Source organism: Streptomyces sp. NPDC020898, assembly GCF_044333925.1.
Classification (GTDB): Bacteria; Actinomycetota; Actinomycetes; order Streptomycetales; family Streptomycetaceae; genus Streptomyces.
Genome location: NZ_JBIRRV010000006.1, coordinates 184,321 through 241,056, shown reverse-complemented (window position 1 = coordinate 241,056; position 56,736 = coordinate 184,321). Strand labels below are relative to the sequence as shown.

Sequence of the window (56,736 nt, the reverse complement as noted above, 5' to 3'; positions counted from 1 at the left end):
GTGCGCCCGCCAGGGACGCTCTCCCCGGCCGACAAGGTGTTCGTGCTCCGCTGGTATCCGCCGACGGGCACATCCAGTCCGGCCGAACTCGTGCCGTTCCGGTCCGCTCCTCTGTGCCTCGGCGCGGGCGAGCAGGCCGACTTCGGCATCGCACCGCCGGAGACCCGCGACTACACCGTGGGCACCTTCGGGGAGAGCGACACGGTCGTCGCGGTCTTCGAGGAGATCGACGGCGAGCCCCGTTACCTCTCAGCCGAGGACGACGGCGGCACTCCGCACAACGCCCACGTCAGGGTCCGGCTCGTCAAGGGCCGCCACTACTTCGTCCGCGTCAGGCTCTACTCCACGTGGGGTTCGGGGGAAACAGCCGTCATGTGCTGGTGATGCTGGGGGCAGAGGCCAGCGCATGACGGCGGACGCGGACGAATCAGACCACCATCGGGCACCCGGGGGAGCGGTCGAGGACGTCACCTTCATGGGGGAGGGTGACGTCCTCGACCACGCCATGTACGGCGGACTCAGGACGCCGCCCGCTCCCCCGCCGTCTCGGCGTCGGGGTGGGCGAGGCCCAGATGGTCGCGGAGGGTGGTGCCCTCGTACTCCGTGCGGAAGACGCCGCGTTCCTGGAGGAGCGGGACCACCGTGTCGGCGAAGCCGTCGAGGCCGCCCGGGGTGATGTGCGGGACCAGGATGAAGCCGTCGCTCGCGTCGGCCTGGACGTACTCGTCGATCGTGGCGGCGACCGTGGCCGGAGCGCCGACGAAGTTCTGGCGGTTGCCGGTCTCGATGACCAGGTCGCGGATGGACCAGTTGTTGGCCTCCGCGCGCTCCCGCCACTCGCGGGCCGTGGCCAGCGGATCGCGGTACATCCGCACCTGGGCCCGGCCCCGGGAGACGGTGTGTTCGCCGAGGTCGGGGTCGATGTCGGGGAGCGGGCCGTCCGGGTCGTACGCGGACAGGTCACGGTTCCAGACGAACTCCAGGTGCTTGATGGCCGTGGCCCCGCTGACCTGCTGGCGGCGCACCTCGTGGGCCAGTTCCTCCGCCTCGGCGTCCGTGTCGCCGAGGACGAAACTCGCGGCAGGCAGGATCAGCAACTGGTCCGCGCGGCGGCCGTACTTGGCGAGGCGGTTCTTGACGTCGGTGTAGAAGTCCTGGCCCTCCTTGAGGGTGGCGTGCCGGCTGAAGATCGCGTCCGCGGTCGACGCGGCGAACTCGCGGCCCTCGTCGGAGTCGCCGGCCTGGAAGATCACCGGGCGGCCCTGCGGGGAGCGGGGCACGTTGAACTGCCCCTCGATGTCGAAGTGCTGGCCGGTGTGGACGAAGGCGCCGGCCTTCGCGTCCCGCAGGAAGGTGCCGGTCTCCTGGTCGGCGAGGATCTCGTCGCCGTGCCAGGAGTCGAAGAGTTCGCCCGCCGTCCGGAGGAACTCCTTGGCCCGTGAGTAGCGTTCGTCCTGCGGGAGGAAGCCACCGCGCCGGAAGTTCTCGCCGGTGAAGGCGTCCCAGGAGGTGACGACGTTCCAGGCGGCGCGTCCGTCGGAGAGGTGGTCGAGGCTGGCGAACTGGCGGGCCACCTCGTAGGGCTCGTTGAACGTGGAGTTGATGGTGCCGGTGAGTCCGAGGTGCTCGGTGACGGCGGCGAGCGCGGTGAGGACGGTGAAGGTGTCGGGCCGTCCGACGACGTCCAAGTCGTATATTTTTCCGCCCTGTTCACGCAGTCGCAGCCCCTCGGCGAGAAACAGGAAGTCGAACTTGGCGCGTTCGGCGGTGCGCGCGAAGTGGGCGAAGGAGCTGAACTCGATATGGCTGCCGGCCTGGGGGTCGCTCCATACGGTGGTGTTGTTGACGCCGGGGAAGTGCGCGGCCAGGTGGATCTGCTTCAGCGGCTTGCTCATGGTCGTACGGTCCCTCCGGCTCAGGCGGTGACGGTGGCGGTGGCCGCGTTGGGGGCGGCGTAGCGGTTGGCGGGGCGGGTCAGGCCCAGCAGTCCGCGCAGGGTGTCGGCCTCGTACGCCTGCCGGAAGACACCCCGGCGCTGGAGTTCGGGGACTAGGTTCCGGGTGATCGCCGGGAGGTCGTGGCCGGCGACGGCGGGCCGCAGCCGGAAGCCGGTCAGTCCGGCCGACGCCAACTCCTGGAGCAGGTCGGCGAGTTGGGCAGCCGTACCGGCGAAGATCCGGGCATCACTGGTGTATTCGTATCCGGCGAGGGCGTCGAGGCGTTCCCGGCGGGCCACGGCCTCGGCGGGATCCTCGTCGAGGAAGACCACCAAGTCGCCGAAGACATGCAGGGGTTCACCCGCACGGCCGGCCGCCGACTGCTCGGTGCGGATCTCCTCGACGATGGCGCGGGCCTGGCCGGTGTCGAACGGCGTGACGTATCCGACGTCGGCCGAGCGGGCCACCAGCCGGTACGGGACGGTCTCGTGGGCGAGGGCTGTGACCACGGGCTGGCCCTGCGGCGGGCGAGGGGTGATCGACGGGCCCTTGACGCTGAAGTGCGGTCCCTCGAAGTCGATGTAGTGCAGTTTCTCGCGGTCGACGAAGCGGCCGGTGGCGGCGTCGCGGATCTCCGCGTCGTCCTCCCAGCTGTCCCAGAGCCGGCGGACGACCTCGACGTAGTCGGCGGCCTCGTCGAAGAGGCCGGCCACCGGTTCCCAACCGCGCGGCCCGTTCAGCGGGTCGATGTGCGGGATCGGGCGGCGGCCGAAGTGGGCGGCCTCGTTCTGGCGGGCGGTGATCTGGACGCGCAGGCCCGCGCGGCCGGTGCTCACGTAGTCGAGGGTGGCGATCGCCTTCGAGAGGTGGAACGGCTCGGTGTGGGTGGTGACGACGGTCGGGACGATACCGATGTGCCGGGTGAGCGGGGCGACGCGGGCCGCGATGAGCACGGCGTCGAGGCGGCCCCGGACCTGGTCGGTGCGGCCGTCCGGTTCGATGGGGTGCGAGGACTGGAGACCGAGCCCGTCCTCGATGGTCACGAAGTCGAGCAGCCCGCGCTCGGCCTCGGCGACCAGGTCGGCCCAGTAGCGGGCGGTGAACAACTCCCGGGGCCTGGCGACCGGTTCGCGCCAGGCGGCCGGGTGCCAGCCGGCGCCGTCGAGGGCGACGGCGAGGTGCAGAGAAGAGAGTGACGAGGACACGAAAGTAGCGCCTTCCTGATCGACCGTACGAAAGGACGAGACAGCGGTCAGGAGCAACAGAGCGCGCCGGCCACACGCAGGAGATCGATGTGCCGCCGCGAGTACAGCTTCGGGCGGCAGGGAATGGGCTTCGGCACGATGGGATCAACAACGCGATGGGTTCGCGTGTTCCGGTCATTTGTGTCGGCCGGATGAACACCGGCCACGTTCGGGGGGCTAGGTTCGGGCGGGCCGAGCGGATTCGACGCCGGTCCGGCAGCGCGCCCCAAAGGGGCGCGGGGAACTGCGCAACAAGCCCCCACCGGCCCGCAGCCAACGAACCGCCTATCCAGCGGAGCTATCGGCGGAGCGCGAAGCGTATGCCGCCCAGTCAAGGATCTGCACAGCCGCCCCCGCCGCCTCCAGCCCCCGGCAATCGGCGTGGTGCCGACGGGCGATCGCGTCGAGGTCGAGGTGCGCCCCGAAGGCCGGGTGCGCGGCGAGGCGGCGGGCGTAGGCCCACAGCGCCGGATGATCGGCGACGCGGTGCACGGCGGCGGCGTCCAGGTGCCACCGGTGCACCGTGTCGAGGCGGACCAGGCTGACCCACAACTCCACGTCTGCGGCGGTGAGTTGGTCGCCGAGGAGATACGGGTCCGCGGCGAGCCGGGCGTCCAGCGAGCCCAGGGTGCGCAGCAGGGAGGCGAGCGCGTCGGCGCGGTCGGAGTCGTCGACGCCGGCCTCTCCGGCGCGCTGCGCCGCCGCGTCGATGTTCTGCGCGCACAACCGCTCGACGGCCTCGATCTCCGCCTCGAGACCGCACGGGTACAGCGCGGAGCGCCCCGCGCCGAAGTGCCGGGCCAGGTCGCGCAGGATGTCCGGGGTGTGCGTGCTGACGATCCGCCCCGACCAGTCGTCGCTGAGCACCGGGGCCGTGGCCGCGCCGGAGTAGCGGTGCGCGCTCGCCTCGTACAGCGGGCGCAGCGCGGAGTGTTCGCCGCCGGGAGCGTCGGGCACGACGGGCAGGTCGGTCACCGGACAGGCCGCGTCGAGGCCGAGCAGACTGTGGGTGACGGCGATCCGGAGACAATCGGGGTCGGCCGGGGACAGGTGGAGGCGGTAGCGGCGCGGCACGGCGTAGTGGCCGCTGCGCGCGTCCCGGCCGAGCCGGCCGCGGAAGGCCGGAGCGGGGCGGGCGGCGGTGGCGGCCAGTGGTGTGACGGTCATGAGTCTCCCCAAGGTGTGGTGCGCAGACGTACGCGCGGCGGAAGGCGTCGTCGGGGCCCGTCGGTCCGGCGCGTGGGCGGGCCGGACTCAGCGCAGGGGGCTGATGGCGCTGCAGACGCGCTGGAGGTCGATGTGACGGCGGGAGGTCAGCAGCGGGGTCGGCCGGGGTGCGGAAACCACCCGACTGGCATTCGACTCCACGCGCATCACCTTTCCCTACCTTTTCACTAGGATTCCCATGGGGAGTGTCGATCGGCTCGCGGCCCACGTCAAGGGCGTCTCGTACGGCGGACGGTGCCGGCCCCGGTCTCCCGGGCGAGGGGTCCTCGCGGCTGGCTCGTAAAGCTCGTGAAGAGCGAAACGACGCCGCCGACGGCATCCGAGGACCAAGGAAAAGCAGGGGACGACATGAGATTCCTGGAGCGTGAACGCGCGGCCCTCACCACGTTGCTGCCCGGCCTCGACGACGGGCTGCGGGCCGTGCCGCTGATGACGTTGGAAGGGCCGAAGAGTCCGGGCATCGGGCTGTTCCGGGAGTGCAGAGGTCCCGGGCTGCTGGCGCCGACGGCCCTTCAGGGGCGGGGCGCCACCGCGCTCGAAGCGGTGCGGGTGCAGCGGGCGCTGGGCAGCCGTTCGCCCTCGCTGGCCGTGGCGACGACCATGCACCACTTCTCGATGGCCACCCTGGTAGGGCTGAGCGAGTCGGGCGGGGGCGAGGGGCTGGAGTGGATGCTCGTCCAGGGTGTCGCCGCCGACAACCGGCTCATGGCGTCCGGCTTCGCGGAGGGCCGCAGCGGCACCGGCATCCTCTCCCCCGCCATGTCCGCCAGGGTGACACCCGAGGGCGTACGCATCACCGGCGTGAAACGGCCGTGCAGCCTGGCCCGTTCCATGGACCTGCTCACCGCCAGTGTGATGGTGCCGTGCGAGGACGGCGAGGGTGAGGAGCTGGCCGTGGCGCTCGTGCCGGCCGAGACGGAGGGCCTGAGCGTCAGCGGCTTCTGGGCCAGCAGCTTCCTCGCGGGCGCCGAGAGCGACCAGGTCACGCTGGACAACGTCCTCGTGCCGCCGGAGCTGCTGGTGCGCACCGCGTCCCCGGCCGGGGCCCGGCTCGACGAGGTGCAGACCGCCGGTCTCGTCTGGTTCGAGCTGCTGATGACCGGCAGCTATCTGGGCGCCGCGAGCGCCCTGGTCGAGCGGGTGCTGCGGCGCGACCGGGTGCCGGAGGCCGAGCGGGTGGGGCTGCTGGTGGCGGCGGAGGGCGCGATGGCCGCTGTGGAGAGCCTGGCCCGGCGGGTGGACGACGGCACGCCCGACGAGTCCGCGCTCGCCGACTCCCTGTACGTCCGCTACACCGTGCAGGACACGCTCGCCCGCGTTGTCCCGCGCGCGGTGGAACTGCTGGGCGGCATCGGCTTCATGACCTCGGACGAGGTCGGCTACCTCGCCGCCTGCACCAACGGCCTCGCCCTGCATCCGCCGTCGAGGTCACGGATGACGGGCCCGCTGGCCGCGTATCTGGACGAGGCACCGCTGACGGTCGCCTGAACCCCGGGGCCTTCCTGCCCTGTTCCCTTGTGGATCCGTCCACTCCCTTGTAGATCCATCCGCCGCTCACCCGACCGAGGGGAATTTCGTCATGCCCGAATCCCGGCCCACCGTGCTGCTCACCGGTGGCACCGGAGTGCTCGGCAGAGCTCTGATCGACGAGCTCCTGCCCGACTTCCGCATCGTCTGTCTGCGGCATCGCACCCCGGTGAACGACCCCCGGGTGCGAGAGCTGCGCGCCGACCTCATGGAGCCCCGACTCGGCCTGTCCGGGGCCGAGTTCACGCGTCTCGCCGCCGAGACGGACCTGGTACTGCACTCCGCCGCCGCGACCAACTGGCAGTGGGAACCGGACCTGATCCGGCGCGCCAATCTCGACGGCACCCGCACGATGCTCGACCTCGCGGCCCTCGCCGGCTCGCCCTTCTTCCATATGAGCACCGCCTTCGTGGCCAATCCGCTGGCCCCGGAGGAGCAGGAGCGCTTTCCCGGGGCCGCCGCCTATCTCGCCTCGAAGACGGAGGCCGAGCAGGCGGTGCGGGAGGCTCCGGCGCCCGGGGTGATCATGCGGCCGTCGGTGGTGATGGGCGACTCGGTGACCGGCCTGATCGCCGGGATGCAGGGGCTGACGCGGGCGCTGGGTGCCATCGTCAAGGGCCAGGTGCCCGTCATGCCGGGCGGGCCGGAGTCGCGGATCGACATGGTGCCGCAGGATGTCGTCGCCCGTGCGGTGGGCGACCTCATGCGCGGCGGGGTCACCGGGGGCGAGTACTGGCTGACGGCCGGCTCGGAGGTGCTGCTCCAGACCGAAGTCATCGACGCCTGCCTGGAGTTCGCCGACCGGTACGGGCCCCGGCCGCATCCGCCCCGGCTGATTCCCCTGGAGTCGGTGCACCGGCTGCTGCTCCCGCTGATCGAGGGACCCACGTTCCCGGAGTCGCTGCGCCGCCGCTTCCACACATACGCGGAGCTGCTGCTCGTCTTCCAGCGGGCGCTGCCCTTCGAATCGTCCCTCGGTACGCCGCACTGCGGCCGACCGGTCTCGAAGGAGGAGCTGCGCCAGGCCCTGGTAAGCAACCTGGTCGCCTGGGCCGCCCGCCCCGGCGGCATGCGCGGCCGACAGCGCACCCAACCGGCGACCGTTCCCGCCGCACCCCAGGAAGTGGCTCAGGAAGCAGTCCAGGCAAGGGAGTTGGCGTCATGACCACCGTCCCGATCGACTCCCCGCTCCGACCGGACACCGGCACCGGCACCCCGGTCGACAGCGACAACCGCGCGCACATAGCCCGGCTCTACCGCGAGCATCTCTCCTCCGGGCGGGCCGTCATGGGCACCGTGCTCGGCGGGATGCTGGAGACGGCGTCCGACGGGGCGTGGATCTTCACCGAGGACGGCCGCCGCTACCTCGACTTCGGCGGGTACGGCGTCTTCATCCTGGGCCACCGGCACCCCGCCGTGACGGCGGCCGTGCACTGCCAGGTGGACGCCCATCCGCTGGCCTCCCGGGTCTTCCTGGAGCCGGTCGCGGCCCGCGCCGCGGAGGCCCTCACCGCGCACACCCCGGCCGGCCTCGACCGGGTGCACTTCGTCAACTCCGGTGCGGAGGCGACCGAGGCGAGCCTGAAGCTGGCTCGCGCCCACGGGCACACCGCGCTGGTGAGCACGGCCGGCGGCTATCACGGCAAGACCCTGGGCGCGCTCTCCGCCACCGCCAACGCCAAGTACCAGGAGCCGTTCCGCCCGCTGCTGCCGGACCGCAACGTCGTCCCGTACGGCGACGCGGACGCGCTGGACGCCGTGCTCGGTCTGCTCGGCGAACGGGCCTGTGTGATCGTCGAGCCGGTGCAGGGCGAGGGCGGGGTACGGATTCCGCCGCCGGGCTACCTGGCGGAGGTGAGCCGGCTGTGCCGGGCGTACGGCGCCTTCCTGATCGTCGACGAGATCCAGACGGGGCTGGGGCGGCTGGGCTCGTGGTGGGGCCTGGACGGGGAGGGGCAGGACGGTGTCGAGGGCGCCGGGGAGGTCGCGCCGGACGTGCTGCTCGTCGGCAAAGGGCTCAGTGGCGGGGTGGTGCCCGTCGCGGCGATGGTCGCGACCGAGTCGGCGTACCGCCCGTTCTCCCGCGACCCGTATCTGCACACGTCGACGTTCGCGGCCTCGCCGATCGCCTGTGCCGCCGCGCGGGCCGCGGTCGAGGCGCTGGCCCGGGAGGACGTCGTCGCCCGTGCCCGCGCGCTCGGCGAACGGCTGCTCGCCGGTGTCCGGGCGGCCTGCGCACCGTACTTGGGCGGGCTCGTCCGGGAAGTGCGCGGGCGGGGGCTGCTGATCGGCCTGGAGTTCACCGAGGAGCGGGCTGTCGGCGAGCTGATCCTCGAACTGATCGGCCGGGGCGTCCTCGTGAACCACTCCCTCAACGCCTCCCGGGTCCTGCGCCTCACGCCGCCCGCGATCGTCGGCGACGACGAGACAGAGCTCTTCCTCGCGACGCTGGCGGACTCGCTCCGGGACGTGGCGCAGCGGCTCGGCTGAGGCCCGCGAAGGAGAAGAGGTCAGTGGGACGGGCGGCGGCGGTCCAAGAGGAGGGCGGCGGCTCCGAGAGCCATCAGGCCCCGGGAGGGGGTCCAGGGCCGCTGCCCGCCCATGCCCGCCGGGGTGTGCGGTTCGTGGAGCTGGAGGGCGAACTGCCGGTTGGCGGCGTCGGAGAGGAGGCCGCGCAGCTGCTCGGGGGCGGACACCGCGAAGGACAGGAGGTCCATCGTGTTGCGGGCCGCCTGGTCGAGGGAGAAGTACTCGCGCAGCAGGGCCATGACGATGCCCCGCGCCTCCGACTTGAAGACGTCCGCGAGGGCGATGTCCGGTGCCAGGCAGCGCACCGAACCCTCCAGGTTGGCGAAGGACTTGCCCAGCAGGGAGATGGCGGGCGCCGAGCCGATGCCCCGCTTCGTCGCCTTCTCCAGCACGGTCGTCAGGGACACTCCGAAGTTGATGTCCTCCAGGGAGGCCGTGGCGACCTTGGGCACCAGCGCCGCCATGTCGGCGGCGAACGCGGGCAGGTTGGACCACGGGGTGACCCGCCCCATGTCCGCCCAGGCCCAGGCGAGTCCGTGGCCGTCGTTCTGCGCGAGGGCCATGAGCAGGGGCAGCAGTTGCAGGCTCGTACGCCGGTCGAGCCGGCCGATCATGCCCCAGTCGATGAGCGTGGCCGGGCCGCCGGGCAGCGCGAAGACGTTGCCGGCGTGCGGATCGGCGTGGAACATGCGGTCGACGAAGTAGCCGCGGTACATGAAGCGCAGCAGGTCCTTGCCGATGTCCGTGCGCTCCCGGTCGCTGAACGTGGCGCGGTCCAGGTGCCGTACGGAGGCGCCGGGGGCGAGGGACTGCACCAGCACCTTGGGGGTGGCGTGGAGGACGTGGGGCACCGCGAGGGTCGGATAGCGCCGGATGTGTTCGCGGGCCTCGTCCATGTTGCGGGCCTCGCCGGTGAAGTCGAGTTCGGGTTCCATGGCGTCGAAGATCGAGCCGAGCATCGCCTCCATGTCGATGACCTCGTTGAAGCGGGGCGCGGTGCGGGCGACGATCCTGGACGCCTTGCGCATCAGGGCCATGTCCGCGCGGACCGCGTCCCGGATACCGGGCCGCTGCACCTTCACCACCGCCGGGCGCCCGCCGGGCAGGGTGACCCGGTACACCTGGGCGAGGGAGGCCGCGCCGAGCGGTCGTACGGTGTCGATGTCGTCGAAACGGCGCTTCCAGTCCGGGCCGAGCTGCTCCCGGAGCACGGGTTCGAAGACGGAGAAGGGCTGGACGTCGACCTGGTCGTGCAGGTTCTGCAGCTCGGCGATCATCGAGGCGGGCACCATGTCGGGCCGGGTGGAGAGGATCTGCCCGAGCTTCACGTAGAAAGGGCCGAGGCTTTCGAGCGCGTGGCGTACGGCCCGGGCGCGCCGGGAGCCGTCGTCTCCGTTCTCGGCGCCGTCGCCGTAGGCTCCGTCGGCTCCGCGCCGGGTGCGGCGCCGGTCCCGGGCCAGTCGGCCGGCCTCTTCGGCCGCGAGACCTCCCAGCACCTTCACCACCAGCCGAAGCCGGCTGCCGAGCAGGGCACCGCCCATGTGTCACGACCTTCTGTGTGTGATGCGTTTCCGGAACAGGGGGTGGTGGCTGACCGGCGGGGCGGGGCGTCGGGCCCCGCCCCGCCGTCAGTCAGCTGCCCTTCCTCGCCACCGGTGCCCGGCCACCACCGCCCGTCACCGCACCGGCGACCCCCTGAACGCCCTCCAGCACGCCGACCAGGGACGCGACGAGTTCGGAGAGCTGGGCGATCTGACGTGGCAGTGCCGCCAGCCCCTCCGCCATGTCCGCCGCTCCCGACACGGCCGACGCGGCCCCGCCCGTCACCTGTCCGAGCGCGGCCAGCGGATTCGCACCTCCGCCGCCGAGCGCGGCGAGGGGGTGCGGAGCCGCGCCGACCAGGGCGGCCAGGGGATTGGGGGCGGCGCCCGTCAGAGCGGCGAGCGGGTTGGCGCCGCCGCCTTGGGCGGCGTTGGCGGCGTTCGCCAGCGCCGCCACGGGATTGGCCACTCCCCCGAGCGCCGAGAGCGCGCTCACGGTACGCAGCACATCCACGGGCAATCCGTTCAGCGTCTGGTACGGATTCGCCGCGGTGAGCCAGTCCGCGGTACGGGAGTCGTCGCCCTTTCGGTCGAGAATCTCGTCGAAGGCCTTCTTCGTACTGTCGGCGATATCGCCGATGAAGTCCTTGATCGTGTCCTGCGCATTATTCCTGCCCACTGTAACTGCCTTCCCTGTCGACTGAACTCCCGTAATTCGGAAGTCGTTCACAAGAGGCCGGACACCCGTCGAAGTTGAATTCGGGCGTCCGTTACCTGTGGTGTGCCGCGACACCGTCCAGCGTCTGGGCGCACACGAGCCGCAGCCGCGCCCGCCCCCGGGTGAACGCGCCCTCGGCGGCCTTCAGCGAGATCTGGTGCATGCGCGCGAACTCCATCGTGGAGATTCCGTCGGCGCGGGCCAGCATGACCTGGCGTTCACGGCCGCGCAGCTGCTGGACCTGGCGCAGCAGCCAGCGCCCGAAGTCCTCGTCGCACACGTCCTCGTCCGGCAGCTCGGGCCTGCTGACGTGCGCGGTACGGCCCACCAGCCGCCGTCTGCGCTCCAGTTCGCGGTAGTGGTCGACACACAGCCGCAGGGCGACCGAGGTCAGAAAGGGCCCGATCCGCCCCTGGTCCAGGTTGGCGTGGGCCGCCGCCCGCAACATCGCCTCCTGGACGCAGTCCTCCGCGTCCTGGGCGGTCGGCAGCCGCCGGCGGACCAGCCGCATCAGCCGTTCCCGGTGGCTGGCGATCTCGTCCCAGGACAACTCCCCACGGATTTCCCCCTGGGTTTCCCCCAGAACTTCTCCCTGGGCTTCATGAATGACTCGATCGACGATGGCGAACTCACCTGAGCGGTCTTCCGAATTCATGCAGTACACGGCCCCGAAATGATCCCATGGGTGCGAACCAGAATATTCGCACGTCCTATCCACAACCCGACGGGAAAGGACTGTCCGGGTCAACTCACGGACAAACCGAGCCGATTGCCTACCACTCGTCCGAATGGAAAACGAACGAACCATCTCCGGCACGCGACAGACCGTGCTATAAAAATTCTTACGCCAGCGAGGACAGCGTGTTCCTGCTGAAACGTCACATCACGACAGGACCACGAATTAATTCCTGGGCAACATACCCATATCGGCCATACAGGAACCGAATTCGCCAATACCGGCCGACCTGCTTCTGGCCGCTCGTCAGCCCTCGGCGGCGGCCTGCTTGATGGCTTCGCGGATCCGGGAGTACGTACCGCAGCGGCAGACGTTCTCGATCCCATCGATGTCCGCGTCCGTCGGCGTGGAGGTCCGGCGGAGCAGCGCCACCGCGGCCATGATCTGCCCCGGCTGGCAGAAACCGCACTGCGCGACATCCCGGTCCAGCCACGCCTGTTGGACGGGGTGCAGGGTGTTCCCGTCGGCCAGCCCCTCGATGGTGGTGACCTTCCGGTCCGCACAGTCGGCGACGGGCACGACGCAGGGCTGGATCTCGGCGCCGTCGAGATGGCTGGTGCACGCACGGCAGACCCCCACCCCGCAGCCGTACTTGGGGCCGGTCACCTGCAGCAGGTCACGCAGCACCCACAGCAGCGGCATGTCGGCCGGGGCCTCGACGGTGACCGGCTTGCCGTTGAGGACGAAGGTGTAGTGGGGCATCAGTACCCTCTCGGAGGTCTCGGAGGCGCAGCAGGAGCCGGGTTCGGCGGCCGGTCAGAAGGTGAGCGGGAAGCGGCGCGGCTCGGTGCCGGTCGCCCGGGCGTACGCGTTGGCGACCGCGCCCGCCGCCGCGGGCACCCCGAGTTCCCCGGCTCCGCCGGGCTCGCCCCTGGACGGCATGAGGTGTGCCTCGAAGTGCAGCGGGGCGTGCCGCTGGCGGGCGTAGTGGAAGTCGGCGAAGCTGCCCTCGCGGACGGCGCCCCGGTCGATGTGCAGGCCGGCCCGCAGCACGGTGGAGATGCCGTCCACGGCGGTGCCCATCAGCTGGGCCTCAAGTCCGCGTGGATTCACGGCCGTTCCGACGTCGGCCGCCATCACCACCTTGGTCACCCGCGGGTTCTCCGGGTCGGCGGCGTCGATCTCAACCAGGCAGGCCACACAGGAGCCGTACTCCTCGTGGACCGCCATGCCCTGTCCGTGTCCGGCCGGCATGGTCCGTCCCCACCTCCCGGCGGAGGCCGCCTTGTCGAGTACGGCGCGCACGGGCTTGCTGCGGAGCGTGGTGCGCCGGAAGGCGACCGGGTCCTTGCCCAGGCTGCGGGCGATCTCGTCGACCATGATCTCCTCGACGGTCCGGGTCGTCCCGGAGTCCACCGACCGCCAGGCACCGAGCGGTATCGCCGCCAGTTCCACGCTGCCCGAATCCCCGGACAGCCGACCGAAGTTGTACAGCCCGCTGTCGCTGGGCAGTGGGCCCGCAGCGCGGACGCCCCCCGCCCGCGCGGCCAGGGGCCTCGCGCCGCCCTGGGCGGCGAGTCCCTCCCCCTCCCACGACTCGCTCACCGAAGCCGTCGAGTGGACGAAGGCCACCACCCGGCCGCCCGCGTGACTGGCTCTGATCCGGTGGTGGGTGGCGGGGCGCATCCGGCCGTGTCGAAGGTCGTCGGCGCGGCTCCACATCAGCTTGACCGGCCGGCGGGCCGCTTTGGAGACGAGGGCGGCCTCGATCGCGAAGTCGTGGTTGAGCCGCCGTCCGAACGAGCCGCCGCCGCGCAGGACATGGACCTTGACCTTCGATGCCGGGAGCCCGACCGCGGCGGCGATGCTGTCCCGGGCGTCCATCGGGGTCTGGGTGGAGAACCACAGTTCGGCGCGGTCCGCGCGGACATCCGCCACCGTGGTCAGCACCTCCATCGGGGCATGGCTGACGAACGCGAACTCGAACTCCCCCGTCACCTGCGTCGATCCGCTCGGCGCCGGGTCCAGCGGGGGGACGGCGGCGCGCAGCCGGGATCTGATGGCCGCGTCGGACAGCGCGGCCAGCGGGCCCGGGGCCCAGGTGATCCGCAGGGCGTCGCGGGCCTCGAAGGCGTGGTGGAAGGTGTCCGCGACCACGGCGACCCCGTCCGCCACCCGCACGACCGCACGGACTCCCGGCATGGCGCGGGCCGCCCGGTCGTCGACCGCGCGGACCTTCCCGCCGAGCGTCGGCGGCCGGGCGACGACGGTCGGCTTCGCACCGGGCACCCGCAGGTCACCGGCGTACTGCGCCTTGCCGGTGACGATGTCCCGCGCGTCGATACGGGTCGTGGGCTTCCCGATCACCTTGTGGCGGGAGGACGGTTTGGGCCTGCTGGAGACCCTCGGCCGGGTGACCTTCGCGGCCGTCGCGGTCAGCGATCCGAAGGTGGCCGTACGCCCGTCCGGTGCGACGACCATGGTGTTCCGGGTCCGCAGCGTGCGAGCGGGCAGGCGCCAGCGCTGCGCGGCGGCGGTCACCAGCCGGGCGCGCGCGGTGGCGGCCAGCGCCCGGGCGGGTCCGTACAGCGAGCTGACCGAGTTCGAACCGCCGGTGAACTGGCTGCCCTTGGTACGGGCGTCGGCGAGCGGGATGTCGACGTCGGCGAGGCGGGCGTCCAGTTCCTCGGCGATCATCATGGCGACCGCGGTGGTGACCCCCTGGCCGACCTCGACGCGCGGCAGCCGTACGACCACCCGGTTCGCCGCGGTGACCTCCAGGACCAGCATCTCGTCGTCGGTGCCGGTCACCACGACGCCGGAGCGCGCGCTGCCGCCCGCCGTCCGGGGCTCGGCGCCCTCCGCCGGGGACGTGTCGCAGCCGATCGGGGCGGCCACGGTCAGGGTGGTCGCGGCCAGCGAGTACACCATGAACCTTCGACGGGACCACTGCCGCTCCATCGCCACCCCTGTCGGTTCCTGCCCGGTGCGTCTCCTGTGTAGGAGGGGTCCAGGGCCTTTGTGGTTGCGTACCGGGACGGCCGGTCCGCCCGCCCGCTCCCCCCGAACGGCTGGAAGCCTCCCCCCAGGTGGCTGGAGTGGCTCCCGGGCGCGTTCCAGCGGGGCTTTCGCCGCTCTAAGGTCGGGGGACGACATCGATGTGCGGCCGAAAACCGTCGCACTGGTGACGACGACGGCGAGGCGGAACGTACGTGATCCGGGTAGTGGTGGTGGACGACGAGGCACTGGTGCGGTCCGGCTTCCGGCTCATCCTCAGCGCGGCCGACGACATCGAGGTCGTCGCGACCACCGCGGGCGCGGAGGCGGTCGAGACCGTACGGCGGGAGAGTCCCGATGTCGTCCTGCTGGACATCCGGATGCCGGACGTCGACGGTCTGACCGTGCTGCGCCGGGTGCGGGCCCTGCCGAAGGCCCCGGTGGTGGCGATGCTGACGACGTTCGACGCCGACGAGTACATCCTGACCGCCCTGCGCTCCGGCGCGGCCGGTTTCCTCCTCAAGGACACCGAGCCCGACCAACTCGCCCAGCTGGTACGGACGTTGGCGGCGGGCGGGGTCGTGATGTCGCCGAAGGCCTCCCGGGCCGTCTGGCAGAGCCACCCGGGTGCCACGGCCCGCGCCGAGGACCCCGGGGCGGCCCGCGTGGGGCGGCTCAGCGAACGCGAGCGCGAGGTCCTCGTACTGATCGCGGAGGGGCTGTCCAACGCCGACATCGGCACCCGTATCCATCTCAGCGCGGGCACGGTCAAGGACCACGTCAGCGCGATCCTCACCAAGCTGAAGGTGAGCAGCCGGGTCCGGGCGGCGCTGCTCGCCCAGCGGGCCGGGTTGCTGGACGCCGTCGAGGACGCGGACGGGAACCGGCCCGGTCAGCGGGAGCCAGGGCGATGACCGCGTCCGAGGAAGCCGGTGTCCGGGCGGCCGACGCGCGCCGGGCGTGGTGGGTGCGGGTTCCGGACCGGGTCGTCGACGCCCTCGTCATCGTCGTGGCGGCCATGGACGCGTCGCTCAACCTGTTCGGTGAGCCGTCCGCCGCGATCGTGACCGCCCTGCTCGCCTGCGGTGTGCTGGCGTTCCGGCGGCGTTTCCCGCTCGTGGTCTTCCTGCTCACCCTGCCGGCCAGCCTCATGGTGGGCATCGTGTTCGCCCCGTTCGCCGCGCTGTTCACGCTGGCCGAACGCTCCCGCGACCGCCGCCATCTCGCCGTCTGTGCCCTGCTGTTCGCCCTGGCCTCCGCCGCGCCCTGGCCCTTGGACGACTTCTCCTCGCACGACCGCACCTGGACGGTCGTCTACTTCTTCTACACCCTCGCCACCGCCGCCGCGCCGGTTCTCCTGGGCCAACTCCTCCAGGCACGGCGGGACCTGTCCCGGCAGCTCGTCGAGATCGAGGAAGCCCGGGAACACGAACGGCTGCTGCACTCCCAGGCCGTCCTGGCCCGCGAACGCGCCCAGCTCGCCCGCGAGATGCACGATGTCGTCTCCCACCAGGTCAGCCTGATCGCCGTGCAGGCCGGAGCGCTCCAAGTCGCTGCCACGGACCCGGAGTTCAAGGAGGGGGCCCGCACCATCCGCGCCCTCAGCGTCGACACCCTGGACGAACTCCGCCACATGGTCACCCTGTTGCGGGCGTCCGGCGGCAAGGCCACCGAGCTGACCCCGCAGCCCACCCTCGCGGACCTGCACAAGCTCGTCGCGACCAGCGGCATCGACGCCGAGCTGACCGGTGAGCTCCCCCCGGACATCGGCACGCCGGCCCAGCGGACCGTCTACCGCACCGTGCAGGAAGCCCTCACCAACGTCCGTAAACACGCCCCCGGCGCCCGCGCGACCGTACAGTTGTGGCGCGGCGAGGACGGCACCGACTTCGGTGTGACCGTGACGAACACTCCGTCCACCCGGCCGTCCTTGCCCCTGCCCGGCTCCCGCCAGGGCCTCGTCGGCCTCGGCGAGCGCGCCGAACTCCTCGACGGGACCCTGGAGTCCGGCTCCACCCCTGAGGGTGGCTACCGGGTCAGGCTTCGGATCCCGGCCCACTCCGCGCAGTGAAGTGGGCCTGCCACGTCGGCTCGGGAGGTGCGACTCAGGAGGTGTAGAGGGCCTCGATCTCGTCGGCGAAGTCCCGCTGCACGATGTTCCGCTTCAGCTTCAGCGACGGGGTCAGATGGCCGGACGCCTCGGTGAACTGGACATCGAGGATACGGAACTTCCGTACCGCCTCCGCCCGGGAGACCGCCGCGTTGCCGTCGTCGATGGCGCCCTGGATCTCGGCGAGCAGCCCGGGATCGTCGAGGAGTTGCGCCGCCGGTGTGTCCTCCGGCTTGCCGTGCTGCTTGGCCCAGCGGGGCAGGAATTCGGGGTCCAGCGTCACCAGCGCTCCGACGAACGGCTTGGCCTCGCCGACCACCATGCACTCGGCGACCAGCGCGTGGGCCCGGATGCGGTCCTCGATCACGGCCGGGGCGACGTTCTTGCCGCCCGCCGTGACGATGATCTCCTTCTTCCGGCCGGTGATGCTGAGGTAGCCCTCGTCGTCCAGGGACCCCAGGTCGCCGGTGTGGAACCAGCCGTCGACCAGCACGTCCGCGGTCGCCGTCTCGTTGTTCCAGTAGCCGCTGAACAGGTTCTCGCCCCGCAGCACGATCTCCCCGTCGTCCGCGATGCGCACCGAGCTGCCCGCCACCGGCAGGCCCACCGTGCCGATCTTCTGGCGGTCGTAGGGGTTGAGGGTGGTCGCGGCGCAGGACTCGGCGAGGCCGTAGCCCTCCAGGACGGTGAGACCGAGGCCCCGGTAGAAGTGGCCCAGGCGTTCGCCCAGCGCGGCGCCGCCGGAGAGGGCGTGCGTGGTCCGGCCGCCGAGTGCCGCGCGCAGCTTGCTGAGGACCAGCCGGTCGACGACCTTGTGCTTCAGCCGCAGCCCGAATCCGGGGCCCGACGGTGTCTCCATCGCCCGGCTGTAGGCGATGGCCGTGTCCGCGGCCAGCTCGAAGATCTTCTCCTTGCCGCCCGCCCGGGCCTGGGCGCGCGCCGAGTTGTAGACCTTCTCGAACACCCGGGGTACGCCGAGCAGGAAGGTGGGCCGGAACTTCCCCAGTTCCGCGGTCACGTCCTTGACGTCGCTGACGTGGCCCAGCTTGATCGGGCCCATCATGGCCCCGACCTCGACCACCCTGGCGAGGACGTGCGCGAGCGGCAGGAAGAGGAGGAGCGAGGCGTCCTCGCGGAACAGGGGGGTGTTGCGGGCGATGATGTTGCCGCACTCCGCGAGGAAGTTGCGGTGGGTGAGCGTGCAGCCCTTGGGCCGGCCAGTGGTGCCGGAGGTGTAGTTGATCGTGGCCACCGAGTCGGGGGTGGCCGACGAGGCGTGCTCGTCGAGCTGAGCGTCCGTCACATCGCGGCCCACTGCGCCGAGTTCCTCGATGGCGCCGGCGTCGATCTGCCAGAGGTGCTTGAGCAGGGGCAGACGTGGCCGCACCTCCTCCACCACGGCCTGGTGCGCCCCGGTCTCCACGAGGCAGGCCACCGCGCCCGAGTCGCTGATGATCCACTCGACCTGCTCGGCCGAGGAGGTCTCGTAGATCGGCACGGAGACCGCGCCCGCGCACCACATCGCGAAGTCCAGCAGCGTCCACTCGTAGCGGGTGCGTGACATCAGGGCGATCCGGTCGCCCGGCTGCACCCCGGAGGCGATCAGGCCCTTGGCCACACTGCGGACCTCGGTGAGGAACGCCGCGGCGGTGACGTCCTGCCACTGCCCGGAGACCTTGCGGGCGAGTACGGCCCGGTCGGGATACTCGGCGGCGTTGCGGAGGACGATGTCCACCAGATTGCCGTCCGACGGTACGTCGTACAGGGCCGGAACGCTGAACTCGCGCAAGACTGATGCTCCTTGTCGGCGTGGCCGCGGAAGTGCGCGCCGCAGCAGGGGCCGGGTGCTGACGGCCCGGAGGCTACCAGTAAGTAGGGACCAGGTACAGGCCACCGTTCGGTTGACACCTGGCGCCCCAATCACGCACCCAGGCCGCCGAGTTGTCGTCTTCGGGGCCGATTTCGGGGCCGATCGGAAGGGCCCGTGCGACGGACCGGCGTCGTCCGCATGGAGACAGAGGACAACTCAGCCAAAATCTCTATTTTCGGTTCAGCACCTCGACGCGGACACTCTGATTACGTTCTGATATCTGTGCGATTACAGCCCGCTCACATCACATGACGCTCTGCCGCCCCACGCGCCCCATTCGTCATCGCACTGAGCACGACGCACGGTGCGCGACTCGGACACCGACCCTTTGACGGTCTGACCAGTTCGGGCTCAGCCCGGGCCTGGCAGATTCCCCTCACCGCCTCACGAAACGTGTCATCGAGGAGCACAACATTCTCATGCACAGAGAAGAACGAAGTACGGCCACGTCCACCCGCCACCGCCACCCTCTTGCCGCCCTGCGCACCAAGGCCGGCTACACCCACAGCGAGTACGCCCGCCTGATCGCCACGACCCATGCCGAACTCGGTTTCGGCCACATGGCGGCACGCCGGGAGAAGGTCTCCCGCTGGGAGGCCGGCCGGGCGGTGCCCGAGCGGACCGCCCAGCTCGCGATCGCGCACATCCACGCCGTCCCCGAGGAAGAGGTGTCCAGACTGGTCTGGCCGGACTGGCTGTATCTGGCCCACGGTGACGCGCGGCAGCTGGAATTACCGTGGAAGGCCTCGGTCGTGCCCGAGGCCATCCTCGACGCCGTCGCGACGCGACAACAGACGCAGCAGGGGTACCTGCTGGCGACCGGTTGGGCGGCCAAGTCGCTGGCGGACAACTGGCTGGACGCGATGACGGAGGCCCTGGCGAAGTCCCCGGAGAGGCCTTCGCACAGAGCCTGGCTGCAGCGCTGGGAGAGCGGCCCGGGGGCCGAGCCCGGATCCGTCCTCCAGGCCTGCACCCGGCTCCGTACGCTGCACGTGTTCGCGCACAGGTTCACCGCGGGATGGCTGGTGACCGCCAGTGAAGAGGAACTGCGGCATCTGGCCGACCACTTCGTCACCGCTCCGGACATGCTCAGCAGCGGCCCCGGACTGCTGGTCCTGGCGGCGGAGGGGCTGACGCTGTGCGGCTTCATCGCCCGGCTCCAGGGCGAACACGTCAGCGCCCAGCGGTACTACGTCGCCGCTCTGCGATGCGCCACCGCCGCCGGTGACGCGGAGACGGCGGCGGCGGTCATCACGCTGCACGCCGCGCAGTACCTGGACCTGCATCTGCACACGGAGGCCACCGAACTGCTCACCGCGGCAAGGACGTTGCTGAGCCGGCGCCGGGTCGCTGTGCGGGACCCGGCACTGGCGGCGCTGCTCCACGCGCAGACCGCCCGAGTCCACGCCCAGCGCGGGGACGACCTGAGCCGTAAGAGGGCACTGCTCGAAGGGCGCCTGGCGCTGAGTGCCGACCCCCACGCGGACAGCATGCCGATCCTGCCGATCCGCAGCGACAACTGGCTCCAGCTGATGGACGGGGTGTCGCTGCTGGAGATGGGCCAGCCGGATCGCGCGATCAAGTGCTTCGAGCCGGTGCTGTCCGAGCACATACCGGAGTTGAAGCTGCCTCCCTCTGTGCGTTCCCTGTACCTGCTGCGCGCCGCCGAGACACAGGTCGCGCTCGGGGACGCGACGGGCGGTGCGGAGTCCGCGGCCCAGGCGGCGACTCTGCTCGGCGGTGTGCGGGCCGCCGCGTCCGATCGAGTGAGGCTCGCCCTGCGCGCGTACTCCCACCTGCCCGAAGTGAGGATGCTCCTGTCGACCGAATGACGGCAGCGCGACGGCGGTGAACTCGGCCGCCCGGCACCGGAATCACGGTGCCGGGCGGCCGACTGCCGTTTTGGCACCCCTGGGTCCGCCGTGGAACATCCCGGCGCTGCCGCATGAAAACAACTCCACGGCGTCAGGTCAACGTGCCTCGGGTGTGCCCCGTGGAATCGGCTCCTGCCGAGGCACGCCCGAGGCACACCGTGATCCGTGGAAATTCCCGGCGGCCTGCGATGAGATTTCGGTGCCCGCCCGGTGAGGAACCACGGAGGTGCTCGGCACCCGGTTTTTCTCCGCCGCACAGTGCGCATCGGGCGGCGCTCTCGACGCTTTTCACGACCCTCAGGCTGGAGATTTTGCTCATGAGCCGATCTGTCCTGGTAACCGGCGGGAACCGCGGAATAGGCCTGGCCGTGGCACGCCGACTCAGCGCCGACGGTGACCGTGTCGCGGTGACCTGCCGGTCGGGTGAACCGCCGAGCGGCCTGCTCGCGGTGAACTGCGACGTCCTGGACGCCACCGCGGTGGACGAGGCGTTCGACAAGGTCGAGGCGGAACAGGGCCCGGTCGAGGTCCTGGTGGCGAACGCCGGCATCACCAGGGACACCTTGCTGATCCGGATGTCGGAGCAGGACTTCACCTCGGTGATCGACACCAACCTGACCGGGACGTACCGGGTGGTGAAACGCGCGGCCAGGCACCTGATGCGTGCTCAGGCGGGGCGGGTCGTGATCATCTCGTCGACCGCCGCGCTGAGCGGTGTCGCCGGACAGGTCAACTACGGGGCCTCGAAAGCGGGGCTGATCGGCCTGGCCCGGTCGCTCGCCCGGGAGTTCGCCCCGCGCGGTGTCACGGTCAACGTGGTGGCGCCGGGGCTCACCGACACCGCGATGAGCACGGCACTCGCCGACGGACAGCGCGAGCGGATCGTCGGTCAGATCCCCCTCGGCCGGATGGCGGACCCCGAGGAGGTGGCCGCGGCGGTCCGGTTCCTGGCGTCCACCGAGGCCTCGTACATCACCGGCGCGGTCGTCCCGGTGGACGGCGGCATGGGAATGGGGCACTGAGATGGTCCCGGCAGCGCAATCACCCGTTTTTCACTACGTGGAAAGCGTGCCACGGTATTCCGCCGACCGGTTTCCCTCTCCCTCTGCGGTGAATCCCGCCAGGGTTCCCGGCCGAATCCGGCCGCGGATATCCATTCGACCGACTCGGCCGGCCCCGACGGAAATACTGGGAGGCTCCAGGTGAACAGGGAATCAGGCGCGGGCCGGACCGGCAGGGCGGTCGCCGTCACCGGGGTGGCGGTGACCACCGGATACGGGCAAGGCATCGACGCGCTGCGCGACGGGATCTACTCCGGTGTCCCCGCCTTCGTTCCGGTGACCAGGTTCGACACCAGCAGGTACCGGGTCGGTGTCGCCGCCCAGGCGGACCCCGGACTCGATCTCGACACGGAACTGGTGGCACTGACCGAGGAGGCCTGCAAGCAGGCCGGCCTCTCGCAGAGCGAACGGGCTGACGCACCGCTCGTCGTGGCACGGCACGCGGATCCCGCCGTGTCCCGGCTGCCGAGGGAGGACCAGGAGTCCCGGCCCATCAGTGACACCGCCCAGCGGCTGTCGCGCGAGCTGGGCCTCGGCGGGGCCGGGCGCACCTACATCAACGCCTGTGTCGCCGCCAGCAGCGCCCTCGCGGACGCGGCGGCCCTGATCTCCTCCGGCCGCAACGACCGGGTGGTGGTCGCCGCGGGGCATCTCGTCGACGCGGAGTCCTTCACGACCTTCGACGCGGGCAAGGCCATGGCGGCCGACGGACGGCTCAGGCCGTTCAGCTCCGGACGCAAGGGGCTGCTGCTGGGCGACGGCGCCGGCGCGGTGGTGCTGGAGGCGGTGGACAGCCGTACGGGGATGCGGCCCCTGGCCCGTCTCACCGGCTGGGGCATGGCGGGCGACGCCCACCACGTCTGCCGGCCGCACCCCCGGGGACTGGGCATGGCCCGCGCGATCGGCCACGCACTCGACCGGGCGGGGCTGGGCCCGGAGGACCTCGACTACGTCAACGCGCACGGCACCGGTACGCCGTCCAACGACGCCGCCGAGACCGCGGCCATGCACCGTGCGTTCGGGGAGCACGCGGAGCGGATCCCCGTCAGCTCCACCAAGTCGATGCACGGGCACGCGCTGCAGGCCGCGGGCCTGGTGGAGTTCGCCATCTGCCTGCTCGCCCTGGAGACGGGGAGCCTGCCGGTCAACTCCGGTTATCTCGGCCCCGATCCGGACTGCCGACTCGATCTCGTCCTCGACTCGCCCAGGAAGCGTGAGGCACGGCATGTGCTCAGCCTCAACGCCGCCTTCGGGGGAGCCAACACAGCGCTGGTGGTGAGTGCCGCATGACGACAACGACGACGAAAACGACGACAACAACAACGCCGACCGCTCCCCTGACCGTACTGGCGCGTGCGAGCTGGTCCGCCGACGAGGACGAACAGCCCCCCAACCTGCCCGGGTTCACCGCCTCGCCGTTCGCCCCGATCATCGCCCATGTCGCCGACCGCTGTCTGTCCGGCCACCACGGTGAGCCGCCCGCGCCGCCGGAGCAGGCTGAGCGGACCGCGATCGTCCTGGTGACGCAGCTCGGCGACATGGCCACCGAGGCCGCGGTCGTGGGCTCGGTCGACACCGGGAGCAAGGCCTCGCCGCTGCTCTTCTACCAGTCCGTGCCCAGTGCCGTCCTCGGCTTCGTCTCGGCACGCTGGGACCTCGGCGGTGCGGTCATCTGTATCAGCCCGGCCGGTGACCCATTGGCCGAAGGCACCGACCTGGCCGAGCTGTTGATCGAGGACGGCGGCACCGGCGACGTACTCCTGGTGCTCGTCGAACTCGCCGCGCGGGAGGGCCGGCCGGACCGGGCCGAGGCGCTCCTCGTCCGTGCCGGTGCCGTGCCCGCAGGGGAGGCGGCATGACGGACACCGCCCGGGACTTCCCGTTGTCCAAGGAGATCGCCCTGCTGCGGCAGGCCTGGTGGCTGCACGACGCCCGCTGGTACCAGGCGGTGAAGACCCGGTTCGGCCAGGAGGCCGCCAACGAACTCAACGCCGAGGTGATGCAGTTCGTGGCCCGGCGCGTCGCCACCGTCTACGCCCGGCAGCACCCCACGGGCCCGGAGGCCACCCCGAAGGACGTGGCCACCACTCTGGAGGCGCTCGCCCGGCTGATGTTCACCCGGTCGATGGTGCACCTGGAGTCCACCGAGTTCGACCCCAACGGCACCTGGGAGACCGTCGTCAGCGAGCACTTCGCGCTGCGGATGCTCAAGGCCAGCCGCTCCCTCGACGACTACCAGTGCCCGTGTCTGGAACTGCGCGCGGGCTGGTTCCAGGGCATCGGGGTGCAGGCCACGGACGAGGTCATCGAGTGCATGCGTGAGGGCGCGTCGGTCTGCCGGTTCCGCGCCTGCCTGAAGTGACCCGGTCCGGAGGAACACACGATGAAGGAGGCGTCGATGCGACTGGTCGTGGCCATCACCGGTGCCACCGGCGCGGTGCTGGGGGTGCGGTTGCTCCAGGAACTGCGGCTCCACGAAGAGGTGGAGACCCATCTCGTGATGAGCAGGTGGGCGCGCTCGACGCTGAAGGTCGAGACCGAGCTCACCGGGCGCGCGGTGAGTGACCTCGCGGACGTCACCTACTCCCCCGACGACCAGGGGGCGGCGATCGCGTCCGGCTCCTTCCCGGTGGACGGCATGATCGTCATGCCGTGCAGCATGAAGACCCTGGCCGCGATCAGGACCGGGTACGCCGACGGCCTTGTCGCCCGGGTCGCGGACGTGACGCTCAAGGAGCGGCGCAGGCTCGTGCTCGTACCCCGGGAGACCCCGCTCAGCGACATCCACCTCGACAATCTGCTGGCCCTGTCCCGGATGGGCGTGGTGGTGCTGCCACCGATGCTGACCTTCTACAACCGGCCGTCCACCGTCGACGACATGGTCGACCACATCGTCGCCCGGGTCCTCGACCAGTTCGGCATCGCGTCGGGCCGCGCACGCCGGTGGCACGGGCTGCCGGACACGAACCCGGCTCCGGCGGCCGTCGGCCTCGACCACAGCTCCGTCTCCGTGAACGCCCGGGAGGGCCGTCCTCATGAGCCACTTCACCGACCTGCGTGAGTACACCGAGGCGCTCGACGCGCTCGGTGACCTGAAGACGATCGGCCGGCCCGTCAGCGCGGACCTGGAGGCGGCGGCGATCACCCGGCGCTCCTACGAGATCCGCTCCCCCGCACCGCTGTTCACCCACGTCACGGAGGACCGCATCGGGATGCGGATCCTCGGGGCGCCGGCGGGCGTGAGCTCCCGGTCCGACATGCGGCTGGCCCGGCTCGCGCTCTCGGTGGGGCTGCCACCCACGACGGGCGCCGCGGCGCTCGTCGATCACCTGGTGCGCACCCGCGACGCCGCACCCGTACCGCCGCGGACGGTCCCGCGCGAGAGCGCGCCGTGCAAGGAGAACGTCCTGCTCGGGGACGAGGCGACGCTGGACCGCTTCGCCGTCCCGCGCATCCACGAGAAGGACGGCGGCAGGTACCTCAACACCTGGGGTGTCATCGTCACGAGGATGCCCGACGGCTCGTGGACCAACTGGTCCATCTCGCGCATCATGATGCTCGACGGCAAGCGGATGACGGGCCTCGTGGTGCCTCCGCAGCACCTCGGCCTGGTCTGGCAGGCCTGGGCCGAGCGGGGCGAGCCGATGCCGTACGCACTGGTGCAGGGCGGCGCTCCCGCCATCCCCTTCGTGGGCGGCATCCCGCTGCCGAGGGGTGTGGACGAGGTCGGCTACATCGGCGCCCTGCACGGGGAGCCGGTCGACGTGGTCCGGTGCGAGACGGTCGACCTGGAGGTGCCCGCCCACGCGGAGGTGGTCATCGAGGGCCATATGTCGGTGGACCGCGACAGCCTCGAAGGCCCGTTCGGCGAGTACGCCGGGTACGCCTCCACCCAGTCCTCGATGCAGCCGGTGTACACCGTGGAGGCGATCACCCACCGGAACGACCCGATCTGGCCCATCGTCCCGGAGGGCAGGCCGGCGGACGAATACCACACCGTGACCGGCACCGGGCGCGCCGCGAACGTCCTGCACGCCCTGCGGGCCGCGGGTCTGCCGGTGACCACCGCGTGGATGCCGTTCCTCGCAGCCATGCACTGGACGGTGGTGACCGTGCCGGACAACTGGCGGTCGGTCCTGCCCGGCGTGGACTCCGGGGAGTTCGTACGGCGGATCGGCGAGGTCATCCACAACAGCGGCGGGCCCAGCGCGATGATGCCCGTCACCTTCGTGCTCGACGACGACATCGATCCGTCCGACGAGGCCGACCTGCTGTGGGCGCTCGCGACCCGGCTGCACCCGAAGGACCGGCGGATGGCCTGGGACGGTGTGGTGCTGCCGTTCATGGCCTGTTTCTCGGAGGACGAGCGCAAGGCGATGCGTGGTCCGAGCGTCGTCCACGACGGGCTGCTGCCCGCCTGGGGCGAGGGCCGGCTGCACCACAGCTCCTTCGCCCAGGCCTATCCGGCCGACATCCGCCGCAAGGTCCTGGACCACTGGGACGACTAGGGGGCTTCTGATGGATCTCCGTGGAGGAAGGAGCGGCGTCTGGTGCGTGCGATCGCAAGGCGCCGGAGCGCCCTCGATGGGGGTCCCCCCGCTCGAGCGAAGCCGAGAGTGGGGGAGGAGCCACGTGGGCGTTTCGGCAACGCGGCATGGGGGTCCCCCCGCTCGAGCGGAGCCGAGAGTGGGGGAGTGCGTGCCGGGCGCCGCGACGCCGCGGAGATCCATCAGAAGCCCCCTAGGCCCGGCCGACGTCCAACGGCACCCTTCCCGACTGCCCCTTGATGGAGCGACATGGCCCTGAACCCGAGCTGCGTCGGAAAGACGTACCCGCCCTCGCAGCCCTATCCCGTCGAGCCGGAGACGATCCGCCGCTTCGCCGAGGCGGTGGGCGATCCCGCCGCCGTGTTCACGGACCCGGAGGCGGCGCGGTCCCTGGGCCATCCCGCCGCCCTCGCGCCGCCGACCTTCCCGTTCGTCGTGGTCGCCCGCGCGATGCACGAGGTGTTCGACTACGAGGACATCGGCTTCGACCCGACCTATCTCATCCACGGCGACCAGCGGTTCGAGTACACCCGGCCGGTCCGGGTGGGCAACCGGCTGGTGACCACCCTGGAGATCACCGGGGCGAAGACGCTGCGCGGCAAGGACGTGCTCACCCTGCGCGCCGATCTCACGGACACCGGCGGCGAACACGTCGTCACCACGCACATGACCTTCGTCTCGCTGAGCGCGGTGGAGGGCGGTGGGCGTGATGACGTTCAGGGCCGGTGACGTGAGCGTCGGGACCGAGCTGCCCGTCAGGACGGTGACGGTCACCCGGGGCGACCTGGTGCGGTACGCGGGCGCCTCCGAGGACTTCAACCCGGTCCACTGGAACCCGCGGGTGGCGCGCGAGGCCGGGCTGCCCGATGTGATCGCCCACGGGATGCTCACGATGGCGGTGGCCGCCCGCACGGTGACCGACTGGGTGCGCGACCCGGGCGCGATCGTCGAGTACCGCACCCGCTTCAGCCGGCCGGTCGTGGTGCCGGACGACGGACAGGGCACCTCGATCGAGGTCCGCGGCCGGGTCGCCGAGCGGCTCGACGACACCCGTGTCCGTGTCGATCTCGTGGTGACCAGCGGCGGAACCAAGGTGCTCAGCGAGGCCCGCGCGGTCGTACGACTCGCTCTCGATCCGAACGGACAACAGGACGGATGAACCCTTCCCCGGTCTTCCTCAGCTCGCCCCGGTACGTCCTGGGCGAGATCGAGGAACCGTACACCGCCATCGAGGACCTTCCAGCACGTGCGGCGCGGTACGCCATGCCCGTGGCGCCCCGGACGTGGGGCTGGGGCAGCTTCTTCCGCACCGCCCGCACACCGGTCGAGCTGGCCGTCGCCAGTGGGAACGCCACCCTCGACGCGTCCGGCGCGGCCCGGGAGTCGGTCGACGGGCTGATCGTGTGTACCACGTCGTTCCCGCGTTCGGTCGACGACCACGCCGGGTTCCTCGGGACCGTGCTGGACGGACTGGGGCTGGCCTCGGTGGCGTTCGCCTGCGGGATGACGCTGAACCGGTGCAACAACCTGCTCGCGGCCCTGCATCTGGCCCATTCCCTGGTGCGGTCCGGCAGTCACCGGCTGGTCCTCGTGGTCACGGCGGACCGGATCGTGGACGAGGCCGTCCGGCTGGAGAAGTTCGCGTTGTTCAGCGACGGCGCGGCGAGCTGTCTGGTGGGCGCCGCCGAACCGGGGCCGGACGCCTTCGCGTTGGTCGCCTCGGCCTCGGCGCAGGACAACGCCGTACTCGGGGTGCGCGACCAGATCGACTCCCGGCTCGCCGTCGCGGTCAACGAGGAGCTGGAACGGGTCACGGGGATCCCCCGGGAGAAGATCGCGGCGGTCCTCCCGGCCAACCTGGTGCGGCCGCTGGTGACCATGAAGGAACGTCAGGCGGGCTTCACCGCCGCGCAGTTGCGCACCGGCAACATCGAGCGGTTCGGCCACTGCTTCGCCGCGGACCCCCTGATCAACCTCGTCGACCTCGTCGCGTCGGGAGAGGGGGAGATCGATGAGCTCTGTCTGCTGGCCTCCAGTGTGCCCGGCGCCCGGCACGGCGTCCTGCTCCGGAAGATCTCGTGACATCAAGGAAGAGCGAACGGATGAACATATGCGCCGGAGCCACGGCGAGGAAACGATGACCGCCGGCGCGCCGGTTCCCTCCCTCCAACTGACCGGTGATCCCTATGAGTTGGGGCGTCAGCACGGCGCCGCCCGCGCCGTGGCGCTGCGCGCCTTCCTCGACGACGGCCTGGCCCGCCTGAACCACCTCCTGGACACCCCGGTGTCGCTGGCCTCGCTGGAACCGACGATCGCGGCGTACCGCTCGGAGATCGAGGCCGGTACGCCCGCACTTGCCGAGGAGATCCGCGGTCTCGCCGCCGGGGCGGGCATCAGCCACGCGGAGGCCCTGCTGCTCCAGTTGCGGCGGGAGATCCTCGGATACCGCAGCACCCGCCGTCCGGAGGGCGACTGCACGACGTACGCGAGGGTGGGCAGCGGTCCGCACACCACGCTCGCGCAGACGGTGGACCTCAGCGGCAACCTCGACGACCAGAGCTGCTTCCTCTCGATCCGCCGGGCCGGCTCCCGGCGCGAGGTGCTGATGCTGAGCTTCGGGGGCCTGCTCGGCTACCTGGGGATGAACAGCGACGGCCTCGCCGTCGGCATCAACCTCGTGCTGGGCGGCAGATGGGGGCCGGGGGTGCCGCCGTATCTCGCGGTCCGTCACGTCCTGGACAGCGCCGGGTCGGTGGACGAGGCGCTGGGTGTCCTGGAGGGGCTGCGGCTGGCGAGTTCCCGGTCGCTGATGCTGTGCGACCGCCGGGGATGCGCCTACGTCGAGTTCATGGACGGGCGGATGCATGTGGTCCAGGACACGGTGCTGGTCCACACGAACCACTTCCTGCGGCCGGAGTTCGTCCCCTTCGACGAGCTGAACGTGTTCGCCAAGAACTCCTCGCTGCGCCGGCTGGACGCGTGTGCCGTCCGGCTGAAGGCCCTGCCCCAGGACGCCTCGCCCGGTGACCATCTCGGTCTGTTGTCGACACCGCCGATCTTCGTGCCGGACAACGGTGACATCCGCCGGGAGCGCACGGTCGCCGTGGTGGCGATGCGCCCGGCGCTCGGTGAGGTGCAGTTGCTGGGCTCCCGGCCGTGCGAGGCGCCCCAGGTCTTCGCGACCGAGTCGTTGAGCGGGGCGGAGGGCTGATGAGGACCGGGGCGGAGGGCTGGCTGATCGCGCTGGACGACGGGGCGGAGCGTCCCTGGGACGACGAGGGCTGCCGCGCCGTCCTCTCCACGGAGGAGTCGCGGCGGGCCGACCGGTTCGCCCGCCCCGCCTCGGCCGTCACCTATGTGCGGGTGCGTGCCGCCGTCCGCGGGGTGCTCGCCCAGGTGCTCGGCGAGTCCCCGGCGGACGTGCGCATCTCGTCGGCACCGGGCGGCGGGCCCGTCCTGCCGGAGCATCCGGACTGGTACGTCAGCTGGTCCACGTCGGCCGGGGTGCTGCTGGTCGGGGTGTGCCGGGGCGCCCCGATCGGGGTCGACGTGGAGCTGATCCGGCCCGTCGAGTCGCCGGCGAAGGTGCTGCGGACGTTCTACCCGAGCGCCTTCGCACTGGGCGACCTCCGCGAGCCGGAGACGTTCTTCTCGGCCTGGACCCTGCTCGAGGCGGCGGTCAAGGCAACCGGCCGGGGCCTCGCCCGGGGCGCACGCCAGGTCCAGCTGTACCGGCCCCCCGGCGCCCGCCGCTGCGCCCTGGCCGGCATCCGCGACGCCGGCACGGCGCCATGGTCCGGCCGCACCGAACGGTTCACGCTCCCCCGGTCGTCGGCCCGGGTGATGACAGCCGTCGTGACCCGGGGCACGACCGCCCCGGTACGGCTCCACAACCAGCGGCCGCAGGACACCCAGCAGCCCTCCGCCGATGCCCTGCGGCCGGTGCCGGGGACGGGGGCCGCATCGTGAGCCCGGCACCCGGAACGTGTCGTACAGCCCGGTCGTCGGCCCGGGGAATGACGGCCCCGGTACGGCTCCACAACCAGCGGCCGCCGGGCGCCCCGCCGACCCCCGGCGCTGCCCTGCGGTCGATGCCGCGGGACGAGGGCCACACCATGAGCCCGGCACCCGGAACGTGTCGTACAGCCCGGTCGTCGGCCCGGGGAATGACGGCCCCGGTACGGCTCCACAACCAGCGGCCGCCGGACGCCCCGCCGACCCCCGGCGCTGCCCTGCGGTCGATGCCGCGGAACGAGGGCCGCACCATGAGCCCGACACCCGGAACGTGTCGTACAGCCCGGTCGTCGGCCCGGGGAATGACGGCCCCGGTACGGCTCCACAACCAGCGGCCGCCGGACGCCCCGCCGACCCCCGGCGCTGCCCTGCGGTCGATGCCGCGGAACGAGGGCCGCACCATGAGCCCGACACCCGGAACGTGTCGCGCTGACCGGTCGTCCGCCCAGGTGATGACGGCCGTGGTGGCCGCCCTGCCGTCCCCCGGCAATGCCCTGCGGCCGGTGCCGGGGACGGGGACCGCATCGTGAGCCCGGTGTCCGGATCGTGTCGTACGCACTCTTTCGGTGGCCCGAGTGCCGCCTGTGGTCAAGGAGTTGGGATGTTCTCTCAGGAAAGCCCACGGGCGGCCGGAACCGACTCGGGACTGCTGTCGCCCGTCTGGGCCGGCACCCCGGTCGAGGCGGTCGCCTCGGACGAGGCCTGGCTGGCGGCGATGGTCGAGTTCGAGGCGGCCCTCGCCACCGCCCAGGCGAAGCTCGGTGCGGTGCCGCCCGGTACGGCGGCGGCGATCCGTACGGCGGGGGGCGGGGGCGGGCTCGACCCCGTGGAGCTGGCGCGCCAGAGCAGGGAGGCCGCCAACCCCGTCGTCCCCTTCGTCAAGCGGCTGACCGAGCTGGTGGCGCAGACGGACCCGGAAGCGGCGGGATACGTGCACGCCGGGTCCACCAGCCAGGACGTCCTGGACTCCGCGACCATGTTGATCGCCACCCGGGCGCTCACGCTGGTGCGCGACGACCTGGTCCGGATCCGCGCCGCCCTCACCGCTCTCGCCCGCGACCACCGCTCCACCCCGGCCGTCGCCCGCACCCTCACCCAGCACGCGGTGCCCACCACGTTCGGGGTCAGGGCGGCCACCTGGCTCACCCTGGTCTGCGACGCCCACGACCGGGTGGACGCGCTGCTGGAGCGGGGGCTGCCCCTGTCGATGGGCGGCGCCGCGGGCACCCTCTCGGCCTACCACGACCAGTTGAGCACCGCCGGTGTCTCGGGGGACCACCCCGAGATGCTGCTCGCGGCGCTCGTCGCGGCCGGGCTGGGGCTCGCCCAGCCCACGCTTCCCTGGCACGCCGTCCGGACCCCGATCGCCGACCTGGCCGCCGTGCTGAGTTTCGTGGGCGGGGCCCTCGGCAAGTTCGCCGCGGACGTCCTGGTGCTGTCCCGGACCGAGATCGCCGAGGTGTCGGAGCCCGCCGCGGTGGGCCGGGGCCAGTCGTCCGCGATGCCGCAGAAGCGGAACCCCGTGCTGAGCACCCTGGTCGCGACGGCGGCACGGCAACTCCCGGTGTACGCGCTCGTGCTGGAGCAGTCGATGGTCGCCGAGGACGAGCGCTCCGCCGGGGCCTGGCACGCCGAGTGGCAGCCGCTGCGGGAGTGCCTGCGCCTCGCCTCGGGAGCGGCCCACACGGCCGCCGAACTCGCGGAGGGCCTGGTCGTCTCGGCCGCCCGCGTCCGGGTCAACCTGCTCCTCACCGGAAGCAGCCTGGTGGCCGAGCGGCTGGCCGTGGCGCTCGGCCCGGAACTGGGCCGCCAGCGCGCCAAGGAGGCCGTGACCCGCGCGGTGCGGGACACCGAGGCGGGGATGCCCGCCGCCGAGGCGCTGCGGCACGCCCTCAAGGAAGCCGGGCTCGGCGACGGGCCGTCCGCGGCCTTCGACCGGCTCGACGAACTGCTCGACCCGGAGCGTTACCTCGGCGCCGCCGAACCTCTTGTCGACCGTGCCGTGCACCGCGCGGGCGTGTCGGCCGAACCCATCACACCCTCGGAAGAACTGGAGACCGCCACATGATGATCAGCGAGGAACTCCGCCGAAGGATTCTCGACGACGGGGCGCTCGGTGCGGGCAACGTGCTGCACCGGCTGCCCCTGTACGGACGCTCCCCCGAAGACCAGGTGCTGTGGCTGGACGGCACCTGGCGCGCGCCCTCCGGCGACCACCCCGAGGTACTGACCCTGCGTGAGCTGGAGGAGGTCGTCGCGACCTACGCCGGCTTCTACCGCCGGGCCGGGGTGCGGGCCAAGGACGCGGTCGCCATCGTGACCACGTCGATCACGGACTTCGCGCTGAACCTGATGGCCCTCAGCAGCATCGGGGCGATCGCTTCCCTGGTGAACGCCAACATGCCCGTCGACGTGCGCCGCGAGTACATCCGCCGGCAGCAGGTAGCCGGCGTGATGACCCAGCAGCCGTGGCACAAGGAGCTGTTGAGGCACCTCGACGACGACATCCCGCCGAGGTTCGTCGCGCTCCAGTCCCAGATCACCCCGGACGACCGGGAGCACCGGCCGGCCAACTACCCGTTCCGCCACGCCCCGAACGACCCCATCCTGATCTCCCACTCCTCAGGCACCACGGGCATCCCCAAGTCGGCGTTCCACACCCACGAGACCCTGTTCCACGGGGCGCTCAGCCGGCTGTCGGACGGTCTGGACTGCAGCACCCGCAAGCGTCTGCTGGCGCTGCCGGGCCACCATGTCTCGGCGATGTCGAACACCCTGCTGGGCCTGCTCCTCGGCGCGCCGGTGGTGCACTTCACCGATCCCAGCGGCAAGGCGGTCCTGGACGGCATCGAGAAGTTCCGCCCGACCATCGTGTTCGGCTTCACGCACACTTTCATGGAGATGGCGGGCGAGAACCTGACGGACCGTGACCTCTCCTGTGTCGAGGGGTTCTACGCCTCCGGGGACGCCGCGCACGTGGTGCACATCAGGCGTCTGCTGGAGAAGGGCCAGCACCCGGTGACGGGCCGCGACCTCAAGCCGAAGATGGCTCCCGGCGCCATCTTCCTCGACATCTTCGGCTCGACCGAGATGGGCTATGTGCTCTTCGACTACGTCCACCGGGCCGGCGCTCCCGCCATGGGCCGCTGCATCGGCCGCCCGATGCGGTTCGCGCAGGCGGCGGTGGTGTCGGAGGACGGCGACGTCCTGCCGCCCGGCAAGGTCGGCCGGCTCGGGGTGCGCTCCAGGTCGCTCACACCGGGGTTCTGGAACGACAACGTCCGCTGGCACCAGCAGTGGCTCGGCGGCTATTTCCTCACCGGTGACCTGGTGTACCGCGACGGGGGCAACAACTTCTACCACCTGGACCGGACCACGGACGCCATCCGCACCAACGAGGGCTTCGTGTACAGCGCGTACACGGAGGAGCTGCTGCTGAGCGAGTACGCCGAGATCCGGGACTGCACGGTGGTCGGACTCGCCGACGAGGGCGTGCAGTTCGGCTGGGAGGACGAGGGCGTCGCGAAGACGTACATGCTGCTGAACCTCGTCGAGGGGGCGCTCCCGCCCGAGGACCCCACCGCCTGGGTGAACGCGGCGCTGACCAAGCACGGGCTGCCCGAGGTGGCGGGCGCCGTGGTCGTCGCCGAGGAGGCGATCCCGGTGGGCATCACCGGCAAGGTCCTCAAGCGGATCCTGCGCGAGCAGGCCAGGACGCTGGCCGTCGGAAGCTGACGCCGCTCACGACCCGGCCGGGTGGGCGGCCTGTTCCGCCCGCCCGGTCACCTCAGGAAGGAATGGACCATGAGCGTCGACTACGACGTGATCGTCATCGGTGCGGGCCTCGGCGGGCTGTCCGCCGCGACCACGCTGCAACGCGGGGGCATGCGCACGCTCCTGCTGGAGCGCCACAGCATCCCGGGTGGTGCCGCCACCTCGTTCGTCCGGGGCCGGTTCGAGTTCGAGGTGTCGCTGCACCAGCTCGGCGGCATGGGCGGCCACGAACCGCTGAAGGCGGTGCTGGACGAGCTGGACGTGACGCGAAGAGTGGAGTGGTTGGAGGACCGCGACCTGTGCCGGACGGTCGTACCCGGCAAGGTCGATGTGAAGCTGCCCCACGACTGGGAGCAGATGACGGACGTCCTCGACGGCCTCTGCCCCGGCAACCGCGACCGGATCGTCCGGTTCCTGGAGATCGTCCGGGAGACCGGGCTGTGGCAGCTGACCGCCCGGGTCAATCTGCACCGGATGAAGGAACAGCTGGAGTGGCTGACCGGCCTGCCCGACGTACGGCGCTACGCCCTGCGGACGTTCCGCGAGGTGCTGGACGAGTTCTTCACCGACGAACGCCTGAAGGTCGTGCTCTCGTCCTACTGGAGCTACAACGGCCAACTGCCGCACCGGATCGCGTTCGTGGACATGGCGCGGCTGCTGGCGCTGTACGTCGAGACCAAGCCGTACCAGGTCGTCGGCGGCAGCCAGGCCCTCTCCTCGGCGCTCGTGGAGTCCTTCGAGGAGGCCGGCGGCACGATCCGGCTCAACACGAACGTCGGGAAGATCCTCACCCGGGACGGCAAGGCGGTCGGGGTCCGGCTGGAGGACGGCGAGAGCTTCTCCTGCGAGCTCGTGGTCTCCAACGCCCCGTCGACGACCACCTACACGCGGCTGCTCGACGACCCGTCGGTCGTCCCGGCCGACACGCTGGCCGATCTGCGCTCCCGGCGCCTCGGCTCGTCGGCCACCTGTCTCTTCCTCGGCGTGGACGCGACGGCGGAGGAGCTCGGCTTCAGCACGGCGACGACGTTCCTCTCGGCCGGCCTCGACGACGAGGCCGTGGTCCGGGGGGCGTACTCGCTGGACGAGCCCTGCCCCTTCATGATCGCGACCTGCTACGACGTCCAGTCGACCGGCTTCGCGCCGAGCGGCGGCGCCCAGGTGGTGCTGTCGTCGATCCAGTACTCCGAGCCGTGGGAGTCGCTCGCTCCCCAGGACTACGCCCGGGCGAAGGCGGCCTACGCGGAGTCCCAACTCGACCTGGTGGAGTCCCTCGTGCCGGGCATCCGGGACGTGATCGAGGAGGCCGAGCTCGCCACCCCGCTGACCTTCAAGCGCTACACCAACCAGCCCGGCGGAGCCATCTACGGCTTCGACCAGGACATCACCGACAGCTGGCTGTTCCACGACGACGACCTCAAGCAGAACGTGCCGGGCCTGCTCCTCACCAGCAACTGGACGACGGCCGGCGGCTACAACTCGACCCTGGTGACCGCCGCCCGGCGGTGCCAGCGAGTGCTGGCAGCGGGCCAATGACCTCCCTGACCCCTGACCCCTGACCCCTGACAAAGCGGAGTGGGACATGACAGACACGCCATACATGCCGTCGGTCAATCCGTTGGCCCGTCTGCTCGAAGGGGCGGACGACGTCGTCGAGCGGCTCAAGCGGCACGCCGAGACCCAGGGAGAGCACCCCGCCGACGCGCGGGCGGAGGTCGAGCCGTACCACCCGAGGAAGATCGAGCTGGCGGTCGCGGAGGTGATCGAGGAGACCGTCACGACCAAGACGTTCCGGCTGCGCCACCCGGACGGCGAGCGGCTGGCGCCGTTCCGTGCCGGGCAGTACATCAGTCTCGATGTGCGGGTCGGCGACGTCGTGACGAACCGGGCCTTCTCCATCTCGTCCAGCCCCACGAAGCGCGAGTACTACGACCTCACCGTGCGCCGCCTGCCGGGCGGACTGGTCAGCAACTACCTGATGGACGATGTCGTCGTGGGCGACCGGTTCACCAGCGGGGGGCCGATGGGCACGTTCTGCCACGACCCGCTGTTCCACGGCGACGACATCGTCTTCCTCGCCGGCGGCTCCGGGGTCGCGCCGGCGATGAGCCTGATCCGCGAGATCGTCGACCTGGGGCTGCCCCGCCGGATGACCCTGCTCTACGGCTCCCGGCGCTCGGACGACATCATCTTCCGCGACGAACTCGACGCCGTCGCCCGGCGGCACCCGAACATCGTCGTGCACCATGTCCTCGCCGAGGCCGAACCCGACTGGACGGGCGCGGTCAAGCCGCTCGACGCCAGGCTGATCGACAAGCTGGCCGGCCCGCTGGCCGGGCGGATGACGTACATGTGCGGACCGGCGTACAAGTACCCGTATCTCATCGATGAGTTGGAGTCGCTGGGGCACCCCGGACGACGTATCCGCAAGGAGGCCAACTACATCGCCGTGGCGCCGCCGGACGATCCGCGGTGGCCGGCCGGTCTCGACACCGAGGAAGAGGTCACCGTCAGCGTCCGGGGCCGCAAGAGCTTCCGGATGCCGCGCGGCCGGGAGCTGATCTACGCGCTGGAGGACAACGGGATGCCGCCCGAGGCGTCGTGCCGCTCCGGCGAGTGCGGTGACTGCCGCGTCAAGATCTGCTCCGGCGAGGTCTTCCACGCCGAGGAGGCCAGGCTGCGTATGTCCGACCCGAAGTTCGGCTACGCGCATTCCTGCGTCGCCTATCCGCTCACCGACATCGAAGTCGAATTCCAGCCCGGGACCGGTTTCTAGTCGAACGGTCCGGAATTACGGAAAACAATCGCACACCTCTTGGCAGTCGCTCCGGAATATGATGTGCTATAGATGCACATTCTCCGGCCGTTCCGGCCGACTGGCGGAATACTCCGCACTCCCCCTCCCCGCTCGTTCCAGGCGAAATGCCAAAGCGCCCTCGCGCGCCCCGAAACACCCCACAGGAGGTTAGTCAGATGTCATCTGACCTGCGAGAAGTCATGGTCGACACACTTCGCAACATGAACTTCGAAGTGGACGCGGTAACCGACGAGACGCCGCTCGGAGACGGCGGACTCGAATTGGAGTCGCTTTCCCTTGCCGAACTCGTCATGCAGCTGGACAGCTTCGGGGTGGAATTCTCCGACGAGGAGATGGAGAAGCTGACGGCCATGACCTTCGGTGAATTCGCCCAGGAGGCGAACCGCCGCGCCACGGGGAAGTAACGGTCCCGACCATGTCCTGGCGTTCGTCTCGTGCGGGCGGACCGGAAGAAGGAGATGTGACCTTGCCACAGCCGACCAGGGCGATGTGCGTCGTGGGAGCTGGTCCGCGAGGCCTCGCCGTCCTCGAACGGTTATGCGCCAATCACACCGACGGGCGCCGGCTACTGGTCCACGTGGTCGACCCGTACCCTCCGGGGCCCGGGCGCACGTGGCGCACCAGGCAGTCCCACCATCTGCTCATGAACACGGTGACCTCCCAGGTCAGCCAGTTCACCGACGACAGCGTCACCTGCTCGGGCCCGGTCCGGCCGGGTCCCAGCCTCTACGAATGGCTCGGGCAGGCCGGACCGGAGGACCTCGGGCCCGACGACTACCCGTCCCGCGCCCAGTACGGCCGCTATCTGGAATGGGTGTTCCAGCACATCGTCGCGAACGCCCCCGACAGCATCCGCGTCGTCGTCCACCACGCCATGGCGGTGGCGCTGGACGACGACGCGACCGGCCAGACCCTCACCCTCGACGACGGCACCCGGCTGGCGGGCCTGGACGCCGTGGTGCTGTCGCTCGGGCACGGACCCAACGAACCCACCGCCGAGGAACAGGAGTTCACGGCGTACGCCGCGCGCAACGGACTGCGCTACGTCTCCCCCGGCAACCCGGCCGACGTCGACCTCGACGACATCAAACCGGGTGAGGCCGTCGCCGTCCGAGGGCTCGGGCTGGCGTTCTTCGACGTCCTGTCCCTGCTGACCGAGGGGCGCGGCGGCAAGTTCCTCGCCGCCCCCGGAGGCCTGCTGTACCTCCCCTCCGGCCACGAACCCGTGCTGTACACGGGGTCCCGTCGCGGGGTGCCCTACCAGGCACGCGGCGAGAACCAGAAGGGACCCTCCGGCCGGCACGAGCCCCTGTTCCTGACCCTGGACGCGGTCCGCCGCATACGGGCCACCCCGGGCGCCACCTTCCGGCGCGACGTGTGGCCGCTGCTGGACGCGGAGGTGCGCGCGGTCCACCACCACGCGCTCGTCGCGCAGCGCACCGACCACCGCACCGCCGGCCGTTTCCGCGCCGAGTATCTGGCCGCCGCCCCCGGGCCCGGCCGTACCGCGGTACTGCGCCGGTTCGGTCTGACCGAGCGGGACGAGTGGAGCTGGGAGCGCATCGAACGCCCTTGGGGGCAAAGGGAGTTCACCGACCGCGCGGACTTCAACCGGTGGCTGCTCGGTTATCTGCGCGAGGACGCCCGCCAGGCCGGCGGCGGCAACGTGGACGACCCCGTCAAGGCGGCCCTGGACGTCCTGCGCGACCTGCGCAACGAGGTCCGCCTGGCCGTCGACCACGCCGGGATCACCGGGACGTCCTACCGCGACGAGGTGGTGGGCTGGTTCACCCCGCTCAACGCGTATCTGTCCATCGGCCCGCCGCGGTCCCGCATCGAGGAGATGACCGCGCTCATCGAGTGCGGCCTGCTCCAGGTCATGGGCCCGCGCACCCGGGTCCGTCCGGCCCCCGGCGGCAAGGGCTTCCTCATCGGCTCCGCCGCGATCGCCGGGCCGGAGGTCCGCACCGGCACGCTGATCGAGGCGCGCATCCCGGAGCCGGACCTGCGCCGCAGCACCAACCCGCTGCTGCGTCAGCTGCTCGCCACCGGACAGTGCCGGCCGTACCGCATCCCCGATCCCGAAGGCCCGTACGAGAGCGGCGGCCTGGACGTCACCGCGCGGCCGTACCGCGTGGTGAACGCCTCGGGTGTGCCCCACCCGCGTCGCTTCGCCTACGGCGTGCCCACCGAGTCCGTGCACTGGGCCACCGCCGCCGGCATCCGGCCCGGAGTCGGCTCGGTGATCCTGGAGGACGCGGACGCCATCGCCCGGGCGGTGCTGGCCCCATGACGGCACGACAGCAGAGCCGCTCCTCTCCCCCGTCCTCATCCGCCCGGAATCCGCACGGAGTCACCCCAGTGGACACGAGCACGAGCTTCGACCCCGAAATACTTCATCTCCCCTTCTACGACGACGGACACCGCCGGTTCGCGCACCAGATCGGCGTCTGGTGCGACAGCTACGGCGAACTCTGGGACACCGTCCGCCGGATGCCCCCGGACGAGGCCGGGCGCCGCCTGGTCGAACTGCTCGGCGAGGACGGCTGGCTCACCGGGCTCGACCCGGCCGCCGGCCCGCACGATCTGCCCACCGACTTCCGCGCCCTGTGCCTGGCCCGGGAGGCGCTGGCCTACACCGAGGACCTGGCGGACTTCGCCTACTCCATCCAGTCCCTGTCGGCCACCCCGATCATCCGGTTCGGCGACGAGGAGCAGCAGCGGCGCTATCTGCCGGGCATGGCCAAGGGCCTGGTCGTCGGCGCCTTCGCGGTCTCCGAGAAGGCGGCGGGCTCCGAGGTCGCGGCGATCGGGCTCGACGCCCGCAGGACCGGGGACGGCGGCTACGTCCTCAACGGCGGCAAGGCGTGGATCGCGCACGCCACCATCGCCGATCTGTACGTCGTGATCGCCCGCACCGGGGAAGGGCCGGGCCCACTCGGGCTGACGGCCTTCCTCGTCCCCGCCGACACGCCCGGGGTACGGGTGGAGCGGATCGACGCCGTCGCGCCCCGCTCCTTCGGGCATCTGGTCTTCGAGGACTGCCGGGTGCCCGCCGGGGCCGTCCTCGGCCGGCCGGGCAAGGGCTTCGTCGTCGCCGTCGACCTGCTCGAACGGTTCCGGATGACGGTCGGCGCCGCCGCCCTGGGTTTCGCCCGCCGGGCCGCCGACACCGCGCTGGCACACACCAGGAACCGGGATGCCTACGGCGGCACGCTGTTCGACCTCCAGCTGGTGAAGGCCTCGCTGGCCGACATGGAGGTCCAGCTCAACGCCGCCGCGCTGCTGACGGCGCGGGCCGCCTGGGAGTGCGACCGGGGCAGCCGCGGCTACGCCCGGCACTCCAACATCGCCAAGGTGTACGCGACGGAGGCCGCTCAGGCCGTCGTCGACGCGTCGGTCCAGCTGTCCGGCGCGGCCGGGGTGGTCCGCGGCGGTGTCACGGAACGCCTCTACCGGCAGATCCGCTCCCTGCGCATCTACGAGGGCAGCACCGATGTGCTGCGGCTCGCCATCGCCGACTCCCTGGACGTACGACGTGCCGCCCGTGCCGGTCGCCCCACCGGGGAACGGCCCAGTGCAGAGGAGCTCCGCTGATGCCGGCCCCGCCCCGCCTGTGGCTGCGGCACGAGAGCCGGACCACCGAACGCCGGGCACCGCTCGTGCCCGAGGACGCCGCGCGCCTGGTGCGCCAGGGCGTCGGCATCACCGTCGAGGAGTCCCCCCAGCGGGCCTTCCCGCTCGACGGGTACGTCCGCGCGGGCTGTGCCACCGCACCGGCGGGCAGCTGGGCGGAGGCACCCGGGGACCACTACGTCCTGGGGCTGAAGGAGTTGCCCGCCGAACCGCGTGCACTGCGCCACCGGCACATCTCCTTCGGCCACGCCTACAAGGGCCAGTCGGGCGCCGGGGAACTGCTGGGCCGGTTCGCGGCGGGCGGCGGCGCGCTGCTGGACCTGGAGTACCTGGTGGACACCGGCGGCCGCCGGCTGGCCGCGTTCGGCTACTGGGCCGGCTACCTGGGCGCGGCGCTCGCCGTACTGCACCGGCGCGGGATGCTCGAAACACCGCTGCGCCCGCTGGACCGGCCGGGCTGGGACGCTCTGCTCCGGGCCGGCGCAGGCGGCGACGCGCTGGTGATCGGGGCGCTGGGCCGCAGCGGCCGAGGAGCGTGCGACGCGCTGGAGGCCGCCGGGATCAGCCCGGTCCGCTGGGATCTGGCTCAGACCCGGGTGCTGGACCGGGCCGCCCTCCGGGGCCACGACATCCTCGTCAACACCGTGCTGGTGACCCGGCCGGTGCCCCCGTTCCTCACCCACGCCGACCTGGACGCCCCGGGGCGCCGCCTCTCCGTCGTCGCGGACGTGACCTGCGACGTGGACTCGGAGTGCAACGTGCTGCCGGTCTGCGACGCCGTCACCGACTGGGATCGACCCGTCCGGCGGCTGCGGGGCGGTGACCGACCGGTGGATGTCATCGCCGTGGACAATCTCCCCGCCCTGCTGCCGGTCGAGTCGAGCCGGGCCTTCTCGGCCGAGCTGTGGCCGCAGTTGCTGCGCCTGGGGGATGGCGCCGGAGCCTGGGTGCGCTGTCTGCGTGCCTTCGCCGGGGCGGCCGGTCCGCGCGCGGCGCGGGCCCATGCCGAGGAGGCGGCCCATGTCCGCTGACCGAACCGTCCCCGCGAGCGGCACCGTCCACTGGATCGGCACCGGGCTGTCCACCGGCCGCAGCGGACTCGGTGTGCTGGTCGACCGCGCCGAGCGGCTGGTGGTGTGGGACCGCACCGCCGAGCGGGCCGAACTCCGGCTCGCCGCCGTGGGGTTGGCCGGCCGGGCGGAGATCCGCGCCCTGGACCGGGGCGCGCTGGAGGCCGAGGTGCGCGTCGGCGACGTGGTCGTCTCCATGCTGCCCGCGACCGAGCATCCGGCTCTGCTGCGGCTGGCCGTTGCCCGGCGGGCCCACTTCGCCTGCACCAGCTACACCACCGGGGAACTGGAGGAGCAGGCGGAAGCAGCGGCCGGGGCCGGCGTCGTCGTCCTCACCGAGGCGGGTCTCGACCCGGGGATCGACCATCTGATGGCCCATCTGCTGGTCGCGCGGGCCCGGCAGGAGGTCGGCGACAGCGCGGCGTCGGTCGCGTTCACCTCGTACTGCGGCGGCATCCCGGCGGTGCCCAACGAGTTCCGCTACCGGTTCAGCTGGGCGCCGTACGGCGTACTGGCCGCACTCGGCTCGCCGGCGCGGTACATCGAGGGGGGCCGGCCGCGCACGGCCCGGCATCCGTGGCGGGCGGCTCGCCCGCTGGTTCTCGCCGGGGAGGCGTTCGAGGTCTACCCCAACCGGGACAGCCTGCCGTTCGTCGCCCAGTACGGCGTCCCGGCCGGCTGGCGGCTGGAGACGTTCGTCCGGGGAACGCTGCGCAACGCGGGCTGGCGGGCCGCCTGGGCCGAGGTCTTCGACACCGTCCTGACCGATGACGAGACTCACATCAGGGCGCTGGCCAAGGAGTTGGCGGCCCGGTATCCGACCACAGCGGCCGACCGGGACCGTGTGGTGCTCTCGGTCGGTCTGACCGTCCGGGAGGCCGACGGCGCCGTCCGTTGGCAGGGGACCCAGCTGCTGGACGTCACGGGGGACGAGGCGGAGAGCGCCATGGCCCGCTGTGTCTCGCTGCCGCTCGCCCACGGGGTGACCCGCGTCCTCGACGGCGCGCTGTCCGCGGGTCTCTGCCGCGCGGCCGGCTCCGCCGACGAGGCGGCGCGCCGGCTGGACTTCCTGGGCGGCCACGGTGTGCGCGCCGCCTTCGACCAGAACCCGTCCGGCTCACCGGAAGGCCGGTCATGACTGCTGGAGCACCACCGCACCCTCCGCACGGCCCACCGCGCGAACAACCGCTCGGTGCGCGTCCGGCGGCCCGTCGGACACCTCACCCGATCCGCATCAGCCCCTCATCGAGCGCGGGGACCCGCCCAAAGGAGAAGCCCGACATGGTGCATGAGCCAACTCGCTCCGGCGCGGAGCACTACCGCTGCCTGGGAGTCGGCGTAGGACCGGCCAACCTGAGTCTGGCGTCCCTGCTGCACACGCGGCCGGACGTCGTCAGTCTCTTCCTCGACCGGAAGGACTCCTTCAGCTGGCACGACGGTCAGCAGCTGCCCGGAAACACCCTCCAGGTCTCCCTGTTCAAGGACCTGGTGACGCTGGCCGACCCCAGGAACCCGTTCTCCTTCCTGTCCTATCTGCACGACCACGGCCGGCTGTACCACTTCCTCAACGCCCAGTTCGACGCCGTACCCCGGGTGGAGTTCCGCAACTACCTGGCCTGGGCCAGCCGTTGCAACGAGAACATCGTCTTCGGCGAGACGGTGTGCGAGGTCTCCTTCGACAACGTGTTCACGGTGCGCACGGACCGGCGGACGGTCACCGCGGACAACGTGGTCGTCGGCGTGGGCAGCCAGCCCTGGGTGCCGTCCCAGGTCCGCGGCAAACTGGGGCCCACCCAGTTCCACGTCAGCGACTACCTGGGCACGGCCGCCGATCTGGGCGGCAAGCGGGTGGTGGTGATCGGCGGCGGGCAGTCCGGGGCCGAGGCCTTCCTCGACCTGATCTCCCAGCCCGGCGACGCGCTGCCCCGCAGGGTCTCGTGGATCTCCCGGCGGGCCAACTACTTCCCGATCGACGACACGCCGTTCACCAACGACTACTACATGCCCTCGTACGCGGACTACTTCTTCGATCTGGACCGCGAGGCCCGGCAGTCGTTCAACCGGCAGAACATCCTCTCCAGCGACGGCATCTCGGAGAGCACCCTGCACGACATCTACCAACGCGCCTATCTGCACCGCTTCGTGGAGGGCAACGTCGACCTGGTGGGCCTGTACCCCAACCGTGACGTGACCGAGGTCAGCACCGGGGTGTACGGCGGCTGGCAGGTGTCCGCGCGGCACAACGACCATCCGGGGTCGACGGAGCTGTTCGAGGCGGACATCGTGATCTGGGCGACGGGTTTCCGGCCGACCCGGATGGACTTCCTCGACCCGATCGCCGACCGGCTGGAGCGGGACGGCGACGAGTTCCGTATCGACGAGGACTACGCCGTGCACTGGGACGGGCCGGACGACCGCCGGGTCTTCGTGCAGAACGCCGCCCGCGGCCAGCGCGGCCTCGCCGACCCGAACCTCAGCCTCAACGCCTGGCGCAGCCAGCGGATCGCCGACCGGCTCAGCAAGGTGTCGAGCAACGAGCAGTTGCCCTCGTTCATCGAGTGGTCGGCCAAACCCCGGGCCGGGAGGAGCACATGACGACGGGCCCAGACCGCGAGACCGTGGTGGTCGGTGCCGGGATACTCGGGTGCCTGATCGCGCGGGAGATCCTGGCCGCCGACCCCGGCGCCCGGGTGACGGTGCTCGACCGCGACCTGGTGGCCGGCGGAGCCACCCGCCGGTCGGCCGGCCTGCACTTCCCGCGCGGCTCGACGCCCGTGGTCCGCGCCATGGCGGCCGAGAGCCAGCGCTACTACGCCGAACTCGCCGCCGCCCGCCCGGAGCTGCCGATCCATCGGCTGGGCATGACCGTGATCGCACCCGAGCGGACCGAGCCGAGGCTGCGCGAGGTGTATCTGCCCGAGGCGGATCTGCGGCGCGCCTTCGAGGTGCCGACAGTCGTGACAAGACTGCCGGAGGGTACGGCCGCCTGGTCCGGGGACGGCTGCCAGTACGCGGACGTACCCGCTCTCACCCAGGCCCTCGCCGCCGAGTTGCGGCCGAGGGCGGAGTTCCTGGAGGGGGTGACGGTGACCGATGTGGCCTCGGACGCGGACGGGGTCCGGCTGACCCTGGGCACCGGTGTCACCCTCACCGCCGCACGGGCCGTACTGGCGCCCGGGCCCTGGCTCGCCGCCAAGGCGTGGCATCACCTCGTGGAACCCCTCGGGGCCCGGGTCAAGAAGATCGTGGCCCTCCACATCGAGCAGCCCCCGACCCCCGACGACGGTGCGGTCGTCCTCCAGGAGGAGGACGCCTTCCTGCTGCCGTACCGGCACCGGGGCCACTGGCTGTTCAGCTACACGTGCACGGAGTGGGACGTCGACCCCGACGCCGTCGACCCGGGCCTCACCCCCGCCCACTGCGAACAGGCCCGCGAAGTGCTGGACCACTACGCACCCGGGCCGGCCGACCGCTGTGTCTCGGGCCGGGTCTTCTGCGACGCGTACGCCCCCGGCGGGGCACCGCTGGTCCGCCCGCTGACCGACGACGGGCGCCTGGTGTTCGCGGGCGCTGCCGGGGGCTCGGGGTACCGCCTCGCACCGGCCGTCGCGCGGGAGACCGTCCGTCTGCTGTCCGCGCAGCCCTCGTCCCGGAAGGACACGACATGATCATCAGCAGCTACGATCCGCGCGCCCTCCATCAGGCCTTCGGTATCGGCATGAGCGATGTCGAGGGCCTGGGGGTGGGCGCCGGCTGGGGGCGGGTCGCCCCGGGCCGGGCGTCGGCCGGCCATCAGCACGACGAGACCGAGTTCTTCGTCATCGTCGCGGGCCAGGGCGAGTTCGTCGTGGACGGCAACCGTCACCCCGCCGGGCCGGGCGTGCTGGCGCTCTTCGAGCCCTTCGAATCGCATGTGCTGGAGAACACCGGCGACACCGACCTCGTCTTCCTCACCCAGTACTGGCGCGACCCGGTCCGGGCCCTCAAGTCCGCAGGAAACGAGGAGCGGTTGGCCTTCGGCGACCGCCCGGTCTTCGTCTTCTCCACCCCGCCGACACCCAACGGCGACCTGCACCTCGGGCATCTGTCCGGCCCGTATCTGGGCGCCGACGCGTTCGTCCGGTTCCAGCGGATGAACGGCACCGAGGCCTGGCATCTCACGGGCAGCGACGACTACCAGAGCTATGTGGTGGGCGCCGCCCGCCAGGAGGGCCGCGAGCCCGCCGAGACCGCCGCCCACTACGGCGCCGAGATCGCGCGGACGCTCGCGCTGATGGACATCATGCCGGACCAGTTCACGGTGACCGACGCGGATCCCGGTTACCCGGACGGCCTGCGGGACTTCTTCTCCCGGGTGGTCGACTCGGGGTGGGTCACCGTCACCGAGCGGGACGCGCTCTTCGACGCGGAGAGCGGCCGGTACCTGTACGAGGTGGACGTCAAGGGGGGCTGCCCCGGCTGCGGCCGCGGCACCAGCGGCAACATCTGCGAGGAGTGCGGAGAGCCCAACACGGTGGTGGATCTGGCGGAGCCGAGGTCCACCGGCTCGGCCGCCGAGCCGCGGCGCGCGCCACTGGCCCGCTGGTCACTGCCGCTGCACATGTTCCGCGACGAGGTCACCGCCCACCACAGCCTCGGCCGGGTCCCGTCCCGGCTGCGGGAACTCGGCGAACGGCTCTTCGCCCGCCCCGACCTGGACATCCCCATCAGCCACCCGTCCTCGTGGGGCGTCGCCCCGGCGGAGACGGACGTCGACGGGCAGGTCATCTGGGTCTGGCCCGAGATGTCGTACGGCTTCCTGCACGGCATCCAGGAGCTGGGGCAGCGCCTGGGCAAGGGCTGGAAGGCCGCGGCACCGGAGCAGGACTGGAAGATCGTCCACTTCTTCGGCTACGACAACAGCTTCTACCACTCCGTGCTCTACCCGGTGCTGTACCGGCTGGCCCATCCCGACTGGCAGCCGGACATCGACTACCACGTCAACGAGTTCTATCTGCTGGAGGGCGAGAAGTTCTCGACCAGCCGGCGTCACGCCATCTGGGGCAAGGAGATCCTGAACCGGGACTCCGTCGACGCCGTCCGGTACTTCCTCTCCCGCACCCGGCCCGAGGGCGAGCGCACCAACTTCCGGCGCGCGGCCTTCGAGGCGGCCCTCGACGACACCCTGATCGGCACCTGGCAGGAGTGGCTGCACGACCTGGGCGCCCGGGTCACCAAGCGGTACGACGGCCAGGCGCCCGACGCGGGCAACTGGACGCCGGAGCACTCGGCGTTCCTCGCCCGGCTGGGCGCCCGGCTCGCCGCCGTCACCGGCAGTCTGCGCGCGGACGGCTTCTCCCTGAACCAGGCCGCTGCGGAACTCGACGGGCTGATCGAGGACACGCTCCGTTTCTCCCGCCAGGAGGCCCGCACCGCACAGACCGCGGGCTGGCAGGACGAGGCCCGCACCGCGATCGCCCTGGAGCTGGCCGCGGCCCGCCTCCTCGCGCACATCGCCACGCCCGTGATGCCCCGCTTCGCCGGCCGGCTGGCCACGGCGCTCGGCCTGCCGGAGCCCACCGAGTGGCCGGACACGGTGGAACTCGTCGCCCCGGGCAGCGAGATCCGGCTCGGCGACACCGTGTTCTTCAAGCCGTTCCCCGAGCCCGACGGCCGGCCGGCGAGCGACGCACCGCAGGAGAGGAAGCGATGACGGACGACACCCTCGGCCGGCTCGTCCGCGCCGAACCGGCCGCCGGGCACATCTCCTTCGCCGGCCTGCAGGGTACGCGGACCATGACCCTGTCCGACCTGTACCGGCGCTCCGGCCGGGTGGCCTGGTGGCTGCTCGAACGCGGGGTGCGTCCCGGCGACCGGATCGGCATCCTCGCGGCCAACAGCCTGGAGTGGGTGCTGCTCGACCTGGCGGCCCTCCGGCTGAAAGCCGAGACTGCCGGGCTGGAGCCGGGCAAGTTCGCGCCCACCGCCGAACCGATGCGCCGGTACGACCTCAAGCTGCTGTTCACCGACCGGCCCGCCGACGCGCCCGGCACCGTGCCCATGAGCGAGGTGACGGAGGTGGCCGAACGGGAGGGTCCCGACGGGCCGCCGCTGCCGCCGGTGAGCTGGGGCCCCAAGGACGTCACCACCGTCAAGTTCACCTCCGGCAGCACCGGGGAACCCAAGGGCCTCGGCGCCACCGCGGGCAGCATCGACAGCTCACTGCGTGCCGTACAGGAGATCTTCGAACACGGGCCGGGCGACGACCTGTTCGTGTTCCTTCCCCTCTCCCTCCTCCAACAGCGCTACTGGGTGTACTCGGCGTTGCTGCACGGCCACGACGTCACCGTCAGCACCTACGAGGCGGCGTTCGCGGCGCTGCGCCGGGTGCGGCCGACGGTGGTGATGGGGGTGCCGGCCTTCTACGAGACGGCCAGGCGCCAGATCGAGTCGCGGCTGCGCCGGGCGGGGCCGGACCGGTCCCTGGAGCAGGTGGCACAGACCGTGTTCGGCGACCGCGTCCGGTACCTGTGGACCGGGTCGGCGCCGGCGGCTCCGAGCATGCTGCGCTTCTTCGACGAGGCCGGACTGCCCATCTACGAGGGCTACGGGCTCAACGAGACGTGCATCGTCACCAAGAACCATCCCAAGGCCCACCGCGAGGGCAGCGTCGGTCAGGTGCTGCGCGGCAAGGAGGTGCTGATCGGCGAGGACGGCGCCATCAGCATCCGCAGCGAACACCCCGTCAACGACCACTACGCCTACGCCGGGCCCGGCAACTCCGAGCGGGTCTTCGGCCCGGACGGCACCGTCCGGACCGGCGATCTCGGTCATCTCGACGAGGACGGCTTCCTCTTCGTCCGTGGCCGGGCCGACGACGTCATCGTCCTGGACAACGGCAAGAAGGTCGTCGTCCGGCCGATCGAGGAGCACATGAAGGCCGATCCGGCGATCGCCGAGTGCGTCCTGTTCTGCCCCGGACAGACCGAGCTGGTGGCCGTGGTCTCCCCCGCGTCGGTGCCCCCCGACCGGGAGGCGATCGCCGCCCGGCTCGCTCTCACCAACGCCTCGCTGACCGCGGACGAGCGGATCGGCCGGGCCGTCGTCGCCGAGGAGCCGTTCACGATCGACAACGGCCTGCTCACCTCGCAGTACAAGCCGAAGCGGCAGCAGATCCTCGCCGCCCACCACGATGCCGTCCACGACCCCGAGGAGGGAATGCATGCTGCCTGAGCTGGAATCCGCGGCCCGCGAACAGTTCTCCGCCGTCCTGACCCACGAGGTCGACCCGGTGGCCCTGGACCTCGACGCCGACATGGCCGGCCAGTACGCGCTGACCTCTCTCAACAAGGTGCTCTTCCTGACCGAGTTGTGCGAGAGCACCAAGGTCGACCTCGCCCACTTCACGGAGGACGACCTGGCCGGGATGCGGACTCTGCGCGATGTCACCGAAGCCCTCGCCCGGCACGCGAGCCCCATGGGAACCTGAGACATGACCTGGGCAGAGAACGCGTCGACAGTCCTGGAGAACGAGCACGTCGAGCTCCATCCGGTCACCGAGGCCGACCGTGAGGGGGTGCGAGCAGTCGCCATGGACCCGCACATCTGGCGGTACTTCGTGGCGGCCGTGGAGAACGAGGCGGACTTCAAGGTGTTCTTCGACACCTGCCTCGCCGACCAGGCCGCCGGCCGCCGGTTCGTGTTCGTCGTCACCGACAAGGCATCCGGCCGCATCGCCGGGAGCATGAGCTACGGCAACATGGCCGAGGCCGACGCCCGGCTGGAGATCGGCTGGTCCTGGCTGGGCCGCGACTTCCGCGGCAAGGGCGTCAACCGCTGGGCGAAGTACCTGCTCCTTGAGCACGCCTTCGAGCAACTCGGCGCACAGCGCGTCGAGTTCAAGACCGACATCCTCAACGAACAGGCACGGCACGGTCTGCGCAACATCGGCGCGGTCGAGGAAGGCACCCTGCGCAGCTTCAACTACATGCCCGGCGGCCGACGCCGCGACGCCATCTTCTACAGCGTCCTGCGCGCCGAATGGCCCCAGGTGAAACAGCGCCTGACCACCGGCTAGGACCTGTCCCAGGCATCGACGACCGGACAACGATCAAGAGGCCGTTACGGATCACTCCGTAACGGCCTCTGATCTGCGACTCCTTCGAGTCGGGACGACAGGATTTGAACCTGCGACCCCTTGACCCCCAGTCAAGTGCGCTACCAAGCTGCGCCACGTCCCGGTGTACCGATCCCGCGGTTGCCCCGCGTGATCGCACAGACAAACCCTACCGCACACACGCCCCTGCTTCCGAGCGGTCACGGAACGGTCACCGAGGCACCAAGGACCACTTACCGCCCCATCCACCGCACTACCGTCGTCCCACCTGAAACACAACAGGGGGGACGATCATGAGCAACCCGTACACCACTGGCGGCAACGTACCGCCGGCATCGGGTCCAATACCGGCGCCGGCGCCGGACCGCCGGACCCCGAGATGGGCCCGCAAGAGATTCGTCCTGCCGGCTCTGGGGCTCGCGTTCTTCATCGGCATCGGCGCAGGTGCCGGGGAGGACAAGACCGAGCCGGCGTCGGCCGACCCGCGGCCCACCACGACCGTCACGGCCACGACCACGGCAACCGCCACGGTCACCGCCACGACGACTGCCGCGGCCGCGGCCGCGCCCGAACCCGCCCCCACGGTCACGGTGTTGGCGACGAGGACCGTGACGGCCGAACCCGCGGTCGACACCGGCACAGGCTCCGGCTCGGACTCCGGTTCCGACGGTGGCTCCGGCTCCGGCTCCGGTGACGAGGACGTGTACTACGCCAACTGCTCGGCAGCCCGCGCGGCCGGTGCCGCCCCGGTCCATGTCGGCGACCCCGGCTACGGCCGGCATCTCGACCGGGACGGCGACGGCACCGGCTGCGAGTGACCGGTCCGGGCGTCAGGCGTTCGGGTCGAACGCGATGCCCGCCGGCTTGGCCGCCGCCAGGTGGGAGGTGAAGCTGCCGTCCTTGAGGCCGAAGTGGGCGCTCCCCCAGTTGGCGGCGGTCAGAGCGTCGCGGATGCCTGCCGGGTAGCCGTTCCAGCCGACCAGTGCCGGGAACTGCCAGGTTCCCTCGTGGTTCTCCGGCGGCTCGTCGGCGGCGGTCGCGAGGCGGAAGCAGTGCGTGCTGATGCCGTCCTTGTGGTAGACGATCTTGGGGTGGGTGCCGTCCCAGCGGACCTGGTTCCGGGCGTGGATGCTGAAGCTGCCGTGGTTGGAGGTCGACACGTACTGCGCCACGTCGCCCTGCACCCACACCACCACGTGCTCCCAGTCGTGCCGGTGCCCGCCGATGCTGCTGCCCGGGAGGGCCTGGTCCTTCTCGAAGTAGAGGCCGTAGACGATCGCGCACCAGCCGTTGTTGCACTTGTAACGGGAGTAGCCATTGGTGTTGTCGAGGTCGGAGGCGTCACGGCACTGCCCGTTGAGGGCGCCGGTCGGACTGAGCCCGCCGTTGAGGGTGCCCGTGGGACCGATGGCGGGGGTGGAGTAGCAGCCGTCCGTGTCGTAGTCGTAGGCCGGCTGGTACGTCTGCTCGGTGCTGTCCGCGTTGGCCGGCAGGGCCGAGGGCGGGGCGGCGAGGGCGGTGCCGGGAAAGGCGACGACGAGGGCGACCGCACTGCCGATGACGAGCGAGACTCTTCGGATGCGCGTGCGTCTCTTCGCCGGAGCAGCTTGAGCAGCTTGATCAGCCGGAGCGACTGGGGTCACGGGGGCCTCCTGATCGATGACGTCCCGGCAGGAACGGGAACGGGGCTCGGTCAGATTGGCATGCCCATATCACGCTCGATCGAGTCACTCGGGAGGCGTCGGCGTGTCGTGCGTCCTGTACATCGCCTGTATGTCCAGCTCCAGTTGGACCGTCGGACCGACCACCGCGATGCCCCTGGCCAGCATGGAACGCCAGTTGAGGGTGTAGTCCTCGCGGTGCAGTTCCGCTCGGGCGAGGGCCGCGCAGCGCAACTCCTCGCCGTAGCCGCCGTTGACCGACCCCAGGTAGGTCGTGTCCAGCGACATCGAGCGGCTCACTCCGTGCATCGAGAGCGAGCCCTGTACCACCCACTTGGCACCGGCCCGGTAGGAGAAACGCGAGCTCACGAAGTCGATGTACGGAAAGCGCTCGACGTCCAGGAAGTCCGCCGACCGCAGATGGTTGTCCCGCGTCCGGTTTCCGGTCGTGATGCTCGACGCGTCGATACGGACCTGCACCCGGGACTCGATCATTGACCGCGCCACCTGGATGCCGCCCTCGAACCGCTCGAAGCGACCGTGCACCTTGCCCATTCCGACGTGCTTGGCGATGAACCGGATCGCGGTGTGCGGCGGGTCGAACAGCCAGGTGCCGGGCACCGGCAGGTCCAGCGGCCGGGCCGGCTCCAACTGGACGCGCTGCGCCGGGAGCATCACACCGTCGAGGAGATCGACCGTCTCGCGGTACGGGGTCAGCCCCTCGGCCGCGACCATCACGCTGTAGCGGCCCGCCGGCAGCACCGCGAGGAAGTAGCCGTACGGGTCCGTCGTACCGCGTGCCAACACCTGGTGGGCGCCGGCCGCGCTCACCGTCACATCGGCGCCGCCCATCGGCTGGCCCAGCGGGTCGAGAACCTCGCACCTGAGGCCGCCGGCGCCGGACGGCAGGGAGAGCGAGAGGCCCGCGCGACCGGGGACGCCTTGGGGCCGCAGGCGCCTGAACAGTGCGAGGGTCATGGGGTTGCTGCCTTTCTGTTGTTCTGCTTTTCCTCGGTACGTCGGTACGTCGGTACGTCGGTACCTCGGTTGCCTCAGTCCGTCGGCTCGGGCGGCGCGCCCCGGTACGCCGCCCGCAGCACGCCGAGCACTCCCTCGGGGGTGACCTCGCGCGGGTTGGCGTACGGCTGCTGCCCGGTGACCTGGGCCGCCGCCGTCGTCACCTGGGCCTCGGTCAGGCCGAGTTCGGCGAGGGAGCGCGGGGCGCCGAGGCGTCCGGCCAGCTCCCACAGGGCAGTTGGGGCATCCGAGACGGCTCCCAGGGCCCGGGCGACGGCGTCGGCCGCGTCCGCTGCGGCGGGGGCGTTGTAGGCCAGGGCGTACGGCAGGACGACCGTGTGGGTCTCGGCGTGCGGCAGGCCGAAGGTGCCGCCGAGGACATGGCACAGCTTGTGGTGCAGGCCCATCGTGGTGGCGCCGAGGCAGGATCCGCACAGCCACGCCCCGTACAGGGCCCGGCCGCGCGCGTCGAGGGACGCGGGATCGGCGGCCACGTCCGGGAGCGCCTCGGCCATCGCCCGTACGCCCTCCCGCGCCATCAGGGAGACGAGCGGTGACGCGTCGGGGGCGTACAGCGCCTCCACCGCGTGCGCGATCGCGTTGATACCGCTGGTCACCGAGAGAGGGACGGGCAGAGAGAGAGTCAGTTCGGGGTCGTACACGACACTGCGCGGGAGGACGGTCCGGTCGCGGCCGGTGCGTTTCACGCCCTGCTCGGTCAGGCCCCAGACGGGGGTCATCTCCGAACCGGAGTAGGTGGAGGGCACGGCGATCAGCGGCAGCCCGGTGCGCAGCGCGATCGCCTTGCCAAGTCCGATCGCCGAACCGCCGCCGACCGCCACACACCCGTCGGCGCCCACCGCGAGCGCCACCTCGACGGCACGGTCGGCGACATCGACGGGTACGTGCATCCGCGCCCCGTCGTGCAGTCCGGCGAGCGCCGGTCCGAGCGAGTCGGCGACCGCCTGTGCGGTGTCCTTCCCGCGCGCCCCGCACACCACCAACAGCCGTCGCAGACCGAGCCGTTCGGCCTCCCCGGCCGTCGCGGTCACGGCGGCGCCGGCCCGTAGCACGACCCGCATCGGCTGGGCCGCGTACACGAAGTCCGTCGCGGTGCTCACGACTTCTCCAGCACGAGATCGAAGCGCGCGTGACGGAAGGGGTTCGGGAGGCCGAACTCCCTTGCCAGGGACGGGTCGTCGTTCTCGGTGAAGTCCTGGACCAGGCTCTCCTTCACCGCGAACACGGCGTCCGAGTCCAGGTATTCGCTGCCCGCCACGAAGATGTGGGTGGTGACGGGCGCGTGACCGTCGGCCGTGGCGATGAAGTGGATGTGGGCGGGACGGTAGGGGTGACGGCCGGTGGCCCGGAGCAGCTCGCCGACCGGGCCGTCCGTCGGGATCGGGTACGGGCTCGGCACACAGGTGCGGAACCAGAAGCGGCCCTCCGCGTCCGCCGTGAAGAGCCCGCGGCCGTTGCCCGGCGGCTGGACGTCCGGCTGCTGGACGTCGTAGTAGCCCTCGGCGTTGGCCTGCCAGACGTCAAGTACCGCTCCGGGCAACGGAGTTCCGTCCCGGTCGAGCACCCGCCCGCTGACCGCGCACGGCTCGCCGGCGCCCACCAGGTCGATGTCGGCGCCGAGTTCGCGTACCGGCGACTCGGTCATGTGGAAGGGGCCGAGCACGGTCGACTCGGTGGCGCCCGGGTCGCGGTGGCCGTTGAGGGTCTCCACGAGCATCGAGACGCCGAGGACGTCCGACAGGAGGATGAACTCCTGCCGGGTGTCGGTGCACATCTGCCCGGTCGCTGTCAGGAAGCCGATGGCCCGCTCCCACTCCTCGATCGTCGGCTCGGTCTCCCGTACGAAGGCGTGAAGGTGCCGGGTGAGGGCGGTGAGCAGTTCGCGCAGGCGTGGGTCGGCGGTCCCGCTCAGGCTGTCGACGACGGCTTCGGTGACGGCGGTCGTGAATCCGGCGCCTTCACCCGTGCCCGTTTCAGTGGTCATTGCGCGCTCCTCGTACGGTCCCGTCAGGCATGTCCGAGGATCTGCCGCAGCGCGTCCGTGAGCAACTGTTCGGCGTTCTCGGCCGCTTCGGCGTGTCGGAAGGCGACGAACCCGTCCGGGCGTACGAGGAGTACGCCCGCGTCGGACACCTCGCTGAGGCCGGCCCAGTCGCCGTACGGGTCCTCGTACTCCTGGCCGGGGCCGACGACGACCGTGGCGATGTCGAGGGGCTGGGCCTTCGCCGCGCGCAGCCAGGCGTCGCCGCCGATGCCGGTGAGGAGGGTGAAGCGGCCCCGGCCCACGGTGTCGAGGGTGGACAGGGTGCGGGTGCCGGAGGTGAGCCAGGCGTGCGGGAGCCTGGCGCCGGGGCGGGTGGAGGGCTGGTGGTGCAGCTCGGGGTCGCGGGCGAAGCCGGGGTCGGGGGTGCCGTCGGGGACGATCGCGGCGGACTCGTAGCGCTGGTTGAGGTCGACTCCGTGGGCGTTGAACTCGTACACCTTGGCGGCGATCGCCTCGCGCAGCCGGGCGCGCTGCTTCGCGGCGGCCTCGGTGGCGTCCTTGCGGGCGGCGATGTTCGCCCACAGTTCGTCGGGGGTCTGCGGGGAGAGTCCGTCGAGCGCCTCGAAGACCGGGGCTGTCTCGGCGATGGACTTGTTGGCGCGGGTGACGATCTGCTTGCCGACGGGGGCGCGTTCGGCGGTGTAGCTGTCGAGCAGCGAGGGGGCGGCGACGCCGTCGAGGACCAGCTTCAGCTTCCAGGCCAGGTTGTAGGCGTCCTGGATGGAGGTGTTCGAGCCGAGCCCGTTGGACGGCGGGTGCCGGTGGACGGCGTCACCGGCACAGAACACGCGCCCGTTCGCGTACGTCTCGGCGTACATCTCGTTGACCGTCCAGGCCGAGGACGACTTGACGGTCACGGGGATGTCGTCGTCGCCGATGAGCCTGCGGACGACTCCCTCGGCGTACTCGGTGGTGAGGTCGGGGGCGCCGGCGCTCACGTCGTAGCCCCAGACGATCATCCACTCGTTCCAGGGGCGGACGTTGCGGACGAGCCCCGCGCCGATACCGCCGACGGTCGCGCCAGGGGCGAGAACCCAGTAGAGGGTGGAGGGGCGGTGGGCCGTGTACTTGGTGAGGTCGGCGTCGAAGACGATGTTGATGCTGCCGGCGACGCCCATCTGGCCACCCATGGGCAGTCCGGCGTCCTCGGCGACCTTCGAGCGACCTCCGTCGGCGCCGATCAGATAGCGGGCGCGGATCTCGTACGTGTCCCCGCGCAGCCGGTCGCGGACGGTGGCGGTGACACCGCCCGCATCCTGAGTGTGCGTCAGATACTCGGTCTGGAAACGGAGTTGGGCGCCTCGCGCGATCGCCGCGTCGACGAGGACCGGCTCCATCAGGTGCTGCGGCATGTCGCACATGCGGGTGGGGCTCGCCAGTTCGTGCGCGGCCTGGACGAGCGGGTCGTTGCCCCAGGAGCGGACCCGGCCCAGCTCCTCGCCGGCCAAGCTGGTGCAGAAGGTGGTGTTGCCCATCAGGTGCTGGGGCGTGGCCTTGGCGACCACGTCCGCCTCCACACCGAGGTCGCGCAGGACCTCCATCGTGCGCTGGTTGGTGATGTGCGCGCGGGGCGTGTCGGCGAGGCTCGCATACCGGGTGACGACGATGTTGGGCACGCCGTAGGTGCTCAGCGCGAGCGCGGCGGTCGCCCCCGCCGGGCCGCTGCCCACGATCAGTACGTCGGTGTCGACAACGGTGTGCACGGGTGACGCTCCAGATTCCGGACGGACTGCCGTCCATGATCGTGGAGCTGTACGGCGGTTTGTGGGTGTCTCAATACGAGACACCTCCACGACGGCCGCCGCACCCGGCCCGATACGGTGAGTGGCGCCATGACCACAGCCGAAGACACAGCCCAGGGCTCCCCCGCTCTCCTCCTGCTCAGTCAGGCACGCCAACGGTTCCTGACCGGGCGTCCGCTGCCCGACGACGTCCCGGACGAGGCCGTCGCCGCCTGGCGGCGCGCCCGCTTCCTCGGCGTACGGCACGACGAGCACGAGCACGCCACCGTCGACGGGCGGACGGCCGGGTCGGCGCTGCTGGGCGCGGCCCGGCCCGTCCTCGAACGGCTCGCCCCGGCGCTCGGCCGGTCCGCGCTGCTGCTCACCGACGAGCGGCTGCGGGTGCTGTGGGCCGGGGGCGGCATGCCCGGAGGCGAGTTGCGCCGCGATCTGGCCGAGCGGGAGGTCGGGCACAACAGCGCGGCGCTCGCCCTGCGCACCCGTCGGCGCGCCGAGGTGCACGGCCCCGAGCACTTCCTCGACGTGTGGCAGAACGTGTCCGCGGTCAGCGTGCCGGTGTGCGACCCGGAGTCCGGCCGCCCCCTCGGCACGGTCACGGTCGCCTCCGGTCTGTGCGCCGACGCGGGCCCGCATCCCGGCGCCGCCCTCGCGGAGGCAGCGGCGGCGGCGGTGGAGGCGCAACTGCTGGCCCGCTCCCGCACGGCGGAACGGACACTCCTCGACGCCTATGAACACGCGGTGCGCGGAACCGACGGCCAGGGCGGCGGGCGGGTACGCGCGGTGGTGGCCCTGGACGGGCAGAGCCGGCTGATCAGCGAGGCGGCGGTGCGGCTGGTCTCACCGCAGGTGCTGGAGTCACTGGAGCGGGGCGCACGAGCGCTGGCGGGTTCGGCGGGTTCGGCGGGTTCGGCGGGTTCGGCGGGTTCGGCGGGTTCGGCGGGTTCGGCGGGTTCGGCGGGTTCGGCGGGTTCGGCGGGTTCGGCGGG

50 protein-coding genes, 1 tRNA gene and 1 pseudogene (1 of these 52 only partly in view) are annotated in these 56,736 nt (G+C 71.4%); 35 read left to right on the top strand and 17 right to left on the bottom strand.

Features of this window, described 5'->3' with window-relative positions:
• Positions 1-384: the 3' portion of a M12 family metallopeptidase gene (locus ACH4TV_RS20980; protein ID WP_398400153.1), read on the top strand. Its footprint begins 702 nt before the window's first position; the window shows 384 of its 1,086 coding nt (coding positions 703-1,086); its start codon lies beyond the left edge, outside the window; the stop codon is at positions 382-384.
• Between the two features lie 134 nt (positions 385-518).
• Here the strand turns inward: ACH4TV_RS20980 and ACH4TV_RS20975 are convergent, their stop codons facing one another.
• The 5 genes from ACH4TV_RS20975 to ACH4TV_RS20955 all read right to left on the bottom strand — a co-directional run bounded on the left by ACH4TV_RS20975 (position 519) and on the right by ACH4TV_RS20955 (position 4,549).
• Positions 519-1,895 (bottom strand): NtaA/DmoA family FMN-dependent monooxygenase, encoded by a 1,377-nt coding sequence (locus tag ACH4TV_RS20975; protein ID WP_398400151.1) that lies wholly within the window; start codon positions 1,893-1,895, stop codon positions 519-521.
• 20 nt (positions 1,896-1,915) lie between these two features.
• Entirely contained in the window at positions 1,916-3,142 is a 1,227-nt protein-coding gene (locus ACH4TV_RS20970) for an LLM class flavin-dependent oxidoreductase (protein ID WP_398400149.1), read from the bottom strand.
• Between the two features lie 47 nt (positions 3,143-3,189).
• A complete protein-coding gene (locus ACH4TV_RS20965; RefSeq protein WP_398400147.1) occupies positions 3,190-3,279 on the bottom strand; it encodes a putative leader peptide in 90 nt (29 codons plus the stop codon).
• Positions 3,280-3,466: 187 nt separating this feature from the next.
• A complete protein-coding gene (locus ACH4TV_RS20960; protein ID WP_398400145.1) occupies positions 3,467-4,348 on the bottom strand; it encodes a glutathione S-transferase C-terminal domain-containing protein in 882 nt (293 codons plus the stop codon).
• Positions 4,349-4,435: 87 nt separating this feature from the next.
• A complete protein-coding gene (locus ACH4TV_RS20955; protein ID WP_398400143.1) occupies positions 4,436-4,549 on the bottom strand; it encodes a putative leader peptide in 114 nt (37 codons plus the stop codon).
• Between the two features lie 207 nt (positions 4,550-4,756).
• Here ACH4TV_RS20955 and ACH4TV_RS20950 point away from each other — a divergent pair, with 207 nt between their 5' ends.
• The 3 genes from ACH4TV_RS20950 to ACH4TV_RS20940 all read left to right on the top strand — a co-directional run bounded on the left by ACH4TV_RS20950 (position 4,757) and on the right by ACH4TV_RS20940 (position 8,425).
• A complete protein-coding gene (locus ACH4TV_RS20950; RefSeq protein WP_398400141.1) occupies positions 4,757-5,896 on the top strand; it encodes an acyl-CoA dehydrogenase in 1,140 nt (379 codons plus the stop codon).
• Between the two features lie 91 nt (positions 5,897-5,987).
• On the top strand, positions 5,988-7,100 hold the full coding sequence (locus ACH4TV_RS20945) for an SDR family oxidoreductase (protein ID WP_398400139.1): 1,113 nt from the start codon (positions 5,988-5,990) through the stop codon (positions 7,098-7,100).
• Entirely contained in the window at positions 7,097-8,425 is a 1,329-nt protein-coding gene (locus ACH4TV_RS20940) for an aspartate aminotransferase family protein (RefSeq protein WP_398400137.1), read from the top strand. Before ACH4TV_RS20945 ends, ACH4TV_RS20940 begins: the two co-directional genes overlap by 4 nt.
• Before the next feature lie 20 nt (positions 8,426-8,445).
• Here ACH4TV_RS20940 and ACH4TV_RS20935 read toward each other — a convergent pair whose 3' ends face one another.
• The 5 genes from ACH4TV_RS20935 to ACH4TV_RS20915 form a co-directional block, all read right to left on the bottom strand.
• Entirely contained in the window at positions 8,446-10,005 is a 1,560-nt protein-coding gene (locus ACH4TV_RS20935) for an ABC1 kinase family protein (RefSeq protein ID WP_398400135.1), read from the bottom strand.
• Between the two features lie 91 nt (positions 10,006-10,096).
• Positions 10,097-10,684: a hypothetical protein gene (locus tag ACH4TV_RS20930; RefSeq protein WP_398400133.1), complete on the bottom strand. Its 588-nt coding sequence runs from the start codon at positions 10,682-10,684 to the stop codon at positions 10,097-10,099.
• A 91-nt stretch (positions 10,685-10,775) separates the two neighbouring features.
• Positions 10,776-11,273: an RNA polymerase sigma factor gene (locus ACH4TV_RS20925; RefSeq protein WP_398400131.1), complete on the bottom strand. Its 498-nt coding sequence runs from the start codon at positions 11,271-11,273 to the stop codon at positions 10,776-10,778.
• Between the two features lie 432 nt (positions 11,274-11,705).
• Positions 11,706-12,161, bottom strand: coding sequence for a (2Fe-2S)-binding protein (locus ACH4TV_RS20920; RefSeq protein WP_398400129.1), 456 nt, complete (start codon positions 12,159-12,161; stop codon positions 11,706-11,708).
• A gap of 54 nt (positions 12,162-12,215) precedes the next feature.
• Positions 12,216-14,330 (bottom strand): molybdopterin cofactor-binding domain-containing protein, encoded by a 2,115-nt coding sequence (locus tag ACH4TV_RS20915; protein ID WP_398400724.1) that lies wholly within the window; start codon positions 14,328-14,330, stop codon positions 12,216-12,218.
• 281 nt (positions 14,331-14,611) lie between these two features.
• On the opposite strand from ACH4TV_RS20915, the gene ACH4TV_RS20910 reads away from it, so the two are divergent.
• Together ACH4TV_RS20910 and ACH4TV_RS20905 are read left to right on the top strand one after the other, a co-directional pair.
• Positions 14,612-15,310, top strand: coding sequence for a response regulator (locus ACH4TV_RS20910; RefSeq protein ID WP_398400127.1), 699 nt, complete (start codon positions 14,612-14,614; stop codon positions 15,308-15,310).
• On the top strand, positions 15,307-16,467 hold the full coding sequence (locus tag ACH4TV_RS20905; protein ID WP_398400125.1) for a sensor histidine kinase: 1,161 nt from the start codon (positions 15,307-15,309) through the stop codon (positions 16,465-16,467). The genes ACH4TV_RS20910 and ACH4TV_RS20905 overlap by 4 nt, the downstream gene beginning before the upstream one ends.
• Positions 16,468-16,501: 34 nt before the next feature.
• On the opposite strand, the gene ACH4TV_RS20900 is transcribed toward ACH4TV_RS20905, so the two are convergent.
• On the bottom strand, positions 16,502-18,295 hold the full coding sequence (locus ACH4TV_RS20900; protein WP_398400123.1) for an AMP-dependent synthetase/ligase: 1,794 nt from the start codon (positions 18,293-18,295) through the stop codon (positions 16,502-16,504).
• A gap of 500 nt (positions 18,296-18,795) precedes the next feature.
• Here ACH4TV_RS20900 and ACH4TV_RS20895 point away from each other — a divergent pair, with 500 nt between their 5' ends.
• The 27 genes from ACH4TV_RS20895 (at position 18,796) to ACH4TV_RS20765 (ending at position 49,226) form a co-directional block, all read left to right on the top strand.
• The gene (locus tag ACH4TV_RS20895; RefSeq protein ID WP_398400121.1) at positions 18,796-20,208 is read left to right on the top strand and encodes a transcriptional regulator; all 1,413 of its coding nucleotides are present in this window, start codon (positions 18,796-18,798) and stop codon (positions 20,206-20,208) included.
• Between the two features lie 359 nt (positions 20,209-20,567).
• A complete protein-coding gene (gene fabG, locus ACH4TV_RS20890; protein ID WP_398400119.1) occupies positions 20,568-21,272 on the top strand; it encodes a 3-oxoacyl-ACP reductase FabG in 705 nt (234 codons plus the stop codon).
• A 180-nt stretch (positions 21,273-21,452) separates the two neighbouring features.
• Complete coding sequence (locus tag ACH4TV_RS20885; RefSeq protein ID WP_398400117.1) at positions 21,453-22,601, top strand: beta-ketoacyl-[acyl-carrier-protein] synthase family protein; 1,149 nt, start codon at positions 21,453-21,455, stop codon at positions 22,599-22,601.
• On the top strand, positions 22,598-23,170 hold the full coding sequence (locus ACH4TV_RS20880; protein ID WP_398400115.1) for a hypothetical protein: 573 nt from the start codon (positions 22,598-22,600) through the stop codon (positions 23,168-23,170). Before ACH4TV_RS20885 ends, ACH4TV_RS20880 begins: the two co-directional genes overlap by 4 nt.
• On the top strand, positions 23,167-23,673 hold the full coding sequence (locus ACH4TV_RS20875) for a hypothetical protein (RefSeq protein ID WP_398400113.1): 507 nt from the start codon (positions 23,167-23,169) through the stop codon (positions 23,671-23,673). The genes ACH4TV_RS20880 and ACH4TV_RS20875 overlap by 4 nt, the downstream gene beginning before the upstream one ends.
• Positions 23,674-23,709: 36 nt before the next feature.
• Positions 23,710-24,372, top strand: coding sequence for a UbiX family flavin prenyltransferase (locus tag ACH4TV_RS20870; RefSeq protein ID WP_398400111.1), 663 nt, complete (start codon positions 23,710-23,712; stop codon positions 24,370-24,372).
• Positions 24,347-25,819: a UbiD family decarboxylase gene (locus ACH4TV_RS20865; RefSeq protein WP_398400109.1), complete on the top strand. Its 1,473-nt coding sequence runs from the start codon at positions 24,347-24,349 to the stop codon at positions 25,817-25,819. The genes ACH4TV_RS20870 and ACH4TV_RS20865 overlap by 26 nt, the downstream gene beginning before the upstream one ends.
• A gap of 288 nt (positions 25,820-26,107) precedes the next feature.
• Positions 26,108-26,587 carry a MaoC family dehydratase N-terminal domain-containing protein gene (locus ACH4TV_RS20860; RefSeq protein ID WP_398400107.1) on the top strand — a complete coding sequence of 160 codons (480 nt, stop codon included), beginning with the start codon at positions 26,108-26,110 and terminating at the stop codon, positions 26,585-26,587.
• A complete protein-coding gene (locus tag ACH4TV_RS20855) occupies positions 26,568-27,017 on the top strand; it encodes a MaoC family dehydratase (RefSeq protein ID WP_398400723.1) in 450 nt (149 codons plus the stop codon). Before ACH4TV_RS20860 ends, ACH4TV_RS20855 begins: the two co-directional genes overlap by 20 nt.
• Complete coding sequence (locus ACH4TV_RS20850; RefSeq protein ID WP_398400105.1) at positions 27,014-27,940, top strand: 3-oxoacyl-ACP synthase; 927 nt, start codon at positions 27,014-27,016, stop codon at positions 27,938-27,940. Before ACH4TV_RS20855 ends, ACH4TV_RS20850 begins: the two co-directional genes overlap by 4 nt.
• A 28-nt stretch (positions 27,941-27,968) precedes the next feature.
• The gene (locus ACH4TV_RS20845; RefSeq protein ID WP_398400103.1) at positions 27,969-29,069 is read left to right on the top strand and encodes a C45 family autoproteolytic acyltransferase/hydolase; all 1,101 of its coding nucleotides are present in this window, start codon (positions 27,969-27,971) and stop codon (positions 29,067-29,069) included.
• Entirely contained in the window at positions 29,069-29,827 is a 759-nt protein-coding gene (locus tag ACH4TV_RS20840; protein WP_398400101.1) for a 4'-phosphopantetheinyl transferase family protein, read from the top strand. The genes ACH4TV_RS20845 and ACH4TV_RS20840 overlap by 1 nt, the downstream gene beginning before the upstream one ends.
• Before the next feature lie 646 nt (positions 29,828-30,473).
• Positions 30,474-31,940 carry an adenylosuccinate lyase family protein gene (locus tag ACH4TV_RS20835; RefSeq protein ID WP_398400099.1) on the top strand — a complete coding sequence of 489 codons (1,467 nt, stop codon included), beginning with the start codon at positions 30,474-30,476 and terminating at the stop codon, positions 31,938-31,940.
• Entirely contained in the window at positions 31,937-33,607 is a 1,671-nt protein-coding gene (locus ACH4TV_RS20830; protein ID WP_398400097.1) for a class I adenylate-forming enzyme family protein, read from the top strand. Before ACH4TV_RS20835 ends, ACH4TV_RS20830 begins: the two co-directional genes overlap by 4 nt.
• 69 nt (positions 33,608-33,676) lie before the next feature.
• Positions 33,677-35,182, top strand: a complete 1,506-nt coding sequence (locus tag ACH4TV_RS20825; RefSeq protein WP_398400095.1) for a phytoene desaturase family protein — start codon at positions 33,677-33,679, stop codon at positions 35,180-35,182.
• A 46-nt stretch (positions 35,183-35,228) separates the two neighbouring features.
• Complete coding sequence (locus ACH4TV_RS20820; RefSeq protein WP_398400093.1) at positions 35,229-36,422, top strand: FAD-binding oxidoreductase; 1,194 nt, start codon at positions 35,229-35,231, stop codon at positions 36,420-36,422.
• Positions 36,423-36,664: 242 nt separating this feature from the next.
• Positions 36,665-36,868, top strand: coding sequence for an acyl carrier protein (locus ACH4TV_RS20815; RefSeq protein ID WP_398400091.1), 204 nt, complete (start codon positions 36,665-36,667; stop codon positions 36,866-36,868).
• 11 nt (positions 36,869-36,879) lie between these two features.
• Positions 36,880-38,757, top strand: a complete 1,878-nt coding sequence (locus ACH4TV_RS20810; RefSeq protein WP_398400089.1) for an FAD/NAD(P)-binding protein — start codon at positions 36,880-36,882, stop codon at positions 38,755-38,757.
• A 68-nt stretch (positions 38,758-38,825) separates the two neighbouring features.
• Complete coding sequence (locus ACH4TV_RS20805) at positions 38,826-40,061, top strand: acyl-CoA dehydrogenase family protein (RefSeq protein WP_398400087.1); 1,236 nt, start codon at positions 38,826-38,828, stop codon at positions 40,059-40,061.
• Entirely contained in the window at positions 40,061-41,131 is a 1,071-nt protein-coding gene (locus ACH4TV_RS20800) for a saccharopine dehydrogenase (RefSeq protein WP_398400085.1), read from the top strand. The genes ACH4TV_RS20805 and ACH4TV_RS20800 overlap by 1 nt, the downstream gene beginning before the upstream one ends.
• Positions 41,121-42,308 carry a saccharopine dehydrogenase family protein gene (locus tag ACH4TV_RS20795; RefSeq protein WP_398400083.1) on the top strand — a complete coding sequence of 396 codons (1,188 nt, stop codon included), beginning with the start codon at positions 41,121-41,123 and terminating at the stop codon, positions 42,306-42,308. The genes ACH4TV_RS20800 and ACH4TV_RS20795 overlap by 11 nt, the downstream gene beginning before the upstream one ends.
• A gap of 143 nt (positions 42,309-42,451) precedes the next feature.
• Positions 42,452-43,765 carry a lysine N(6)-hydroxylase/L-ornithine N(5)-oxygenase family protein gene (locus ACH4TV_RS20790; RefSeq protein WP_398400081.1) on the top strand — a complete coding sequence of 438 codons (1,314 nt, stop codon included), beginning with the start codon at positions 42,452-42,454 and terminating at the stop codon, positions 43,763-43,765.
• On the top strand, positions 43,762-44,838 hold the full coding sequence (locus ACH4TV_RS20785; RefSeq protein WP_398400080.1) for an NAD(P)/FAD-dependent oxidoreductase: 1,077 nt from the start codon (positions 43,762-43,764) through the stop codon (positions 44,836-44,838). Before ACH4TV_RS20790 ends, ACH4TV_RS20785 begins: the two co-directional genes overlap by 4 nt.
• Positions 44,835-46,862: a class I tRNA ligase family protein gene (locus tag ACH4TV_RS20780; RefSeq protein WP_398400078.1), complete on the top strand. Its 2,028-nt coding sequence runs from the start codon at positions 44,835-44,837 to the stop codon at positions 46,860-46,862. The genes ACH4TV_RS20785 and ACH4TV_RS20780 overlap by 4 nt, the downstream gene beginning before the upstream one ends.
• Positions 46,859-48,382 (top strand): AMP-binding protein, encoded by a 1,524-nt coding sequence (locus tag ACH4TV_RS20775; protein ID WP_398400076.1) that lies wholly within the window; start codon positions 46,859-46,861, stop codon positions 48,380-48,382. The genes ACH4TV_RS20780 and ACH4TV_RS20775 overlap by 4 nt, the downstream gene beginning before the upstream one ends.
• Positions 48,372-48,638 (top strand): acyl carrier protein, encoded by a 267-nt coding sequence (locus tag ACH4TV_RS20770; protein ID WP_398400074.1) that lies wholly within the window; start codon positions 48,372-48,374, stop codon positions 48,636-48,638. The genes ACH4TV_RS20775 and ACH4TV_RS20770 overlap by 11 nt, the downstream gene beginning before the upstream one ends.
• A gap of 3 nt (positions 48,639-48,641) precedes the next feature.
• Positions 48,642-49,226 (top strand): GNAT family N-acetyltransferase, encoded by a 585-nt coding sequence (locus ACH4TV_RS20765; protein WP_398400072.1) that lies wholly within the window; start codon positions 48,642-48,644, stop codon positions 49,224-49,226.
• Between the two features lie 89 nt (positions 49,227-49,315).
• On the opposite strand, the gene ACH4TV_RS20760 is transcribed toward ACH4TV_RS20765, so the two are convergent.
• Positions 49,316-49,389 (bottom strand) — tRNA-Pro (locus ACH4TV_RS20760).
• Positions 49,390-49,558: 169 nt separating this feature from the next.
• Here ACH4TV_RS20760 and ACH4TV_RS20755 point away from each other — a divergent pair.
• Positions 49,559-50,083: an excalibur calcium-binding domain-containing protein gene (locus tag ACH4TV_RS20755; protein WP_398400070.1), complete on the top strand. Its 525-nt coding sequence runs from the start codon at positions 49,559-49,561 to the stop codon at positions 50,081-50,083.
• Between the two features lie 12 nt (positions 50,084-50,095).
• Here the strand turns inward: ACH4TV_RS20755 and ACH4TV_RS20750 are convergent, their stop codons facing one another.
• The 5 genes from ACH4TV_RS20750 to ACH4TV_RS20730 form a co-directional block, all read right to left on the bottom strand.
• Entirely contained in the window at positions 50,096-50,908 is an 813-nt protein-coding gene (locus ACH4TV_RS20750; protein ID WP_398400068.1) for an NPP1 family protein, read from the bottom strand.
• An 84-nt stretch (positions 50,909-50,992) separates the two neighbouring features.
• Positions 50,993-51,904, bottom strand: coding sequence for a YceI family protein (locus ACH4TV_RS20745; RefSeq protein ID WP_398400066.1), 912 nt, complete (start codon positions 51,902-51,904; stop codon positions 50,993-50,995).
• A 74-nt stretch (positions 51,905-51,978) separates the two neighbouring features.
• Complete coding sequence (locus ACH4TV_RS20740; protein ID WP_398400721.1) at positions 51,979-53,025, bottom strand: maleylacetate reductase; 1,047 nt, start codon at positions 53,023-53,025, stop codon at positions 51,979-51,981.
• 35 nt (positions 53,026-53,060) lie between these two features.
• Entirely contained in the window at positions 53,061-53,948 is an 888-nt protein-coding gene (locus ACH4TV_RS20735) for an intradiol ring-cleavage dioxygenase (protein ID WP_398400064.1), read from the bottom strand.
• Between the two features lie 23 nt (positions 53,949-53,971).
• Positions 53,972-55,711, bottom strand: a complete 1,740-nt coding sequence (locus ACH4TV_RS20730) for an FAD-dependent oxidoreductase (protein ID WP_398400062.1) — start codon at positions 55,709-55,711, stop codon at positions 53,972-53,974.
• 129 nt (positions 55,712-55,840) lie between these two features.
• Here ACH4TV_RS20730 and ACH4TV_RS20725 point away from each other — a divergent pair.
• Positions 55,841-56,736 (top strand): annotated as a pseudogene (locus ACH4TV_RS20725) (regulator); the annotation flags it as partial.

Bases quoted from the DNA above. Each gene is read 5' to 3' on its own strand.
- ACH4TV_RS20975 (WP_398400151.1), bottom strand. From the start codon at position 1,895: ATGAGCAAGCCGCTGAAGCAGATCCACCTGGCCGCGCACTTCCCCGGC.
- ACH4TV_RS20960 (WP_398400145.1), bottom strand. From the start codon at position 4,348: ATGACCGTCACACCACTGGCCGCCACCGCCGCCCGCCCCGCTCCGGCC.
- ACH4TV_RS20950 (WP_398400141.1), top strand. From the start codon at position 4,757: ATGAGATTCCTGGAGCGTGAACGCGCGGCCCTCACCACGTTGCTGCCC.
- ACH4TV_RS20945 (WP_398400139.1), top strand. From the start codon at position 5,988: ATGCCCGAATCCCGGCCCACCGTGCTGCTCACCGGTGGCACCGGAGTG.
- ACH4TV_RS20940 (WP_398400137.1), top strand. From the start codon at position 7,097: ATGACCACCGTCCCGATCGACTCCCCGCTCCGACCGGACACCGGCACC.
- ACH4TV_RS20935 (WP_398400135.1), bottom strand. From the start codon at position 10,005: ATGGGCGGTGCCCTGCTCGGCAGCCGGCTTCGGCTGGTGGTGAAGGTG.
- ACH4TV_RS20920 (WP_398400129.1), bottom strand. From the start codon at position 12,161: ATGCCCCACTACACCTTCGTCCTCAACGGCAAGCCGGTCACCGTCGAG.
- ACH4TV_RS20915 (WP_398400724.1), bottom strand. From the start codon at position 14,330: ATGGTGTACTCGCTGGCCGCGACCACCCTGACCGTGGCCGCCCCGATC.
- ACH4TV_RS20905 (WP_398400125.1), top strand. From the start codon at position 15,307: ATGACCGCGTCCGAGGAAGCCGGTGTCCGGGCGGCCGACGCGCGCCGG.
- ACH4TV_RS20895 (WP_398400121.1), top strand. From the start codon at position 18,796: ATGCACAGAGAAGAACGAAGTACGGCCACGTCCACCCGCCACCGCCAC.
- fabG (WP_398400119.1), top strand. From the start codon at position 20,568: ATGAGCCGATCTGTCCTGGTAACCGGCGGGAACCGCGGAATAGGCCTG.
- ACH4TV_RS20880 (WP_398400115.1), top strand. From the start codon at position 22,598: ATGACGACAACGACGACGAAAACGACGACAACAACAACGCCGACCGCT.
- ACH4TV_RS20875 (WP_398400113.1), top strand. From the start codon at position 23,167: ATGACGGACACCGCCCGGGACTTCCCGTTGTCCAAGGAGATCGCCCTG.
- ACH4TV_RS20870 (WP_398400111.1), top strand. From the start codon at position 23,710: ATGCGACTGGTCGTGGCCATCACCGGTGCCACCGGCGCGGTGCTGGGG.
- ACH4TV_RS20865 (WP_398400109.1), top strand. From the start codon at position 24,347: ATGAGCCACTTCACCGACCTGCGTGAGTACACCGAGGCGCTCGACGCG.
- ACH4TV_RS20860 (WP_398400107.1), top strand. From the start codon at position 26,108: ATGGCCCTGAACCCGAGCTGCGTCGGAAAGACGTACCCGCCCTCGCAG.
- ACH4TV_RS20855 (WP_398400723.1), top strand. From the start codon at position 26,568: ATGACGTTCAGGGCCGGTGACGTGAGCGTCGGGACCGAGCTGCCCGTC.
- ACH4TV_RS20850 (WP_398400105.1), top strand. From the start codon at position 27,014: ATGAACCCTTCCCCGGTCTTCCTCAGCTCGCCCCGGTACGTCCTGGGC.
- ACH4TV_RS20845 (WP_398400103.1), top strand. From the start codon at position 27,969: ATGCGCCGGAGCCACGGCGAGGAAACGATGACCGCCGGCGCGCCGGTT.
- ACH4TV_RS20840 (WP_398400101.1), top strand. From the start codon at position 29,069: ATGAGGACCGGGGCGGAGGGCTGGCTGATCGCGCTGGACGACGGGGCG.
- ACH4TV_RS20835 (WP_398400099.1), top strand. From the start codon at position 30,474: ATGTTCTCTCAGGAAAGCCCACGGGCGGCCGGAACCGACTCGGGACTG.
- ACH4TV_RS20830 (WP_398400097.1), top strand. From the start codon at position 31,937: ATGATGATCAGCGAGGAACTCCGCCGAAGGATTCTCGACGACGGGGCG.
- ACH4TV_RS20825 (WP_398400095.1), top strand. From the start codon at position 33,677: ATGAGCGTCGACTACGACGTGATCGTCATCGGTGCGGGCCTCGGCGGG.
- ACH4TV_RS20820 (WP_398400093.1), top strand. From the start codon at position 35,229: ATGACAGACACGCCATACATGCCGTCGGTCAATCCGTTGGCCCGTCTG.
- ACH4TV_RS20815 (WP_398400091.1), top strand. From the start codon at position 36,665: ATGAACTTCGAAGTGGACGCGGTAACCGACGAGACGCCGCTCGGAGAC.
- ACH4TV_RS20810 (WP_398400089.1), top strand. From the start codon at position 36,880: ATGTCCTGGCGTTCGTCTCGTGCGGGCGGACCGGAAGAAGGAGATGTG.
- ACH4TV_RS20800 (WP_398400085.1), top strand. From the start codon at position 40,061: ATGCCGGCCCCGCCCCGCCTGTGGCTGCGGCACGAGAGCCGGACCACC.
- ACH4TV_RS20795 (WP_398400083.1), top strand. From the start codon at position 41,121: ATGTCCGCTGACCGAACCGTCCCCGCGAGCGGCACCGTCCACTGGATC.
- ACH4TV_RS20790 (WP_398400081.1), top strand. From the start codon at position 42,452: ATGGTGCATGAGCCAACTCGCTCCGGCGCGGAGCACTACCGCTGCCTG.
- ACH4TV_RS20785 (WP_398400080.1), top strand. From the start codon at position 43,762: ATGACGACGGGCCCAGACCGCGAGACCGTGGTGGTCGGTGCCGGGATA.
- ACH4TV_RS20780 (WP_398400078.1), top strand. From the start codon at position 44,835: ATGATCATCAGCAGCTACGATCCGCGCGCCCTCCATCAGGCCTTCGGT.
- ACH4TV_RS20775 (WP_398400076.1), top strand. From the start codon at position 46,859: ATGACGGACGACACCCTCGGCCGGCTCGTCCGCGCCGAACCGGCCGCC.
- ACH4TV_RS20770 (WP_398400074.1), top strand. From the start codon at position 48,372: ATGCTGCCTGAGCTGGAATCCGCGGCCCGCGAACAGTTCTCCGCCGTC.
- ACH4TV_RS20765 (WP_398400072.1), top strand. From the start codon at position 48,642: ATGACCTGGGCAGAGAACGCGTCGACAGTCCTGGAGAACGAGCACGTC.
- ACH4TV_RS20755 (WP_398400070.1), top strand. From the start codon at position 49,559: ATGAGCAACCCGTACACCACTGGCGGCAACGTACCGCCGGCATCGGGT.
- ACH4TV_RS20745 (WP_398400066.1), bottom strand. From the start codon at position 51,904: ATGACCCTCGCACTGTTCAGGCGCCTGCGGCCCCAAGGCGTCCCCGGT.
- ACH4TV_RS20740 (WP_398400721.1), bottom strand. From the start codon at position 53,025: ATGCGGGTCGTGCTACGGGCCGGCGCCGCCGTGACCGCGACGGCCGGG.
- ACH4TV_RS20735 (WP_398400064.1), bottom strand. From the start codon at position 53,948: ATGACCACTGAAACGGGCACGGGTGAAGGCGCCGGATTCACGACCGCC.